We start from the raw sequence: 55,537 nt of genomic DNA, 5'->3' as shown, positions 1-55,537 counted from the left end.
TAAAAGAAGGGGGTCGGCGACGCGCCCCTTCAGGGGCGCGGGGAACTGCGCGACCGGCCACGACGGCGCCGCACCCGGCCGACGACCTACGGCGACTCGCCGAGCAGCCGTACCAGTTCGATCCGGGATCGGATGCCCAGGCGGGCGAAGACGCCCCGCAGATGGTGGTCGATGGTGCGCGGGCTGAGGTTGAGGCGGTCCGCGATCTCGCGGTTCGTGGCGCCGTCCGCCGCCATCCGGGCGACCGTCAGCTGCTGGGCGGTGAGCACGGCGGCCGGGTCGGTCCCGGCGTGCGGCGTCAACGGCGTTCCCAGCGCCCGGAGTTCGGCACGGGCCTGGGCCGCGCAGTGCGGGGCGCCGAAGGACTCGAAAGCCTCCAGGGCGCTGTGCAGCCGGTCCCGCGCCTCGGTGCGCTGCCGCAGCCGGCGCAGCGCGCCGCCGAACAGCAGCTCGGTGCGGGCGCGTTCGAAGTCCCGGGTGCCCCGGGCGTGCAGGTCCAGCGCCTCCCGGTAGTGCGGGACCGCTTCGGCGCCGGCCGCGAGCAGGGCCCGGCAGCGGGCGCTGAGCGCGAGGTCGTCGGGGCTGCGGACGGCGGTGGCCCAGCGGTGGTAGTCGGCGTGCGCGGCACGGGCGACCCGGGCGTCGCCGGTGCGGACGGCGGCCTCCACGTAGTGCGGGGTGGCCAGGTGCCGGATGGCCCGGTGGCCGTGTCCAGGCCCGAATCCGGCGAGGGCGCGCAGCCGGGCGGCCGCGGCAGGGAAGCGGCCGCCGGCCAGGTCGAGGAAGGCGAGCGCCCACTGGGCGAGGGCGGCGGGCAGCCCCAGTCCGTGTGCCAGGGCGTACGAGCGGGCGGCGGCCGCGCGCTCCCGGCAGGCCTGCTCGTCGCCGGTGACGGCGGCGAACATGGCGAGCGCGGCCTGGAGGTGGCAGGCTCCGTTGTCCTGACCGGTGGCGTAGGCCTGGCGCAGGGCCTCCTCGGCGGCGGCCTCGGCGGCCCGGGGGCGGCCGGTCCAGAAGTCGGCGTAGGCGCGGAACTCCATGGCCTGCGCCTGAGTGCCGGGCAGGCCGCGCGCCCGCGCGGAGGCGGCGGCCCGGAGGGTGGCGGTGACGGCCCGGGTGGGGTCGCCGAGCATCAGCGCGGCGATCCCGGAGTGGATCAGCGAGCGGGGGTCGCGACCCGGCCCGCAGCGGCCCGCGGTGGTCTTGAGGAGGATCCGGGCGTCGGCGTAGCGGCCTTCGACGGCGCAGGCGAGGGCGGCGAGGACGCCGGACTGCGGGAGGTCCAGCCACTGGGCGAGGATGTGGGCCTCGCGGCAGCGTCTGAGGTCGCCCGTGTACACGGCGGCCTCGGTGGCGAGCTCCAGCAGTTCGACGGCATCGGCGGTGCGTTCCTGCCGGACGGCGGCGGTGAGCAGGGCGTCGAAGGCCTCGGCGGCGTGGCCGGCCCGGAGGGCGAGGACGCCGTTGAGGGCGGAGTCGTCCGTGCGGGCGGCGAGCCGTCTCGCCCGGTCGGGCTCTCCGGAGCGCCAGGCGTCGGCGGCGGCCGAGGCGAGCAGCCGGGCTTCCTCGGCCGGGTCGGGGCTGAGGCCGGCGGCGCGTTCGGCGAGCGCGCGGGCCAGGGCGGGAGGCCCTTCGGCACGGGCCCGGTCGGCGGCGCCGCGCAGTTCCGCCGCGAGCCGGGCGCTGGGACCGAGGGCGGCGGCGCCCCGGTGCCAGGAGCGGCGGGTGGTCTCGCCCTTGCCGCCGAGCACCCGGGCGAGCAGGTGATGGGCCGCGCGCCGGTCGGCCGGCGAGGCGGTCTCGTAGGCGGCGATCCGGGTCCAGGGGTCCCGGAAGAGGACTCCGCCGGCACTGGCGTGGGCGACTCCGGCCGCCTCGGCCGCGTCCAGCGGGCGGGTGTCCAGCCGGCCGGCGGTGACCGCGCGCAGGAAGGCGTGGGTGGCCACCGGGTACTGGTCGGCGGCGGCGAGCTGCAGCAGCAGCCGGGTCTCCTCGGGCAGGGTGCGGATCTCCCGGCGCAGGACGCGCAGCAACTCCGGTGCCTGTTCAGCCGGTTCGACCGGCAGCGGGTCGACGCCTGCCGCCTGCCGTTCGGTCAGGCGCGGCACGAGTTCGGCCACGGCGCGCTGATCGTCGTAGACGACTCGTGTCACCCGGGTACGGACGCCCTCGGGGAGCGCCGAAGCCGGGTTCGGCCCCGCGTCGGTCGGCTGCGGTGGCGAAGTGCGGCCCGGAGGTGGGGGGTTCACCGGTATCACCACACGAAAGACGTTACTGGCGAGTTAGTTGACTCGTAAAGACTGGCGACTTCGCCGATGCGCCGCGCGTAGACCGGTCCTGACACTCCTGAACAACCCCACCCGTTTCAGGAGGCATCATGCAACGCGCCAAGCGTCGCATCGCAACCGCTCTGTCGGCGATAGCCGGTTCGCTCCTTCTGTCCCTCCCCCTGACCGCCGGCACCGCGCACGCGGCGAGCCACGAGCCGATCGTGTTCGTGCACGGCCTGAGCGGCGACGCCAGCGGCTGGAACGACTGGATCGCTGACTTCGAGGCGGACGGCTACTCGTCCTCCGAGCTGTACGCGATCTCCTACGACTGGACGAAGTCGAACGTCACCACCGCCTCGACGCTCGCCACCTACATCCAGTCCGTGCTGTCCAGGACCGGCGCCTCGAAGGTCGACCTGGTGGTGCACTCCATGGGCGCGCTCAACAGCCGCTACTACCTCAAGAACCTCGGCGGGACCTCGTACGTGGACCGCTTCGTCTCGGTCGCCGGGGTGAACCACGGCACCAGCGTCGCCTCGCTGTGCGGCTGGCTGTACACCTCCTGCAAGGAGATGACGACCGGCAGCTCGTTCCTGACCGCCCTGAACTCCGGTGACGAGACACCCGGCAGCGTCTCCTACGCGGCGTACTGGTCGGACTGCGACGCGGCGATCGACCCGGACACCTCGGCGGAGCTGAGCGGGGCGACCAACGTCGACGTCGGCTGCATCTCGCACACCGACATGAACAACGACCACGGCGTCTACGAGCAGGTGCGCGCCTTCCTCTCCTGAACCGCCCCGGCAGCGGGGGGTGCGACGGGCCCGTACGGGGGACAATCACCGTAGACCTGCTTCCGTGCGGAGGTCTGGAGGTCGTCATGCGGCTGATGTCCACCGGCGCCGGCACACCGGTGCGGGACCCCGTCCACCACCCGCTGTTCGCCCGTTTCTACGCTCGCTGCAGCGTCGCGGCCGAGACCGGTCTCGGCATGGCGGCGATCCGGGAGCGGCTGCTCTTCGGGCTGTCCGGGCGGGTGATCGAGATCGGCGCGGGCAACGGACTCAACTTCGCCCGCTACCCCGGTGCGGTCGCGGAGGTCGTGGCGATCGAACCGGAGCGCGTCCTGCGGCAGTTGGCGGCGGAGGCCGCCGTGCGCGCGGACGTCCCGGTGGATGTGGTGCCGGGTACCGCGGAGGCGCTGCCGGTGAAGAGCGAGGCCTTCGATGCGGCGGTCCTCTCGCTGGTGCTGTGCAGTGTCCGGGATGTGCGCCGGGCGCTCGCGGAGGTGCGGCGGGTGCTGCGGCCGGGCGGTGAGCTGCGGTTCTTCGAGCACGGCGCGGGCGGCGGCCCGGCGATGCGGTTCACCCAGCGGGCCCTGGACCGGACGGTGTGGCCGCTGCTGAGCGGCGGCTGCCACCTCTCCCGGGAGCCGGTCGCCGAGCTGCGCGCGGCCGGGTTCGAACTCGGCCCGTACCGCCGGGTGTTCCTGCCGGAGAAGGGGCCGCGGCTGCCCTCCTCGTACTGCGCGCTGGGCTTCGCCCGCAAACTGCGGGAATCCTGATCCCTGGTCCGCGGGTCCGCGGGTCCGAGGGTCCGAGGGTCCGCGGGTCCGCGGGTCCGTCACAGGCTCCAGCGGCGCAGCTCCTGGGCGATGTCGGCGACGCTCGCCTCGCCGTTCTTGACCAGCCGGGCCAGGTCGCGGACCTGCTCGGGCGAGGTGACGACCTTCAGGCCGCTGGCCACCAGGTAGGCGTAGGCGACCGAGGAGGCGAAGAGGGCGTTCGAGCGCTCCAGGGCCGGGACGTGGATCAGCAACTGGAGCAGGGCGGCGGCTCGGGCCTGCGGGGTGTCGTAGACGGGGACGTCGAATATCTCGGCCCGGTGCCTGGCGACGGCGGCGATCAGGGCACCCCAGTCGGTGACCTGCGGGTCACCCGGGGTCTTCTGTTCGGCGAGCATGAGGAGCCAGGCGAGGTCGATCGTCAGGTCGCTCAAGGGATCAGTGACGGCCTTCGGTGTTGTCAGACGTGTCGGTACCGTGCGTCTCACCGAACTCCTCGGCGAACACGGCCTCGTACTGCTTCATGAAATCGGCGGCGGCCTCGACGAACGTGCGGCCCGCCTCACCTGTGTCCTGCATGACCAGTTCCTCTATGTAGCGGTTGACGCTCACGCCGCGTGCGAGGGCGCGCTCGCGGGCGGCCTTGGCGGTGCCCTCGTCCACTCGCACGTTCAGCTGGGTCTTAGCCATACCTCGAAGCTAGCGCGGGACCGCTAGCGCGGGCAAGCGTGCATCGGAACCGAAAAGTGATACCGGCTGTGGGACGGGTCACACTACGCTCGCCCCGGACACAGAGGTCGGGTGGCCGTCGGGTGACCGTCGGGTGATCGGGGAGGCAGTCTTGTCCACAGCAGCCGCAAAGGCGCCCGGCGCCGACGGGGTCGCAGCCCGGGCACGCGGGCTGACCAAGGCGTACGGAGCGGGCGAGACGGCGGTGCTCGCGCTGGACTCGGTGGACGTGGACATCGCGCGCGGTCGCTTCACCGCGGTGATGGGTCCGTCGGGCTCCGGCAAGTCCACGCTGATGCACTGTCTGGCGGGGCTGGACACGGTCTCGGCCGGCCAGGTCTGGCTCGGCGGCACGGAGATAACGGGCCTGAAGGAGCGCGAGCTGACGCGGCTGCGCCGGGACCGGATCGGGTTCATGTTCCAGTCGTTCAACCTGATACCGACGCTCAGCGCGGCCGAGAACATCACGCTGCCCATGGACATCGCCGGCAGGAAGCCCGACGCGAAGTGGCTCGACGAGGTGATCGACACCCTCGGGCTGCGGGACCGGCTGAGACACCGGCCCGCACAGCTCTCCGGCGGGCAGCAGCAGCGCGTGGCCTGCGCGCGGGCGCTGGTCTCCCGACCGGAACTGATCTTCGCCGACGAACCGACCGGGAACCTGGACTCCCGGGCCGGTCTCGAGGTGCTGGGCTTTCTGCGGCAGGCGGTGGACCAGCTCGGCCAGACGGTCGTCATGGTCACCCACGACCCGGGCGCCGCCGCCCACTCCGACCTGGTGCTCTTCCTCGCGGACGGCCGGATCGTGGACCGGATGGAGGGGCCGACGGCGGAGGCCGTGCTCGAACGCATGCGCCTTTTTTCTGGGGGAGACGCCCAGACCCCCGGGTTCGACGTGGGACGCGGGTCCGCGGGGCCCGAGGAGGACTGACCGGTGCTCAAGGCGACGCTGCGCAGCTTCCTCGCGCACAAGGGGCGGCTGGTGCTGTCCGCACTGGCCATCGTCCTGTCCGTGGCGTTCGTCGCGGGCAGCCTGATCTTCTCCGACACCGTCACCCGCACCTTCGACCGGCTGTTCGCGTCCACCTCCGCCGACGTGACCGTCGAGCCGAAGGCGGACCTGAAGTCGTCCGTGCCGACCGGCGCCGTCCAGACCGTGCCGGCCGCGCTGGCCCGTGAGATCGCCAAGGTCGACGGGGCCGCGGCGACGCACGCGGACGTGTCCGTGCAGAACGTCGTGGTGGTCGACAGCCACAACAAGTCGGTCGGCCCGACCACCGGCGCCCCGACCGTCGCCACGGACTGGTACCTCAGCCACCGCAGCCCCTTGAAGCTGACCTCGGGACACGCCCCGCAGGGCGCCGGGCAGGCGCTCCTGGACGCCGACACCGCCGACAGGAAGCACGTGCGGATCGGCGACACGCTGACCGTGCAGGCCCAGCCGGGCACCTTCGAGGTGGAGATCGTCGGCATCGCCACCTTCACCACCACCAACCCCGGCGCGGCCCTGGTCTTCCTCGACCCGGCGGTGGCCGCGAAGGAACTGTTGGGCTCGGCCGGCCGGGCCACCAGCATCTCCGTGGACGCGGCGCCGGGGGTGACGGACGCCCAGCTCAAGCGACGGGTCGGCGCGGCGATCGGCACCGGGACCTACGGCCTGAAGACCGCCGACGAGCAGGCGAAGTCGTCGGCCGCGGACCTCGGCGGCTTCCTGGACGTGATCAAGTACGTGATGCTGGGATTCGCCGGGATCGCCACCCTGGTGGGCGTCTTCCTCATCGTCAACACCTTCTCCATGCTGATCGCCCAGCGCACCCGGGAGCTGGGGCTGCTGCGCGCCCTGGGCGCCGACCGGCGACAGGTGCGGCAATCCGTGCTCACCGAGGCGGTGCTGCTCGGGCTGGCCGGCTCGACGCTGGGCCTGGGCGCCGGGATCGGGCTGGCGTTCGGGCTGATCAGGCTGATGACCGCGTTCGGCATGAACCTCAAGGCCGCCGAGATGGTCATCGGCTGGGGCACGCCGGTCGCCGCCTACGTCGTGGGCGTCGGCGTCACCTTCGTCGCCGCGTATCTGCCCGCCCGGCGCGCGGCCGGAGTGTCGCCGATGGCGGCGCTCGTGGACGCCGACATCGCCGGTGTGGGCAGGCCGCTCAGGGCACGGGCGATCGCCGGTTCGGCCGTCGGGGTGCTCGGGGCCGCGTCCCTGGCAGGGTGCGCGACCGCGACCAGAACGGCGTCGGCGGCCTCGCTGCTGGGCCTCGGGGTGATCCTGACCCTGATCGCGACCGTCATTTCGGGCCCGCTGCTGGTCCGTCCCGTCATCCGGGTTCTCGGCGCTGCCTTCCCCGTCCTGTTCGGCCCGGTCGGCCGGATGAGCCAGCGCAACGCCCTGCGCAACCCGCGCCGTACCGGGGCCACCGCCGCCGCGCTCGTGGTGGGGCTCGCCCTGGTCGGCGGGATGTCGGTGGCCAGCGCCTCCATGTCGAAGTCCTTCGACCAGCAGATCGACAAAACCCTCGGCGCCGACTTCGTCGTCCAGAACGGCAACTTCCTGCCGTTCACCCAGGAGATCACCGACAAGGTCCGCGGCACCGCGGGCGTGGGGCTGGTCGTGCGGCAGCGGTTCGCGCCCGTGGCGGTGCGCCTGCCGGACGGCAAGCGGGTCACCACGACCGCCGCGGGGTACGACCCGCAGGTGGACAAGGTCGCCCACGTCGTCTACCGGGGCGGTGACACCGCGGCCGCGCTGGCCGCGGGCGGTCTCGGCATGGACGTCAATTTCGCGGAGGACCACAGGGTGCGCCTCGGCACCGTGCTGCCGGTCGAGTTCCCGGGCGGCAGGACCGCCGAGATGAAGGTGGGTGCCCTCAGCGATCAGGGCAGCGGAGGCGGATTCGGCACGCAGGGCGGGTTGGTGTTCGGCATCGCCACCATCGAGAAGTACGTCCCCGGCGGCCAGGACTCGGCGTTGTACGTCAACCGGGCCCCGGGCACCAGCGCCGATCAGCTGCGTTCGCGGCTGGAGCGGACGCTGGCGCCGTATCCGCAGGTGCAGGTGCGTGACCAGGCCGACTACAAGAAGCTGGTCCACGACCAGATCGCCGTCCTGCTCTACCTGGTGTACGCGCTGCTCGGGCTGGCGATCGTCATCGCGGTGCTCGGGGTGGTCAACACCCTCGCCCTGTCGGTGGTGGAGCGCACCCGCGAGATCGGGCTGCTGCGCGCGATCGGGCTGGCCCGGCGGCAGCTGCGCCGGATGATCCGGCTGGAGTCGGTGGTCATCGCGGTGTTCGGCGCGGTGCTGGGGCTCGCGCTCGGGCTCGTGTGGGGCGTGTGCACCCAGCAGGTCCTGGCGCTCCAGGGCATGAAGGCGCTGGCGATCCCGTGGGGCACGATCGTCGCGGTGGTGATCGGCTCGGCGGCCGTCGGCGTCGCGGCCGCACTCCTGCCGGCGTTGCGCGCATCGCGCATGAACGTGCTGGCCGCGATCGCGCACGAGTGAGACGAGCCGGCGCCCCCGGCGCACACCCCGCGTCCGACCGGGCGGGCGCGACACAGCCGACCCCGCTGTGACGCGCCCCCGGACAGCAACGCCGCCGGCACCCGCCGGGTGGATGCGCTCGGGTTCGATCCGGCGGGTCCGGTACCGCCGGATCGATCGGCGGGTCCGGTCCAGCTCACGGGGCGTGCTGTGTGCGGGGCGTGCCGTGCGCGGGGCGTGCCGTGTGCGGGGCATGCCGTGTGCGGGGCGTTCAGGGCCGCCGTTCGCGGACGGTGGGCGTCCGCCCCCGGGTGGCCAGGGTTCTGAGGAGCGCGCTTCGTCCGCGGTCGGGGACCGTCCACAGCGTCTGGCCCCGCACCCCCCACCGCTCCAGCAGGGCGTTGGCCGCGAGGAAGCCGCTCGTGGCCGCCCGTTCCATGAGCGCCACGGGCAGGCCGGTGCGGACCAGATCGCCGGCCACGACCAGTCCGGGGTGGGGGGTGCGGACGGTGGGGCGGTCGCCGTAGCCGCCCACCGGGAACAGGGGGCAGTCCTCGCGCCACTCGTGACGGGCGTCGACCACCGTGGCCGTGGTGGTCTCCGGATACACCCAGTGCAGTTGGTCCAGGATGCGCTTCTGTTCGACGTCCCGGGCGGCACCTGGCGGTACGGCGTAGGCGTGCAGTTCGACGACAGAACCTCCGGTGCGCGCGCTCCAGCGTGCCGCCTCGTCCTCGTAGCGCTCCAGCACGCTGATGTTGTCGAGGGTGCCGAAGCCGCTGGTGCCGAGGAAGCCGGGCCGGTCGGGTGCGACGGGCCGGTCCAACCACACGCGGCTGACCAGGAAGGGCGGGGCGGTGCGCAGCCGTCCGATCCGCTCGCGCCAGGCCGCGTCGCCCAGCTGCGGGCTGCGCTCGACCAGCGAGCGCAGCCCCGCGCCGTCCAGGGCGAGGACGACCCCGTCGTGGCGGCGCTCGTCCTGTCCGGCGGCGACGACCAGACCGCCGTCCGGGGTGGGCTCGATGTGCTCGACGGCCGTGCCGGTGCGCACCCGCGCCCGGTGCCGGGCCAGATAGCCGGCGAGCGGGTCCCACAGGGCGGCCGGAAAGGGAGCGCGGGGCACGTCGAACAGCAGCCCCTCGGCGGAGCCGAGGAAGTAGATGTGGAACATCAGCGCCATCTCGGCGGCCGACAGCTCACGCGGATCGGCGAAGAAGCTCCGGGAGAACACCTCGAAGGCCAGGTGCCGGGCGTCCTCAGGGAAGCCCACGACGTCCAGGAAGTCGTGGGCGCTGGTGCCGTCCAGCTGGTCGTACACCTCCGGCACGCGCACGTCGAGCAGGGGCAGGGCCGCGCGCGGGTCCATGGCGCGCAGGTCCGCGAGCCGGAAGGAGGGGCTGAGCGCCACGAAACCGAGCGCGCTGAGCGGCGGGGTGCGCGGGACGTGCCGGAAACTGTCGCGCAGGCCGCCGGCGTGCAGCAGCGGGTAGTCCGCGAGGCCGGTGAGCCGCTCCAGGCCGGGGTCGGTTCGGCGCAGCAGTCCGCGCAGGTTGTAGTACTGACGGAAGAACGCGTGGAAGCCGCGGCTCATGGTCACCGTGGTGCCGCCCCGCAGCTCGGTCGGCCAGCCGCCCACCCGGCCGCCGAGGTACGGCAGCTTCTCGTACACGGTGACGGCCACCCCGCGCTCGGCGAGCGCGGTGGCGGCGGCCAGGCCGGCGATGCCCGCGCCGACCACCGCCACCGACGGCGGGCTGCCCTGCACCCGGGGGGCGCCGGGCCGGGCGGGCAGGATCCGGGCCCTGCGGTCGCGTCCCCGGCGCGCGGCGCCCTGGTGTGCGGTCCTCATGCGTCCTCCGTAGGTTGGTGGGCGGCCCGGGAGCCGTCCGCCCGGCTTGCGACAAAGGTGTGGGTGATGCCGGTCTGCCAGCCCGGCAACGGCAGGGCGCGCACCTGTTCGAAACCGGCCGCGCCGAGCCGCCGCGCGAAGCGTCCGGCCGTGTCGAACTCCACCACGCTGCGCCACAGGTGCCGGTAGAGCGGCCCGTCCCCCAGCAGGGTCGCCACGGGCTGTACGACACCCCGGCACACCAGCGTCCAGACCGCGCGGTCGGCGCGCCGCCCGCGGAGGGCGTACTCGTGCACGGCGAGCCGCCCGCCCGGCCGCAGCAGCCCGTGCACGGCGGCGAGGACGGCGTCGGGATCGGTGACGTTGCGCAGGAGATAGGCCGCGAACACCGCGTCGAAGGGGCCGCGCACCCCGGCCTCGGACAGCCGCTCGGCGGGAGCGTGCACGAAGGTCACCCCGTCGGCCCACGGTTTGGCCGCGGCCCGCCGGAGCATTCCGGCCGAGGCGTCCACAGCCGTGACGTCGGCGGCGGGCAGGACCGAGCGCAGGGCGGCGGTGGAGGCGCCGGTTCCGCACCCGAGGTCGAGCAGGCGCAGCCCCTGCCCCCGGCCGGGCAGTCCGAGCCGGCGCACCGAGCGGCGCAGGTGGGCGTGGTAGCCGGGGTTGGCGGCCACGAGCGTGTCATAGCTGCGGGCGGCGTGGTCGAAGGCGGCAGCGAGGTTCTCGTCGCGCAACAGCGTCATGTGGTCTCCGTCGGGGGGAGGTTCGGAGCGGGCGGCACGGACGGGTCCGGCGCGGGAAGCGGCGGGGTGGCGGGCGGCGTGGGCGGAGGCGACGCGATCGTGGGCGGCACGGGCGGATCCGGCGCGGGAAGCGGCGGGGTGGCGGGCGGGGCGAAGGGGCGGCGGGGCAGCAGGGGCAGTTCCAGGGCGGAGCGCAGCATCGGGCCGACGGGTGCGTGCAGGCCGACGCGCAGGTCCTCGTGCAGGCGGGTGCCTCCGTCGAGGAAGCGCAGCAGCCGTGCCATGGGCACGCGGGCGAACAGCCGGCCGAACAGCTCCGGACCGTCGGCCCGGCCGCTGTCCAGCGCGCGCAGCAGGACGGCGTCCATGGCGCGGGAGCGCGCCGAGTGCGCGGCGGGCGGCACCGGGCGGCGCCCGCGGCGCAGGGCCTCGGCGACGGCACTGGTCTGGCGCTGCAGACCGGCGAAGGTGTAGCCGGTGGCGGGGCGGGTGGCTCCGCCGGCCGCGCCGATGCGGAAGACCGAGGTCCCGCTCTGCCGGGGGACCGGCGCGTCGGTCATCGGGATGACGCCGGTCTCGGTGGCCAGGACCTGCCGTTCGCCGAGCCGCAGCACCTCGTCGGCGTAGTGCCGTACCGCGGCCTCGTAGCGCTCCGGCGTGAGCAGGTGCCGGGAGAACTCGGTGTACTCCACCAGCGCCTCGCACGGCCCGGTCGGCAGGACGTAGCCGAAGGACAGGCCGTGGTCGGGCTGCGGGGTGCGGAAGTCCATCAGCTCCACGACGGCCGGGTCGAAGACGGGCCGGGCGGTGCGCACGAACCAGCCGTGGAAGTGCTGCAGCAAGGTGGTGCGCGCGGCCGGCAGGCTGCCCGGTGGGCGGGAGTCGAGGACCCAGCGCGCGCTGAGCGGCCGTGCCCGGCCATCGGCGTCCCGCAGCAGCAGGCGCGCGCCACCCGGCACGTCCTCCACCGCTTCGACGGTCGCTTCCAGGCGCCGGACGTTGGGGCTGCGGGCCAGATCCCGGGCGACGAGGCGCTCGAAGTCGCCGGAGCGGATCATGCGGTACCGCAGCGGGGCGATTCCGCCCTCGACGGGGGCCCCGGTGCGCGGGCGCACTCGCAGCCGCTGCCACTCGGCCCGCACCGCCGCGTCGAACCGGCCCGGCCCCGCCGCCCAGTAGCACCAGGTCCGTGGGGGCGGCCGCAACGGTCCGGGCGGCGCGTCGATCAGCACCACGGACGGTGTCCGCAGGCCCGGCACGGTGCCGGCGAGCCGGTGGGCCAGCGACAGCCCGGCGGCGCCCGCACCCACGACGGCCACGTCCGTCTCCGGCACGGCCTCTCCCTTCCTCGGCCTTGTCGGGCCACTTCCTCGGCCTTGTCGGGCCTTCCTCGGCCTTGTCCGGCCACTCCCTCGGCCTTGTCCGGCCACTTCCTCAGCCTTGTCGGGCCTTCCTCGGCGTTCCCACGTGTCTGTTCCCAGGTGCTTGCTCCTGGCGGTGGTTTCCGAACGGGCGGTGGAGGGACACGACGCCCGCCCTCGGAAGCCCCGGCCTGGTCTTCCGGATTGTGTACCCCGGCGGATGCAGGCACTTCCCTGACGGCGCGCGGCCGAACGCCACAGACGGCACCGTTGAGGGGGCGGACCCGGTGGCCGCCGCGATCGCGTGGCAGTGCGCGCATCCGTCCACGCCGCCCGCGCCGAAGCAGACGGGTGACGGGAACGACGGACACAGACACGACGGAGGGAACCGGGATGCGTCCCACGCACGCGAAGGACCACCCTGCGGAGGCGCCGCCGCGGCCGGTCGCGGCCGCGCCCGTGGCGTCACTTCCGCGCAGGCCGGTGGCCGACGACGGACAGGGACCCGGCAGGACCGAGGCACGCCCGGTGGCGAGCGGACCGCTTCCGGCCGGGGCCGCCGAGGTGCGCGAGGCCGACGCCGACGTGCCCGGCGCGGTCGGCCGGATGCTCGACCATGTGCTGGCGGAGCGCCTGCGCCGCGCCCGCGTGGCGGATCCCCTGTTCGCCGAGGAACTGGCCGAACGGGTGGCGCGCTTCACCCTGCAGGGTGGCAGGCGCACGCGCGCCCAGCTGGTGTGGTGGGCCTCGCGGGCCTGCGCCGGCCGGGACCCGGCGGCCGCGGGGGCGGCCCTGCACCTCGCGGCCGCCCTGGAACTGCTCCAGACGTGCGCGCTCGTCCACGACGACGTGATGGACCGGGCCTCGCTGCGGCGTGGCCGGCCGGCGCTGCACACGGACCTGACCGGCAGCCATGCCGGCCGGGTGGGCCCCGAACGGGCCGAGCGGTTCGGGCAGTCGGCGGCGGTCCTCGCCGGGGACCTGGCGCTGGCCTGGGCCGACGACCTGGTGGCGGAGACGCCGCTGGCGCCCTGGACCGGGGTGGTGGTGCGGCGGCTGTGGAGCGACATGCGCACGGAGATGGTGGCGGGCCAGTACCTGGACGTCCAAGGCCAGATCACCGCGGCCCGGTCCATGCCGCGCGCGCTGCGCGCCGCCTGCCTGAAGAGCGCGCTGTACTCGGTGGAGCGGCCTCTCGCCCTGGGCGCCACCGCGGCGGGCGCGGACGAGCTGACGGTACGCCGGCTGTGCGACGCCGGACGCTGTGTCGGCATGGCCTTCCAGCTGCGCGACGACCTGGACGACGTCTTCGGCGACCCGCTGGAGACCGGCAAGGCGTGCGGCGGCGACATCCGGGAGGGCAAACCGACCTATCTGGTCGCGGTCGCCCGCGCGCGGGCCGAGGCGGCCGGCGACGACGCCGCACTGGCCGTCCTGGACCGGCGGCTCGGGGATGCGTCCCTCACCGTGGGCGGTCTGGACGAGGTGCGGGACGTGCTGGTCAGGACGGGGGCGCGCGCCACCGTGGAGAGCAAGATCGACCGACTCGCCGAGCAGGGCCTGCGGCACTTCGACGGCGCCCTGCTCGACCCGGAGGGCGCCGAGCCACTGCGCGCTCTGCTCATCGCGGCGGCCGGCGCCCGGCCGGGCGGGGCCGGGCGGGATCAGGCACGGCGGGGTGGGGCCGGGCCGGGCCTGACACGGCCAGAGGGAGCGGGGCCGAGTCAGGCCCGGACGGGGGAAGCCAGGCCAGGTCAGGTGAGGCCCGAAGGACATGAGCTGCGGTCGGACGGAGCTGAGCGGATCGAGGCCCGGCCGGACGGCGCCGGGCCAGGGGCGGGGCGGTCGGGTGGCGACGCCGTCGTATGTCTGCGGCCCGCGCACGGGTCGCACGCGTCCGGTGCCCGCCGTGGTGCGGGGAGTGGCCGGTGACGCGCACCCTGCCCGGCCCCACGGACCACGTCGTGGTCGTCGGCGCCGGACTCGCCGGGCTGTCCGCGGCGTTGCACCTGCTGGGTGCCGGACGCCGGGTCACCGTCGTCGAACGCGAGGAGCTGCCCGGCGGCCGGGCCGGACGCCTCGACCTGGGCGGGTACCGGATCGACACCGGGCCCACCGTGCTGACCATGCCGGAGCTGGCGGACGAGGCGTTCGCCGCCGTCGGCGAGAGCCTGTACGAGCGGGTCGAGCTGATCCCCCTGCACCCGGCCTACCGGGCCTGCTTCGCCGACGGCAGCAGCCTCGACGTGCACACCGGCGCGGAGGCGATGGCCGCGGAGGTGGAGCGGTTCGCCGGAGCGGCGGAGGCGGCGGGCTACCGGCGGCTGCGCGACTGGCTCCAGCGGCTGTACCGGGCCCAGATGCGCCGGTTCATCGACGCCAACTTCGACTCACCGCTCGGCCTGCTCAACGGCGACCTCGTCCGGCTCGCGGCGCTGGGCGGCTTCGGCCGCCTGGACGCCCGGATCGGCCGTTTCCTGAGCGACGAGCGGCTGCGCCGGGTGTTCTCCTTCCAGGCCCTCTACGCGGGTGTGCCGCCGGAGCGGGCGCTGGCCGCCTACGCGGTCATCGCCTACATGGACACCGTCGCCGGCGTGTACTTCCCCCGCGGCGGCATGCATGCGCTGCCGCGGGCGATGGCGGAGGCGGCCGCCGCGGCAGGCGCCGAGCTGCGGTTCGGGCAGCGGGTGACCCGCCTGGAGCGGTCGGGCGAGCGCGTCACGGCCGTCGTCACCGACGCCGACCGCATCCCCTGCGACGCGGTCGTCCTCACCCCGGACCTGCCGGTCGCCTACCGGCTGCTCGGCCGCCGGCCGCGCAGACCGCTCGGACTGCGCCACTCCCCCTCCGCGGTGGTGCTGCACGCCGGCACGGACCGCACCTGGCCCCAGCTCGCCCACCACACGATCTCGTTCGGCGCGGCGTGGCGCACCACCTTCGGTGAACTCACCCGCGCCGGACGGCTGATGAGCGATCCGTCGCTGCTCGTCACCCGGCCCACCACCACCGATCCGGGCCTCGCGCCGCCGGGCCACCACCTGCACTACATCCTCGCCCCCTGCCCCAACACCGACATCGGCCCGGACGCGGCGGCCTGGTCCGACCTCGGCCCGCGATACCGGGACACGCTGCTGCGGGAGCTGGAGCGGCGCGGGCTGGACGGCATCGAAGCCGCCATCGAGGAGGAGTGCCTGATCACCCCGGCGGACTGGCACGCCCAGGGGCACGCCGCCGGTACGCCCTTCTCGGCCGCCCACACCTTCGCGCAGACCGGGCCGTTCCGGCCGCGCAACCTGGTGCGCGGCACCGAGAACGCGGTCCTGGCGGGGTGCGGGACCACGCCCGGCGTGGGCGTGCCGACCGTGTTGCTGTCGGGGAAGCTGGCCGCGGCCCGCGTCACCGGCGTACCCGGCCGCCGCAGCACCCGCGGGCGCCCCACCGCGACCGCCGCCACCGCGACCGCGCCCGCCACCGACACCGGTTCCCCGGCCGCCGCACGGCGCCTTCCGCTGCCGGACGGACCTCCGGCCGACCCGACGGCGCCCACCACCCGAGGCAGGACACGATGACCGACCGAGAGCTGGACGCCGCGGGGATCAGCGATCCGGCGCTGCGCGCGGCCTACCGTCACTGCCGCGCCCTGAACGCCCGGCACGGCAAGACCTACTTCCTCGCCACCCGGCTGCTGCCGATCGAGCGGCGGCCCGCCGTGCACGCCCTGTACGGCTTCGCCCGCTGGGCCGACGACATCGTCGACTCCCTCGACCCGGGCGCCGGACCCGAGCTGCGGGTGCGGGCGCTGACCCGGCTCCAGGAGGAACTGGAGCAGGGGCTGCGGCAGGGCGGTGGCGAGCCGGTGGTGCGCGCGCTCGCCGACACCGCCCGCCGCTACGCCATCGACCACACCCACTTCCGGGACTTCATGACCGCGATGCGCTCCGACCTGGTCGTGACCGCCTATCCCACCTACGCCGACCTGCGCGGGTACATGCACGGCTCGGCCGCGGTGATCGGGCTCGAGATGCTGCCGGTCCTGGGCACGGTGGTGGAGCGGGAGGAGGCCGCGCCGTACGCCGCGGCGCTCGGTGTCGCCTTCCAGCTGAGCAACTTCCTGCGGGACGTCGGCGAGGACCTGGACCGCGGGCGCGTCTACCTGCCCGCCGACCTGCTCGCCGGTCACGGCGTGGACCGGGAGCTGCTGTCCTGGAGCCGCGCGACGGGCCGCCCGGACGGCAGGATCACCGCCGCGCTCAGGGAGTTCGAGGCGCTGACCCGCGGCGTGTACCGGGCGGCCATGCCCGGGGTCGACCTGCTCGACCCGGTGGCGCGGCCCTGCATCCGCACCGCGGCCGTCCTGTACGGCGGCATCCTGGACGCCGTCGCCCGTGACGGCTACACCGTGCTGCACCGGCGGTCGGTGGTACCGCGGCGGCGCAGGGCGGTGGTCGCCGCCGACGGGCTGGTCCGGGTGGCGGCGGCCAGGCTGCGCGCACGGACGGTCGCCGGACACCGGCCGAACCCTGCCGCCCGCCCCCTGCCCGCGGCCGCGGCTTCGGACGCGCCCATGGCCCCGCCCACGGATGCGCCCTCGCCGACGGCGGCCGTCCGCTCCACCGAGGAGGTCGCGTGAACCGCCGCCGTCTGCCGCTGTCGCTGCGCCGGCACGCCGTGTCCTGGGAGCGTCAGCGGCCCACCTGGCAGGAGGCGCGGCCCGGCCTGATCGCCGGGGGGCTGAAACGGGCCCAGGCCCGCCCGTCCGGCAACTGGTACGTCCTCGGCGCCTCCCACGCCCTGCGGGGCGACGGCAAGCTGGCGCGGACCGTGGCGGGGCAGGAGGTCGTGGTGTGGCGGGGGCCCGACGGGCGCCTCGTCGGCGGACCGGGGATCTGCCCGCACCTGGGAGCACCGCTGCGGGACAGTCCGGTGCGCTGCGGCACGCTGGTGTGCCACTGGCACGGACTGGCCCTGGACGGCGGCCCGTACGCGGGCTGGTCCCCCCTGCCGGTGCACGACGACGGGGTGCTGGTGTGGGTCCGGCTGGACGCGGTGGGCGGCGAAGAGCCGCTGGACGCGCCGGTCGTGCCGCGGCGGCCCGAACCCGCGCGCGCCCTGACGGCCGTGTACACCGGGGTGGGTGTCTGCGAGCCCGAGGACGTGGTGGCCAACCGGCTCGATCCGTGGCACGGGGCGTGGTTCCACCCCTACTCGTTCGTGGACCTGACCGTGGTGGACGCACCCGGCGGCCCGGCCGGCGCGGCCGGTGGCTCGGCGGGCGACGGCCCGGACGCGCTGACCGTCGACGTGTCCTTCAAGGTGGCGGGCCGCCTGGTGGTGCCGGTCCGCGCCGTCTTCACCGCGCCCGAACCTCGCACGGTCGTCATGCACATCACCGAGGGCGAGGGCGCGGGCTCCGTGGTCGAGACGCATGCCACGCCGCTCGGCGCGGACGGAGCGGGACGGCCGCGCACCGCCGTCGTGGAGGCGGTGGTCGCCGCCTCGCACCGTCCGGGCTTCGCTGCCGCCCGCCGGGCGGCACCACTGCTGCGTCCCCTGGTCCGCGCGGCGGCCGGGCGGCTGTGGCGGGACGACCTGGCCTACGCCGAGCGCCGCTGGCAGCTGCGGTCGACGGGCCGCTTCCCGGGCTGAGCGGCGGCAGGGCGCCAGGCGGCAAGCGGCAAGCACCGTGCTCGGAGGCCGGACATGTGTGAGCCGGTCAGGCGCGACGGGCACCCCGGCGACGGCCCCCGGTTCGGCCTCCGGTTCGGGCGCCGGTTCGGGCGCCGGTTCGGCCGCCGTCGCGGGTGCGCGGCACCCGAACGGGGGACTTCCGACGGCCCGCCGCATCCGGCACCGGCCGACCGGGCGAAGCCATTCGAGAGAGCGCCCCCCACCGGAAGCGGAAGTGAGCCCCCATGCAGACCTCGGTCGTCGTGTTCACCTGCGATCTGCGCCTGTCGGACCACCCGCCACTGCGCGCGGCCCTGCACGGCGGAGGGCGGGTGGTGCCGCTGTTCGTGCGCGACCCGGCCGTGGACAAGGCCGGTTTCGCCGCGCCCAACAGGCTCGCGTTCCTCGCCGACTGCCTGCGGGACCTGGACGCCCGGCTGCGGGAGCGGGGCGGCCGGCTGGTGCTGCGGGAGGGCGACACCGTCACGGAGGTGTGCCGGGTTGCCGCCGAGGCGGACGCCGACGAGGTGCACATGGCGGGCGACGTCAGCACCTTCGCACACGCGCGCGAACGGCGGCTGCGCCGGGCGCTGGAGGCCGACGGGCGCCGCCTGTACGTGCACGACACGGTCTGTACGGCCGTGGCGCCCGGCGCGGTGACCCCGGCCTCTTCCGACCACTTCGCGGTGTTCACGCCGTACTACCGGCGATGGTCCGAGCAGGGTCTGCGGGACGCGCTGGACGCGCCGGGCGCGGTCACCGTGCCGGCGCAGGTGGGTTCCGTCCCGCTGCCGGAGCGCGGCGGCGTGCACGGCGTGTCGCCCGGTCTGTGCGCGGGCGGGGAGACGGAGGGGCGGCGCAGGCTGACCGCGTGGCTGCGCTCCGGGGTGGCCGGGTACCAGGAAGGCCACGACGACCTGGCGGGCGACGCCACCTCCCGGCTCTCCCCCCACCTGCACTTCGGCACCCTGTCACCGGTCGAGGTGGTGCACCGGGCCCGCCGGGCCGGCGGCGCGGGCGCGGAGGCGTTCGTACGGCAGGTCGCCTGGCGCGACTTCAACCGGCAGGTGCTCGCCGCCCGCCCGGACGCCGCCGCCCGTGACTACCGCACCCACCGGGACCGGTGGCGCGGCGGCCGGGACGCCGAGGCGGACGCGCAGGCGTGGCGGGAGGGCCGCACCGGCTACCCGATCGTCGACGCGGCGATGCGCCAGCTGCGCCACGAGGGCTGGATGCACAACCGGGGCCGGCTGCTGGCCGCGAGCTTCCTCACCAAGACGCTGTACGTCGACTGGCGGGTGGGCGCCCGGCACTTCCTGGACCTGCTGGTCGACGGCGACATGGCGAACAACCAGCTGAACTGGCAGTGGATGGCCGGCACGGGCACCGACACCCGGCCGAACCGGGTGCTCAACCCCGTCATCCAGGGCAAGCGGTACGACCCGGACGGCGCATATGTGCGCCGCTGGGTGCCGGAACTCGCGGAGGTGGAGGCGCCCGCCGTGCACGAGCCGTGGCGGCTTCCGGGACTGGAGCGGGCGAGCACCGGCTACCCCGATCCGGTGGTCTCACTGGCGGAGGGCCTGGACCGCTTCAAGCGGGCCCGGGGGCGCGCCTGAGGGCCGGCCGGAGGACAGATGACGGGGAGGACAGATGACGGGGCGGGTACCCCGGCGGCTCGGGCATCGCGGCACGGCACGACGGCCGGCGGTGAGGGGGCGGGGGCGTGTGCTCGGGGTCAGCCCGCGGTGCACAGGGTGCGCAGTGCCTCGACCGCCTGGGCCAGTCCGGCCGGTCTGAGCACGCCGGCGGGCTGGGACCGGCTCCAGCCGGGGCCGCCCAGCAGCACCGCCGGGCCGCGCCGCGTCCCCTTCATGCCCCAGCGCTGCGCGGCGATGTGCCGGACCAGGGCCGGAGCCGCGCGTGCGCTCTCCTGGGCCCACAGCACGACCGCGACCGGGCCGAGCCTGCGCACCGCCGCCTCCAGCGCCTCGACGGGCACGGCGGCTCCCAGCATGCGCACCGGCAGCCCCTCGCGACCGAGCGCCGCGTGCAGCGCCTCCAGGGGCAGGGTGTGCTGTTCCCCGGGCACACAGGCCAGCAGCACGCAGCCGGGCGCCGGCGGGACCACGGGCACGGCGGCCGGTGCGCTGCGGCGCAGCACGGTGGAGACGTGCCACGCGAGGAGGTGCTCCACCTCCACGTACTGGTCCTCCGAGGACGCCCAGCGGCGCCCCACGGCGTGCAGGGTGGGGACCATCACCTCCTGCCAGGCGACCACGACGCCGTAGCGTTCGACGGCGGCGGTGAGCTGCTTCTCGAGCGCGGGGGCGTCCAGTCGTACGGCGGCGCGGGCCAGGCCGCGGCATTCCTGACGCACGTCGCCGAGAGGGAGCGCGCCGGCCGCCCGCGACCGCCCGGCGGGCGGCGGGGGCGGCGGGGGCGGCGGCCCGGCGGAGGCCTCCGCCGCCGCGGACGAGCCGGCGGCGGACGGGCGGGCGGCGCGGGCCGCGTCGGCCGGCGGGATGCCGGTCGCCGTCAGCCGGCACATCTCCTCGACCGTGGCCACGTCCGCCGCCGTCCAGCGACGGTGGCCGCCCTCGGTGCGGGCGGTCGGGCCGATGCCGTAGCGGCGGTCCCACGAGCGCAGGGTCATGGGCGACACCCCGAGGCGGCGGGCCAGCACACCCGTGGTCAGCCCGGCGCCGCCCGGCACGGCGGGCGGCTCGGACGGAGGCTGCTCAGCGGAGTTCACGGCGGTCATGTGCGTCTCTCAGCGTGCTCGCTCCACGGTCTCGGCGTCCAGGCTCCGGCCCAGGCGCAGCAGACCGCGCCGGGCGTGGCTCTTGACCGTACCGAGCGGCCAGCCGGTGACGTGGGCGATCTGCGTCTGTGTCAGGTCACCGTAGAACGCCAGGCACAGCACCCGCCGCTGGGCCTCGGGAAGCCGGCGCAGCTCCCGGGTGACGTCCACCCGGTTCAGGACCGCGTCCTGGGTGTACCACGGGTCCGGCGAGCGGGCCGGCTCGTGCGCCGCCGCCGTGACGGCGTCCGTGCGCCGGGTGCGGGCGGACAGCGCGTCGGCGATCTTGCGGCGGGCGATGCCCACGAGCCAGGCGGGCAGCGGCCCCCGGCCCGGACGGTAGCCGTGGCGGCCGCGCCAGGCGGCGAGGAACACCGTCTGGGTGACGTCCTCGGCCTCCGTGCCGTCGCCCAGGGACTGCCGCGCCAGGGACAGGACGAGGGGGGCCCAGCGACGGTAGACCGCCTCCAGGCCGCTCTCGTCCCCGGCCGCGAACCGCCGGGCCAGATCGTCGTCCGGGTCCGCCGCGGGCCTGGGCGGGGCCGCAGTCACAGCGGATGCGGTCACAGCGAATGCGGTCATTGCGGTTGCTCCTTGTGCGGGATGGCTCCCGGCCTCGCCGCCACGGTCCGTCCGGGACCCCGGCGGCGGCAACTCGCATCGAGTCTGCATCGAGTCGGTCCCGCGCGGCCCCGCCGAGCCGCCCGGACCGCGGCCGTCAGGCGCCGTCCTGCCCCCGGAGCACGGCCCGGGGCCGCCGTTCCGGGGCCGGTGAGCGGTGGCCCGCGGGCTCCACGGCGCCGGGCCGGGTGGGCCACCACACGCGGTCCCCGGCGTCCCGCACGAGCGCCGGGACCAGCAGGGAGCGCACCACCAACGTGTCCAGCAGCACGCCGAAGGCGACGATGAAGGCGATCTGCACCAGGAAGGCGAGCGGGATCACGCCGAGCGCGGCGAAGGTGGCGGCGAGCACCACGCCGGCGGAGGTGATGACCCCGCCGGTGGTGACGAGCCCGCGCCGCACGCCTTCGACGGTGCCGTGCCGCAGGGTCTCCTCGCGGACCCGGGACATCAGGAAGATGTTGTAGTCGACACCGAGGGCGACCAGGAAGACGAACCCGTACAGCGGCACGGACGGATCGGTGCCGCTGAAGCCGAACAGGTCGCGGAAGACCAGCGCCGCCACGCCGAGGGTCGCGGTGAAGTTGAGGGCGACGGTCAGCACCAGCAGGACGGGCACGGCGAGGGAGCGCAGCAGCAGCACGAGGATGGCCAGGATGACGGCGAGCACCACCGGGACGATGACGGTGCGGTCGCGTTCGGCGGCGCGCAGGGTGTCGTACTGCTGGGCCGTGTAGCCGCCGACGAGGGCGTCCGCGCCGGGCAGCGGGTGCAGGGCGGCACGCAGCCGGGCCACGGTGTCGCGGGCGCCCTGGGTGTCGGGGGCCGCGTTCGCGGTCGCCTCGAACCTGACCCGGCCGTCCACCACGCGTGGACCGGCCGCCGGGCGGCCCGGGGCGCCGGTCGCGGTCACCGACGCGATGCCGGCGGTGTCGCGCAGGGTGCGCTCCACCCGGTCGGCGGAGGCGGCGTCGGCGAGGACCACCACCGGGTTGCCCGCGCCGGCAGGGAAGTGCCGGGCCAGGGTCTGCTGGGCGGCGACGGACGGCACGTGCCGGACGAACGTCTCGTCCAGCGGCACGCCCCGCGAGTCCAGGGTGAGCGCGCCGGCCGAGCAGACGAGGAGTCCGGTGAGGGCGAGTGCCCACACCCGCCGCGGCGCCCGGTCGATCAGCCGCGCGACGCCCTGCCACAGTCCGGTGGCGCCGGCTCCGCTCGCGGGCCTGGCCGGCCAGTAGGCGCGGCGGCCGAGGAGGGCCAGGACAGCCGGCAGGAAGGTGAGCGCGCTCAGGGCGGCGCAGGCGATGCCGACGGCGCCGACCGGCCCGAGAGCCCGGTTGTTGGTGAGGTCGCTCAGGAGCAGGGCGATCAGCCCGAGCGCGACGGTGCCCGCGCTGGCCAGGACGGCCGGGGCCGAGCGGCGCAGGGCGGCGTGGGCGGCGGCCCGGCGGTCCCGCCCGGCGGCCAGTTCCTCCCGGCAGCGTGCGGTGACCAGCAGGGCGTAGTCCGTCGCGGCGCCGATCACGAGGATGGACAGGATGCCCTGCACCTGTCCGTCGACACGCACCAGACCGTGGTCGGCGAGGGCGTAGACGACGGCACAGGCCAGCCCGAGGGCGAACACCGCGCCGGTGATGACGACGAGCGGCAGCAGCAGGGAGCGGTAGACCAGCAGCAGGATGACCAGGACAGCGGCCAGGGCGACCGCGAGCAGCACCCCGTCGATGCCGGAGAAGGCGTCCGCCAGGTCGGCCTGGGTGGCCGCCGGTCCGCCCACCTGCACCCGGGTGCCGGGCACCGTCTCGGCAGCGGCCCGCACCCGTTGCAGCGTGGGGGCGAGCCGGTCACCCAGATCGGGGCTCAGCGGCACGACGGCCTGGAGGGCGGCGCGGTCCCGCGAGGGCAGGGCCGGGGAGGGGGATCCGGCCGTCCCGGGCGTCCCGGCGAGCGCGGCCATCGCCGCGGTGGCCGACCGCTGCCGGTCGCTGACGGCGCCCCCGCCGTCGGCGGTCCACACCACGATGACCGGCAGGGTCTCACGCTGCTGGAAGGCGGCCTGCTCGCGCAGGACGCGCGTGGACTCGGCGCCGCGTGGCAGGAAGGCGGCCCGGTCGTTGGTGGCGACTTCACCGAGCCGTCCGGCGAAGGGCCCCAGGAGCGCTCCGACCACCAGCCATACGGCGACCAGGGCGAACGGGGCGAGGATGCGGGCTCGGCGGTGCGGGGGCGTCATGGGACTCCTCGGGGGCGAACGGCGGGAGAAAACTCGACCATGAACAATCTCAATGATTGAGTAATCGTAGAAGGTGCTCTCGCCTCCACGCTTCCCGCCTCGCCGACGATTCGGATGCAGCTGCCGCCGTCTTCGGAGCACGGGCGGCCGCTCAGCGACCGGCGGGCTCCCCGGGCACCCGGGCCAGGGCGTCGTTCAGCGCGGTCAGGAACCGCAGGGCCACCGCCAGCTCGGGTGCGTCGAAATCCGCACCGGCCCGGCGCAGCGCGTCGGCGAGGGGGCGGAAGTGGGTACGGGCGGCGGCGCGGGCGTCGTCGACGTAGTGGAGGTGGACCACGCGGCGGTCGCTGTCCTCGCGCACCCGGCGGACATGACCGGCACGCTCCAGCCGGTCGACGCAGGCGGTGACCGCGCCGGAGGTGAGGCCGAGCGCGGCACGCAGCCTGGTGGGGGTCATCGGCTCGGGAGCGTCGAGGATGGCGGCCAGCGCCTGTACGTCGGTGGCGTGCAGGTTCTGCCGAGCCGCGTACTGCTGGATGACCCGGCCGACCTCGCCGTGCATGCGGCGCAGCTGCACCGCGAAGGCGGACAGGTCACCGGAGAAGGCAGGGAGGTCGCCCGGGGAGGCGGGGAAGTCTCCGGCATCCGAGGGGCCAGGGGCCACGGTGCGCCGGTCGCCGGCGGCCGGGGACGCTTCCCCGGCGGCACCTCCGCGCCGCCGCGGCGGGTGCCCTCCGCTCGTCTCCGTGTCCACCGCCGCATCCTACCGGGGCACTCACGACTCACCGCCGGACCGGGGGTTGAGGATCATCGGACCGAAAACCGGCGCCAAGGATCTGTCGGCCCGGGTGGGCGGCTGACGGAGTGTCGGGGGCCGGATCCGTTTGAAGTCGCCCCGCAGATACTGACTTCGGCTTGTCAGGGTGACGTAGGCACGTCCCAGTAGGACGGGCGTTGGGGCGGCCCGGACGTCGGCGCACATCGCTGTGCTCGGGCTCGCACGTCTGGCCTCGTCGTTGACGATAGGCAGGTGAATACCTGCATAATGTAGAGCGTGAGCCTCGAAGCAACGACGATGGACTCGGTGTTCAAGGCGCTGGCCGATCCCACCCGGCGGCTCCTGCTCGACCGACTCCGCGAGCACAACGGGCAGACGCTGCGCGAACTGTGCGAGCGCCTCGACATGGCGCGCCAGTCGGCGACCCAGCACCTGGACATCCTCGTGCGGGCCAACCTCGTCACCGTGGTACGGCGGGGCCGGGAGCGGCTGCACTACCTCAACCCGGTCCCGATCCACGAGATCGAGGAGCGCTGGATCTCCGGCTTCGACAAGCTCCGCCTGCAAGCGATCAGCGCCATCAAGCACCAGGCAGAGGAGTACGCCATGACCAACACACCCACACCGGTGCCGGACTACGTATACGTCACCTACATCCGCGCCAGTGCGGAGCAGGTGTGGCAGGCCCTGACCGACGCCGACCTGACGGCGCGCTACTGGGGACACGCGAACGTCTCCGACTGGCAGCCGGGCTCGGCCTGGGAACACCGGCGAGCCGACGGCTCAGGCAAGGTCGACGTGGTGGGCCATGTCCTGGAGGCCGAGCCCCCGACCCGGCTGGTCATCACCTTTGAGGACACCCCCGATGGCGAATCGCCGAGAGAGCCGTCGGTCGTCACCTTCCTCGTCGAACCGCATCAGGACATCGTTCGCCTCACCGTGACTCACGAGAACCTCCCCAACCAGGAGATGCTGGGCGGCATCTCGGCCGGCTGGCCGGCCGTGCTGGCAAATCTCAAGTCGATGCTGGAGACCGGCGACGTCCTGCCGCAGGCGCCCTGGGAAATGTCCCGCGCCCACACCTGAGCCCCGCCTATCCGCCCTTCGGTCATTCCGCATACGCCCGCACAGAGAGGTGCGACACATGCTGGACACTGCCCCACTCCAGGACGCCTACCGCGCCCTGCTCGACGCCGCCATCACCGTGGCCAACGCCGACGGCCCCAGCCCCGTCCCGCCAGACGGCGAGTGGAACGCCGACCAGATCCTCGCGCACGTCTCTCTCGTCAGCGCCGCCACCATCGCCGCCGTCGCAGGTATCGCAGCGGGAGCCAACACGACGTACGACAACCGGATCGCCCTCGACGCCTGGACCATCGAGCAAACCATCGCGCACGCCGGCGGCACCCCCGGGCTCCGGGACCGCATCAGCGGCCAGGCAGCCGCCCTGTGCACACTCGCCGGAGGCACGGCGCTCACCGATGCCGAACTCGGCACCTTGGTGCCTGCACGGCTCCTGTCCAACGACACACTCCTGGTCGATCAGCCCATGTCGCTGCGCGACATCGTCACCGGCCTGGCGGAGGCAGAACTGCCCGGCCACACGAAACAGCTCCTCGCCCTGATCCCCGACCAGGCCGTGGCCGAGGCCACGCGGTGACCGTCACGTGCAGGTCCCGCAAGCGGGCCTCACCGCCGGTGATCGACGTGAACGCCTGATCGGCGCCGGTCCAGGGGAACACCTCCAGCAGCACCTCCGGCAGGTCCACGCGGGGGATCATCGCCTCCACCGCCTTCCGCAGGTCGAGCAGCCCCCCCTTCACCCACTCCCCCGGCAAACCCGTTCGCGGGACGAGCGGACTCTCTGCTTGGCTCGCCCCATGAGCGATCTCCACGACCTCCGCGATCTCCACGACCTCCGCGACCTCCGCATCCGCGCCGCCGCCCCCTCGGACATCGACGCCGTGCTCGGATTCTGGCGTGACGCCGCGGAAGGAACGAGCATCAGCGACGACCACGACGGCGTGGCCCGGCTCCTCGCACGGGACCCGGAGGCCCTGCTCCTCGCCCTGCGCGGCGACCTCCTCACGGGAACCGTCATAGCCGGCTTCGACGGGTGGCGCTGCTCCGCCTACCGGCTGGCCGTCCACCCCGAACACCGTCGGCAGGGCATCGCCACCGCCCTGCTGCAGGCCGCGGAACGGCGCTTCGCCGCCCTGGGCGGGCGACGCGTCGACGCCATGGTGCTGGAAGCCAACGAACGGGCCCACCACACCTGGGCCGCGCGCGGCTACCACCGCGAGGACCACTGGCGACGCTGGGTGAAACCCCTCCAGGCCGGGTAGGCGCAGGCGGCGACACGCTCGCGGCCGAAGGCCCCCGGAGGCGGAGGGCCGACCGTCCGATCAGACGCTTTGCCGATCCTTTACCATTGGGGGAGTCAGCCGTCCCGTACCTCCGTGAAAGGTGTGTGAGCGTCCCCCCATGGGCGAGCCTCCCGGTCCTGTCCGCCACCGACACCGCGCGGTCCCGTCCGCCCTGTCCCACCATGGGACGGAGGTGACCCGATGACCGAAGTGCTCCTGCTGCTGGTGGCGATCCTGCTGTCGCTCGCCTGTGGTGCCTTCGTCGCGGCCGAGTTCTCGCTGACCACGGTGGAACGCGGCGAGCTGGAGCGGGCCGCCCAGCGCGGCGAGCGCGGGGCCGCCGGCGCCCTCAAGGCCGTACGGAACCTGACGTTCCAGCTCTCCGGGGCCCAGCTCGGCATCACGGTCACCAACCTGGTGGTCGGCATGCTCGCCGAACCCTCGATCGCCAAGCTGCTGGCCGGACCGCTGGAGGCGGTGGGCATCGGGCCGTCGGTCGCCGGCTCGCTGGCCCTGGTGATCGGCACCGCGCTGTCCACGGTGTTCCTGATGGTCGTCGGCGAGCTGGTGCCCAAGAACTGGGCGATCTCCTCACCGCTGGCCGTGGCCAAGCGGGTGGGCAACGCCCAGCGCTGGTTCAGCGCGGCCTTCCGGCCGTTCATCACCCACCTGAACAACACCGCGAACCGGCTGGTACGGCGCCTGGGCATCGAGCCCGCCGAGGAGCTGGCCTCCGCGCGCGGACCCCAGGAACTGGCCGCGCTGGCCCGGCACTCCGCCAGGGAGGGCGCGCTGGAGCCGGACACCGCCGAGCTGTTCGTGCGCACCCTCAACCTCGCCGACCTCACCGCCGAGAACGTGATGACCCCGCGCGTCCAGGTCGTCGCCCTGGAGGTCCGGGCAACCTGCGAGGACGTGGCGAACGCCACCCGGGCGACCGGTCTGTCCCGCTTCCCGGTCTACCGGGACAGCCTGGACTCCGTCGTCGGCACCGCCCACATCAAGGACGTGCTGACCATGCCCGCCGAGGAGCGGTCCCGGGTCCGGGTCGCCCAGGTGATGCGCGAACCCCTGCTGGTCCCCGAGTCCCTCACCGTCGACCGCCTCCTGGACCGCCTCGGCGGCCGCCGCACCATGGCCGTCGTGATCGACGAGTACGGCGGCACGGCCGGGGTCGCCACCCTGGAGGACATCGTGGAGGAGGTCGTCGGCGAGGTCCGCGACGAGCACGACCCGCACGAGACACCCGACCTCGCCCCGGCCGGCGCCGACACCACCGGCCGCGCGCTCTACTCGGCGGACGGCGCGGCCCGCATGGACCAGCTCGCCCGCGTGGGCCTGCGGGCCCCCGAGGGGCCGTACGAGACGCTGGCCGGACTGGTCGCGGCCGAGCTGGGCCGGATACCGGAGACCGGGGACGGCGTCGAGGTGGCCGGGTGGCGGCTGGACGTGGTGGACGCGTCGGGGCGGCGGGCCGCCCGGGTGCTGCTGCACGCGCCGCTCGACGACGAGACGGAGCAGGAGGGGCACCGGTGACCGTCGTACAGCTGCTGATCGGTCTCGCGACACTGGTCGTGAACGCCTTCTTCGTCGGCGCCGAGTTCGCGCTGATCTCCGTGCGCCGCTCCCAGATCGAGCCGCACGCCGAGGCGGGCGACCGGCGGGCCAAGAGCGTGCTGTGGGGGCTGGAGCACGTGTCCGCGCTGCTGGCCGCCGCCCAGCTCGGCATCACGCTGTGCACGCTGGTGCTGGGTGTGGTCGCGGAGCCCGCGATCGCGCATCTCCTGGAACCGGTGTTCCACGCGGTCGGCGTGCCCACGAGCGCCGGCCATGCCGTGTCCTTCGTGATCGCGCTCTCCCTGGCGACCTACCTGCACATGCTGCTGGGCGAGATGGTGCCGAAGAACGTGGCGCTGGCCGAGCCGGTGCGCAGCGCCCTGCTCCTCGGTCCGCCCCTGGTCACCCTGTCCCGGGCACTGCGCCCGGTGATCTTCACCGTCAACGCGTTCGCGAACGGGCTGCTCAGGCTGCTCCGGGTGGAGACCAAGGACGAGGTCTCGGCGACCTTCACGGACACCGAGCTCGCCGAGATCGTCAAGGACGCCAGCGAGGCGGGCCTGATCGACGACCGGGCGCAGGAGCGGCTGCACGACGCCCTGGAGCTGGGCCGCCGGCCGGTGCGGGACGTGGTGGTGCCACTGGAACGCGTCGTCTACGCGCGCGTGGGCGTCACCCCGCAGGAGCTGGAGCGGCTGACGGCCCGGTCCGGCTTCTCCCGCTTCCCGGTGGTCGACGAGGGGCGGCGGATCGTCGGCTATCTGCACGTCAAGGACGCACTGGACGCCTCGTCCGGCGACGAGGCGTTCCGGCTGCGGGACATGCGGCCGATCGCCCGGGTGCGGGAGAGCACCCCGCTGGACGACGTGCTCACCGCGATGCGCGGCAGCCGCACCCACCTGGCGGGCGTCCTCGGCGACGACGGACGGCTGGCGGGACTGGTGACGATGGAGGACGTGCTGCGGGAGCTGTTCGGGCAGCACGCGTAGGCCGCGTGGTGGCGGAGTCGCCGGCGGGAGGGACCGACCGGCGAGTATGGGCCCGGGGATATCATCGCTGTCGCCATGCAGAAGAACCCGGTGCCTCCCGCACACTCCAGTCTGGTCGCGATCGGCGACTCCTTCACCGAGGGCATGTCGGACCTGCGGCCCGACGGCTCCTACCGGGGCTGGGCCGATGTCCTCGCCGCCCGGCTGGCCGCCCGCACGCCCGGCTTCCGCTACGCCAACCTCGCCGTGCGCGGCAAGCTGATCGGGCAGATCGTCGCGGAACAGGTCGACCTGGCGGTCGCGATGCGGCCCGACGTGATCACGCTGGTCGGCGGCCTCAACGACACGCTGCGCCCCAAGTGCGACATGGGCCGGGTCCGGGACCTGCTCACCGAGGCGGTGGAACGCCTGGCGCCCGCCTGCGAGCAGCTGGTGCTGATGCGCAGCCCCGCCCGCCAGGGCCCGGTCCAGGAGCGGTTCCGGCCGCGCATGGAGGAGCTGTTCGCCGTGGTGGACGAGCTGGCCGCACGGCACGGCGCCCTGGTGGTCGACCTGTACGGGGCGCCCTCGCTGGCCGATCCCCGGCTGTGGGACGTGGACCGGCTGCACCTGACGGCGGAGGGGCACCGGCGGGTCGCCGAGGCCGTCTGGCAGACGCTCGGCTACGAGCCTGAGGACACCGAGTGGCACACGCCGATCCCGGCGACGGCGCCGCCCGGATGGGTCACCCGCCGGGTCGAGGACGTCCGCTTCACCAGGCAGCACCTGCTGCCGTGGATAGGCCGCCGCCTCACCGGCCGGTCCTCGGGCGACGGCCGCGCGCCCAAGCGCCCTGAGCTGCTGCCGTACGAGGCGTAGCGTGGGTCCCGTGCCCACCCGGGTGATCAGTGTCAGGGGCCGGATCCACGAGTTCGGCCCCCGGCTGGAACACGCCCCCGCCGACGTCCTCTACGTGGGCCGCCGCTGGACCATGGGCGGCTGGGACCTTCCGCGCCACCCGCTGTACAACCCATTCGCCTACGACACCCCGAAGAAGAAGCGGGACGGCACCCGGGCCGAGGTGATGGCGATGTACCGCGCCCACCTGCTGGAGCGGCCCGAGCTGCTGGAGCTGGTGGCGGACCTGCGCGGCCGGACGCTGGCCTGCTGGTGCGCCCCCGAGCCGTGCCACGCGGACGTGCTGGCGGAGCTGGCCGGCGTTCCCGAGCGGTGATGTCTTCCCGAGCGGTGACGCGGTCCCGAGAGGTGATCCCGCTCTCGTAGCTTCGCACGAGCGGGCCCGTGACGCTGGCCTGCAGGAATCGCCAGTAGAATCCGTACACGTGACTTCAGCCGCGCCCGCCAAGCCCCGCATCCCGAACGTCCTCGCCGGACGCTACGCCTCCGCCGAGCTCGCCACGCTCTGGTCGCCCGAGCAGAAGGTGAAGCTGGAGCGGCAGCTCTGGCTCGCCGTGCTGCGGGCACAGAAGGACCTCGGGATCGAGGTGCCGGACGCGGCCATCGCCGACTACGAGCGGGTCCTCGACACCGTCGACCTTGCCTCCATCGCCGAGCGCGAGAAGGTCACCCGGCACGACGTGAAGGCGCGGATCGAGGAGTTCAACGCCCTCGCCGGGCACGAGCACGTGCACAAGGGCATGACGTCCCGGGACCTGACGGAGAACGTCGAGCAGCTCCAGATCCGGCTCTCCCTCGAACTGATGCGGGACCGTACGACGGCGGTCCTCGCCCGCCTGGGCAAGCTGGCCGGCGAGTACGCCGAGCTGGTCATGGCCGGCCGTTCCCACAACGTGGCCGCGCAGGCGACCACCCTCGGCAAGCGCTTCGCGACCGCCGCCGACGAGCTGCTGGTCGCCCACGGCCGGGTCGAGGAGCTCCTCGCCCGCTACCCGCTGCGCGGCATCAAGGGCCCGGTGGGCACCGCCCAGGACATGCTGGACCTGCTGGGCGGCGACGCCGCGAAGCTGGCCGAGCTGGAGACCCGGATCGCCGGCCACCTGGGCTTCTCGCAGGCGTTCACCTCGGTCGGCCAGGTCTACCCGCGCTCGCTGGACTACGAGGTCGTGACCGCGCTCGTGCAGCTGGCCGCCGCTCCGTCCTCGCTCGCCAAGACGATCCGGCTGATGGCGGGGCACGAGCTGGTCACCGAGGGCTTCAAGCCGGGCCAGGTCGGTTCCTCGGCGATGCCGCACAAGATGAACACGCGGTCCTGCGAGCGCGTCAACGGCCTGATGGTGATCCTGCGCGGTTACGCCTCGATGACCGGCGAGCTGGCGGGCGACCAGTGGAACGAGGGCGACGTGTCCTGCTCGGTGGTGCGCCGGGTCGCTCTGCCGGACGCCTTCTTCGCGCTCGACGGCCTCCTGGAGACCTTCCTGACGGTCCTCGACGAGTTCGGCGCCTTCCCCGCCGTCATCGCCCGCGAACTGGACCGCTACCTCCCCTTCCTCGCCACCACCAAGGTGCTGATGGGCGCCGTGCGGGCGGGGGTCGGCCGCGAGGTCGCCCATGAGGCGATCAAGGAGAACGCCGTCGCCACCGCGCTCGCGATGCGCGAGCAGGGCGCCGAGCGCAACGACCTGCTCGACAAGCTCACCGCCGACGCGCGGCTGCCGCTGGACCGCGAGCAGCTGGCCGCGCTGATGGCCGACAAGCTGTCGTTCACCGGCGCGGCCGCCGATCAGGTCGGGGTCGTCGTCGGCCGGATCGAGGAGATCGTCAAGCAGCACCCGGAGGCCGCCGGCTACACGCCCGGAGCGATCCTCTGACCGGCCGCTCCCCTCGCTTCACGGCGGCGGAACTGCAGGCCGCCCGCGACCGTCTCGTCCCGGACGTGGTCGCGGACGGCCTGCACGTCCTGTTCTGCGGGATCAACCCCGGCCTGATGACGGCGGCCACCGGACACCACTTCGCCCGCCCCGGCAACCGCTTCTGGCCGGTCCTGCATCTGTCCGGCTTCACGCCGCGGCTGCTGAGACCCGCCGAGCAGGATGAGCTGCTGTCGTACGGCCTCGGCATCACGAACGTGGTGGCGCGGGCCACCGCGCGCGCCGACGAGCTGACGGCCGCTGAGTACGCGGAGGGCGGCCGGCTGCTGACCGCCAAGGTGACCCGGCTCCGCCCGAGGTGGCTCGCGGTGGTCGGCGTCACGGCCTACCGGGCGGCCTTCGACGACCACGGGGCCCGGGTGGGGCCGCAGGAGCGGACGATCGGAGAGACCCGGGTGTGGGTCCTGCCGAACCCGAGCGGACTGAACGCGCACTGGACCGCGGCGACGATGGCGGAGGAGTTCGCACGGCTGCGGGTGGCGGCGGAGGGCTGAGTCCGCCTCCGGTCAGACCGTGTGCGCCTCGCTGCCGTCGAGCAGGCCGTGGCCGCCAGGGGCCGTGCTGAGGGCCGTGCCCTCGTCGATGATCTCGTTGCGCTCGTTGACGAAGACGACCCTGGGCTCAACCTTCGCCGCGTCGGCGTCCGGTACCGCCGCGTAGGCGATGATGATCACGAGGTCGCCGTTCTGGACGAGGCGGGCCGCGGCGCCGTTGACGCCGATGATGCCGCTGCCCCGGGGGCCCTCGATCACGTAGGTCTCGAACCGGCTGCCGTTGTTGATGTCCACGAGGTGGATCAGCTCGCCGGGGAGCAGGTCGGCGGCGTCCATGAGGTCGGCGTCGAGGGTCAGGGAGCCGACGTAGTTCAGATCGCACTGGGTGATCGTGGCCCGGTGGATCTTCGACTTGAGCATGGTTCGGAACATGGCTGTCGCCTTTCGGGATGGGCGCCTTCTGGTCTTCAACCACGAGCGGACGACGACGAGCGAAACGGCTTTCGCGGTTTTCTCGTAGCTCATCCTGGGCGGCGTTGAACGAGCATTCCAGCGGAAATCAGGTTTCGGTAGAGGCGGATTTCCGTGACACTCCGGGAAGATCTCCGCCCGGCCGGGCCCGCACCCCACTTCCCTAATAATCCCAGGTCAGAGCCTCTCGCACCGACTCCCCGGGTGCCGTATGTCGCCCACTCACTTTCATGCCGTGCAGGTTGATGAGCGGGGGCGGGGCTGGAGCCGGCATTCCTGTCGCGGTCACAGTGAGGAAGCGTCGAGGGCACAGAATCGGCCTCGGTCGCAATACCGCGGATTCACGGAATCACCGCATCGCTGAATCACGGAATCCCGAATGATTCGACCTTGAAGGGAGCAGAGGGTGACGGTGGAAATCACGACGCAGGAGGCCCAGGAGATCGCCGGGAAGATCGCCGTGGTCTTCCAGGAGGTGCTGGGCGCGACGGAGGTGCCCGACACCGGCAGCGGGTTCCTGGAGATCGGCGGTGACTCGCTGACGGCCGCCCGCGCGGTGTCCCTCATCAGCTCGCGGCTGGGTGTGCGGATCACGGTCCGCGACCTGTTCCGGGAGCGGAACGCCGACGCGCTCGCCCTCGTGGCGGTGCGCCGCCTGGCCTCGTAGCGCCCCGGGCGGTCGGCCGCTCCGGCTCGACCAGCTCGTATCAACAACGCGGACCCGCCCGGCCGATCCGGTACGGCGGGCTCCGGGCCGGTCCGTGACGGCGCCGGCCGTCCGAACGCACGTCCGCAATGACTTTTCGAGAGGTGAGGACATGGTGGCTCAGACGTATCGCGTGGTGGTGAACGGCGAGGAGCAGTACTCGATCTGGCCCGAGGGCAGGGACCTGCCCGACGGGTGGTTCGACGAGGGCACCTCCGGCACCAAGGAGGAGTGCCTCGACCACGTCGAGCGGGTCTGGACCGACATGCGGCCGCTCAGCCTCCGTCAGGCTCGGTGACCGAACTGCCATGACGACGTGGACCGGAGAAGCCGCCGGCCTGGAAGAGCCGGCTGTGACGAAGAGGGAACTGACCGCCGAGAAGCGTGAGTTGCTCAAGCAGCGGCTGCTCGGGAGGTCCCGAACCGCTGCGGCGCCCGCGGGTGCCCCGAGTGCCGTACCGCGCCGTCCTGGCACCGAGGGCGCCCCGTTGGCGCCCGTCCAGCACAACCTGTGGGTCGCGGACCGCCTGTTGTCCGACAACTCCACCTTCAGCGTCCACCGCGTCCTGCGCCTGACCGGGCCGCTGGACCGCGACGCGGTCCGCCGGGCGCTGGACGCCCTGGTGGAGCGGCACGAGACGCTGCGCATGGTGTTCCGGGACGACAGCCCGCCCCGTCAGGTCCCGCTGCCGCCCGCCCCCGCCGCGCTGCGCACGGTCGACCTGTCGCATCTTCCCCCGGCAGCGCGGTCGGCTGCGGCCGTACGGGTGGCCGAGGAGGAGATCGCGGAGCCCTTCGACCTGGAGCGCGGCCCCGTCTTCCGGGCCGTCCTGGTCACCTGCGACGACAGCACCCACGTCCTGGTGCTGAACCTGCACCACTGCGTCGCCGACGAATGGTCGTGCGGTGTGCTGGGCCGCGAGTTCGGCACCCTGTACGCGGCGGCCGCGCGGGGGGTCACCGACCTCGCGACGGTGTTGCCGGAGCTCTCGGTGTCGTACCGGGACTACGCGCACTGGCAGTCGGAACGGCTCTCCGGTGAGCTGCTTCAGCGACAGCTCGCCTACTGGCGTTCGGCTCTCGACGGGGTGCCGCCGGTCCTGGAACTGCCCACCGACCATGTGCGTCCCCCCACCCCGTCGTTCTGGGGGCACGGCGCCCGCCGGCTGCTGTCACCGGAGGTCAGTGCGGCGCTGCGGGACTTCGCCCGGCGGCACAACGTCACCCTCTTCACCGCCCTGCTGTCGGTCTTCGCGGGCTATCTGCACCGCTGGAGCGGCGGACAGGACCGCTTCTCGGTGCTGACGCCGGTCTCGGGCCGGGTCGTCGCCGACACCGAACCGCTCATCGGCATGATGGCGAACACCCTGCCGCTGGCCGTGGACGTCAGCGACGACCCCGCTTTCGCCACGCTGGTGCGGCGCATGAACGCGGTGGTTCTCGGGGCCCTGGAACACCAGGACGTCACCTTCGAGCAGTTGGTCGCGGACTCCGGGCATCCCCGCGACGCCTCCCGCAATCCGCTGTCGCAGGTCATGTACCAGTGCATCGAGTCGCGTGAGCACGTGTGGGACCTGCCCGGGATCACCGTCGAGCGCGAGCGCATCGGCATGGCGTCCGCGAAGGTGGACCTGTCGTTGGTCGCGGCCAACCTCGACGAGGGGGTCCGGCTCGACCTGGTGGGGGAGAGCACGCTGTTCGAGCCGGCGACGGTGGAACGGATGCTGGACTCGCTGGTCGAGGTGGTGAGCCGCGCGGTGACCGCGCCGGACACCACCGTCGGCCAGGTGGACCTGCTCTCCGACGAGGAGCTCGCCCGTGTGGTCGAGGACGCCCTGGGCTCCGGAGCCGCGACGCCCGACGGCACCGTGCTGGACCTCTTCGCGGCCGTCGCCGCCGCCACGCCCGACGCCACCGCGGTCACCGCGGGCGGAACCCGCCTCACCTACCGGGAACTGGACGAACTGTCGGACCGTGTCGCCGCCCGGCTCCGCGCGGCCGTGCCGGGGCCCGGCGCGCTGGTGGGGATCCATCTGCCCCGCTCCGAGCGGCTGGTGGCCACGCTGCTCGGGGTGTGGAAGGCCGGCTGCGCCTTCCTGCCCCTGCCTCTGGACCACCCGGAGGAACGCCTGCGGACCATGGTGGAGGACGCGGGGGCCGGGCTCGTGGTCACCGAACCGGGGCGGGACACCCTGTTCGGCGCGGCTTTGTCGCTGCACGTCGGCCCCGGCTCCGAGGACCTGGCCACCGCCGCCGTGCCCGCGCCGCGGGACCACGACGCGCCGCGCGCCGAGGACCTCGCCTATCTGATGTACACCTCGGGCTCCACCGGCCGCCCCAAGGCCGTGGCGATCGAGCACCGGGGCCTCGTCAACTTCCTCAGCGGCACCGCCCGTCGGCTCGACGCCGGCGCGGACGACGTGTGGCTCGGCCTGACCGGCATCGGGTTCGACATCGCGCTGGTCGAGATGTTCCTGCCGCTCACCACCGGCGGCCGGGTGGTCCTGGCGCCGGAGGGGGCCGCGCAGGACGGTGACGCCGCGGTCGCCACGGCCCGGGAGCACGGGATCACCCATGTGCAGGCGACTCCGTCGGGCTGGCGGGTCCTGCTCGCCTCGACCCAGCGGCTGCCGCGGCTGGCGGTCGCCATGACCGGCGGTGAGTCGCTGCCGCCCGCGCTCGCCGCGGAGCTGCGCCTGGCCGCCGGACGCGTCCTCAACTGCTACGGGCCCACCGAGTCCACGGTGTGGGCCACCTACGACGACGTCACCGACCCGGCGGCGGACATCACCGTCGGCACCGGCGTCGACCAGGTCGCCGTCCATGTCCTCGACGCCGCGATGCGCCCGGTGCCCGTCGGCGTCCCGGGTGAGCTGTACGTGGGCGGGCCCGGCGTCGGGCGCGGTTACCACGCGCGGCCGGGGCTGACGGCGGGTGCCTTCGTGCCGGACCCGTTCGGACCGCCCGGGGCGCGCCTGTACCGCTCGGGCGACGTGGGCGCGCGACGCCCCGACGGCCGTATCCGCTTCTTCGGTCGCGACGACCACCAGGTCAAGATCCGCGGCCACCGCATCGAACTCGGGGAGATCGAGGCCCGGTTGACCGCGCACCCGGACGTGGCGCAGGCCGTGGTCGTGGTGGACCGCAGTCCCGCCGGGGACCGGCTCGTCGGTTACGTCGTCGGGGACGTCACGGAGGACGCGCTGAAGCGCCACCTCACGGCCGCCCTGCCCGTGGCGATGGTGCCCGCCGTCTTCGTGTCGCTGGAGAGCCTGCCGCTGTCGCCGAACGGCAAGGTCGACCGCCGTCGTCTGCCCGCCCCGCGCACCGAGGCTCCCGCGGAGCGCAGGCCGCCCGCCGCCGGGGCCGAGCGGGTCCTGGCCGACATCTGGAGCCGGCTGCTCGACGTCCCGTCGGTGGCGGCGCAGGACAACTTCTTCACCCTGGGCGGCGACTCGGTGACCGCCGTGTTCCTCGTGTCGCGGGCCCGGGAGGCCGGGTACGTGTTCACCGCGCGCCAGGTGTTCGCCCATCAGACCCTGTCCGAACTGGCGGCCGTCGCCGTCGCGTCGGGCGACGGGGCGGCGGCCGGCGGCGTGGACCCGGGCGACTTCCCGCTGGCCGGTCTCGACCGGGAGGGACTGGAGCGGGTCCTGTCCGGGCTCTCCCCCGAGGACGTCCAGGACATCTATCCCTGCACCCCGCTCCAGGCGGGCATGCTGTTCCACGCCCTCCACGACGGCGGCGGGGACTCCTACTTCACCCAGTACCGCTGGGAGATCGAGGGCGACCTCGACCAGGACGGCCTGATCGCCGCCTGGCAGCACGTCCTGGACCGGCACGACGCGCTGCGCTGCTCCTTCCGTTGGGAGGGCCTGGAGCGCCCGCTCCAGATCGTGCACCGCCATGTCCGGGCCGACTTCACCGTCCTGGACTGGTCGGGGGTCCCGGCGGACGAGATCCCGGGGCGCCTGGAGGCGCTGCTCGCCGAGGAACGCGCCACGGGATTCGACCTGTTCCGGGTGGTGCCCCAGCGGTTCCATCTCATCCGCACCCGACCCGACCACCACCACCTCGTGTGGCACAACCATCACATCCTGGCCGACGGCTGGAGCGTCGGTCCGCTTCTCAGCGAGGTCTTCGCGACCGCCACCGCGCTCCGCACGGCGGGGCGCCCCGCGCGCGAGCTGCCCGAACCGGTGTCCCATCGCGCCTACGTGGAGTGGCTGGCGGAACAGGACCCGCGTGCCGTCGAGCGGTACTGGCGCGACGCCCTGGCCGGTTTCGTCGAGCCCACCTCGCTCCCGGTGGTGCGACCGGCGTCCCCGGACGCACCCGCCGGAACGGCCCGCACGGTCGAACTCGCCCTGACCCCGGAGCTGACGGAGGCGCTGTCGCGGCTCGCCCGTGCGCGGGGGTGCACCCTCGGGACCGTGTTCCAGGGGGCCTGGGCCCTGCTGCTGGGCCGCTGGAGCCGGAGCCGTGACGTGCTCTTCGGGCTGACCGTCTCCGGGCGTTCGGTCGACCTTCCGCAGGTGGAGCAGATCGTGGGGCTGCTCTCCAACACCCTGCCGGTGCGGGTGCGCTGGGAGGACGACGACCGGCTCGACGACTGGCTGGGCCGCCTGGCCGGGCAGGCGGCCGGGCTGCGCGACGTCGAGCACACCGCGCTGACCGACATCCACGGCTGGTCGGACGTGCCGGCCGACAAGAAGCTGTTCGACAGCATCCTGGTCCTGCAGAACCTGGCGGTGGCCGAGCGCGCCGATCTGGGCGGACTGTCGCTGCGCATGGGTCCCGTGCACCAGAGCAGCGGCTATCCGCTGATGCTGACCATCCGTACCGGCCCGACGGGGGCCGTCCTCCAGCTCCTCCACGACGACCTCCGGGTCGACTCCGGTGACGCGGAGCGTCTGCTGGCGTCGTTCGGCCGCCTGCTCGACGCCTTCGTGGAGCGACCGGGCGCCCGGGTCGGAGAGTTGGCGATCCTTCCGGACGCCGCCCACGACACCGTCGTACGCCGCTGGAACGACACCGCGCACCCGTTCCCCGCCGCCACGACCGTGCCCGCGATGATCGAGGAGCAGCGCACGCGCACGCCGCACGCGACGGCCGTGGTGTACGACGCGCGGGAGTGGACGTACACCCGCCTGGACGAGGAGGCCACGCGGCTGGCACGACGGCTGCGGGCAGCGGGGGTGCGGCCGGGTGACCGGGTGGGCCTGCGGCTGGACCGCTCGGCGACGATGATCGCCGCGGTGCTCGCGGTGTGGCGGGCCGGCGGCGCCTACGTCCCGCTGGACCCCGAGTACCCCGACGCACGGGCCGCCTACGTGCTGTCGGACTCCGGGGTACGGGTCCTCCTCGCGAGCGAGGAACCCCCCGCGCAGTCCGTCCCGGACGGGGTGACCGTCGTCCGCGTCGGCACCGCCGACGACCCGGCGGGTCCGGAGCCCTCGTCCGCGGAAGCGGCGGGGAGCACCGGCGACGGTCCCGGCCGCGACGACGTGGCCTACGTCCTGTACACCTCCGGCTCCACCGGCCGTCCCAAGGGCGTCGAGGTCACCCACGCGTCGCTGGCCCACCTGACGGCCGCCATGACGCACGTGCTGGAGCCCACCGGCCCGCAGACGTGGCTGGGACTGACCGCCCTGTCCTTCGACATCTCCACCGTGGAGATGTTCGTGCCGCTCACCACGGGCGGCCGGGTCGTGGTGGTCCCGGAGGAGGGACGCTGGGACGCCGCCGCCCAGCGGGCCCTGATCCGGGCTCACCGGGTCAGCCATGTGCAGGCCACCCCGTCCGGATGGCGGCTGCTGCTGGCCGCCGGGTTCGGCGCGGCGGACGGCGTCGAGGTCGGCCTAGCCGGCGGGGAAGCACTGCCGCACGACCTGGCCGGCGAGCTGCGCAGGGGCCTGCCCCGGCTGATCAACGTGTACGGCCCGACCGAGGCCACCGTCTGGTCCACCTGGGACGACGTCGACCCCGCCCAGGACGAGGTGACCATCGGGCTCCCCCTGCCCAACACCTCCGCCCACGTCCTGGACGAGGCCATGCGCCCGGTGCCGATCGGCGTGCCGGGCGAGCTCTACCTCGGGGGCGCGGGCGTGGCCCGCGGATATCTGGGGCGCGCCGCACTGACCGCGCGGCAGTTCGTGCCCGACCCGTTCGGCGCCCCCGGTACCCGGCTGTACCGCACCGGTGACCTGGCCGCGCGGCGGGCGGACGGCCGTATCCGTTTCCTGGGCCGGGACGACCACCAGGTCAAGATCCGCGGCCACCGCATCGAACTGGGCGAGATCGAGGAGGCGCTGACCCGCCACCCGGACGTGCGGCTGGCCGCCGTCACCGTCCACCGGGACGCGGCGGGCGAGGAGTTCCTCGTCGGCCATGTCGCCGGCGACGCGCCCGACCCCGCCGCGGTGCGGACGTTCCTGCGGGGCCAGGTGTCCCGGGCGATGGTGCCCGACCGGCTCGTCGTCCTGGAGAGGATGCCGCTCAGCCCGGCGGGCAAGATCGACCGTGCCGCGCTTCCCGTCCCGGAGGCGGCCCCCCAGGCCACGTCCGCCCGGACCGCGCCCCGCGGACCCGTCGAACGGACCCTCGCCGACATCTGGGCCCGGGTGCTGGGCACCGGCGACATCGGGGTGGACGACGACTTCTTCGCGCTGGGCGGCAACTCCCTCAAGGCGGTCACGGTCTCGGCACTCGCCCGGGAGGCCGGACTCACCGTCACCACCCGGCAGATCTTCGCCCACCCCACGGTGGCGGCGCTCGCGGACCTCTGCGGCGGGGCACCGGTCCCGACGCCGCCCGCCGACACCCGGCCGTTCGCGTTCACCGGACTCGACGCCGAGGCCCTGGACGGGCTCCTGGACACCGTGGGCAGGGAGGGCACCGAGGACGTGCTGCCCCTGTCGCCGCTGCAGACCGGGCTGTTCCTCGACACGCTGGCGGAGACCGGCGACTACGTGCGCGTGTTCGCCGTCGACATCGAGGGCGACTTCGACCGGGCAGCCTTCGAGGACGCCTGGGCCCATCTGGTCGACCGCCACGCGATCCTGCGGTCCACCTTCCACTGGGCCCACCTGCCCCGCCCGGTCCAGGTCGTCCGCAGCGCCGCGCCGCCGCGCTTCCGGTACGCCGACCTCACCGCTCTCCCGGAGGACCGGCGGGCCGAGCGGCTCGCCGAGCTGATCGCGGCGGAGGAGAAGACCGTCTTCGACCTCGGCGCCGCTCCGCCCTCCCGCTTCCTGCTGATCCGGGTCGCCGAGGACCGGCACCGGTTCGTGTGGACCACCCACCATGTCGTCTTCGACGGCTGGAGCCTGCACGCCCTGCTCTCCGAGGCGTTCGCCGTCTACCGCAGCCGTCACGAGACGGGCCGGCTGCCCGTCCTCGCGGACCCGCCGCCGTACCGGGAGTACCTGCGCCGGCTCGCCGAGCACGACACCCCCGAGGAGGCCGAGCGCGAGAACGCCCACTGGCGGTCCCGCCTGGCGGGATTCACCCGGCCCACTCCCCTGCCCGGCAGCCGCCCCACCGGGGCCGCCACGGGGCTGTGGCACGCCCGGCGCACCCTGCCGGCCGCGCTCTGCGACGAGCTGGAGCGGGTCGCCCGCCACCACCACGTCACCGTCGGCACCCTGGTCCACACCGCGTGGTCCCTGCTGCTGAGCCGGACGAGCGGGGAGCGGGACGTCGTCTTCGGCACGACCGTCTCGGGCCGCTTCGGCGACGTCGAGGGGGTCGAGCGGATGGTGGGTCTGCTGATGAACACCCTGCCGCTGCGCGTCGACGTGGACCCCGGGGCACCCCTCACCGACCTGCTGCGCGACGTCCAGCAGCGGATCACCGAGGTCGCGGGGCGCGCCCATGTCGCGCTGCCGGCCGTGCAGCGGGCGAGCGAGGTGGCGCCGGGACGGCGGCTGTTCGACAGCCTGCTCGTCTACACCGACACCGGCCCCGGCGGTCTGCCGCAGGGCGTCGTCCCGGTCGCCGAGGGCGAGGCCCGCGACACCGGCTACCCCCTGGTTCTGGAGGCCAGCCGCGCCGACCGGCTGACTCTCAGCCTGAGCTGCCAGAGGTCCCACTACGACCAGGTCACCGCCGACCGGCTGCTCGCCCAGGTCGTGCAGCTGCTGACCGGCCTCACCGAAGACCGGCCCGGCCCGGACGAACAGGACGGCCCCGGCGCCGCCGAGGGACCGACGCTGGTCGCCGAGGTCCCGATGCTGTCGGCGGAGGAGCGCGAACGGGTCGTCCACACCTGGAACGACACCGTCGTCCCCTTCCCGGACGACCGCACCCTGCACTCCCTGGTCGCGGCGCAGACCGCCGACACCCCGGACGCCGTCGCCGTCAGGCTCGGCTCCGACACCTGGACCTACGCCGAACTAGGGGCGCGGGCCGAGCGGGTGGCCGCACGGCTGTACCGGGAGGGTGTCCGTCCCGGCGACCTGGTCGCCCTGTGCACCGAACGCTCCTTCGAGCACGTGGTGGGCCTGCTCGGCATCCTGAAGGCGGGGGCCGCCTTCGTGCCCGTCGACCCCGACCACCCCGCCCGGCGCCAGGCGTACCTGCTCGCCGACTCCGGAGCCCGGGTGGTGCTCACCCAGACCCGGCTGGTCCCGGCACTGCCCGAGGACACGGCCGCCCTCGTCCTGGAGCTGGACGACCCCACCGCCTGGCCGGAGGACCACGGCTGCGGCCCCCGGCCGGACGCGCTGCCCGCCGACCTCTGCTCGCTGTACTACACCTCGGGATCGACCGGCGCGCCCAAGGCGGTGGCCTCGCACCACGCGGGCTGGGTCAACCGCATGACGTGGATGCAGCGCCGGCACGGGCTGCGGCCCGGCGAGGGGGTCCTGCACAAGACCACGCTCGGGTTCGACGACGCGGCGGTGGAGATCCTGTGGCCGCTGATCACCGGGGGCCAGGTCGTGCTGCTGCCGCCGGGGGCGCACCGTGACGCCCACGCGATCGCCGAGTCCGTCGCCCGGTACGACGTGGTGCATGTGCAGTTCGTGCCCAGTGTGCTGGAGGTGTTCCTGGACATCCTCACCCCGGAGCGGGCCCGGTCGATGTCCCGGCTGCGGTCCGTCCTCACCAGTGGTGAGGCGCTGCGCCCCGCCCTGGTGCGCCGGTTCCTGGAGGTGTTCGGGGACCGGGTGAGCCTCGACAACACCTGGGGCGCCACCGAGGTGTCCATCGACTCGACCTGCCGAGTGTGCACCGCCGAGGACGCCGTCCCCGACACCGGCGCGGTGGCCCTGGGACTGCCCATCGACAACAACACCGTGCACGTCCTCGACGCGGCGATGGAACCCCTGCCGACCGGCGCCACCGGCGAGCTCTTCATCGGCGGCCCCGGGCTTGCCCGCGGCTACCACGGCCGGTTCCGGCTGACCGCCGAACGGTTCGTGCCGGACCCCTTCGGGCCGCCCGGCTCCCGGCTCTACCGCACCGGCGACCTGGGACGCCGGCGGGCCGACGGCGTCCTGGAGTTCGTCGGCCGCGCCGACCACCAGGTCAAGCTGGGCGGAGTGCGCGTCGAACTCGGCGAGATCGAGGACGCGTTGCGGCGGGCGCCGGGCGTCCGGGACGCGGTCGCCGACGTACGGACCGTGGCCGGTTCGAAGACGCTCGTCGGGTACACCGTCGGCGGCGACGACCCGGACCGTACGCTCGCCGCCCTGCGCGCGGAGCTGCCCGACGTGATGGTGCCGAGGTTCCTCGTCGCCGTGGACTCCGTCCCGCTCAACGCCAACGGCAAGGTGGAGCGGGCCGCCCTGCCCGATCCGGACCCCGCCGCCCGCGAGGTGGCGCCGGAGTCCCAGGTGGCTCCGCGCACCGCGACCGAGGAGGCCGTCGCCCGGATCTGGTGCCAGGTCCTCGGAGTGCCGCGCGTCGGGGTGCACGACAACTTCCGCGCGCTGGGCGGAGACTCCATCCTGCTGATCCACACCGTCGCCAAGGCGCGTGAGGCGGGCCTGTCCATCACCCCGAAGATGGTCTTCGAGCACCCGACGGTCGCCTCCCTCGCCGCGGCCTCGGACGAGGCGTCCGCCCAGGGCCGCTCCACCAGCGTCCACGCCGAGCAGGGCCCGGTCACCGGCGAGGTCCCCTTCGGACCGATCCAGCACCAGTACGCCGCCGTCGGGCCCCGCGACCGCTTCAACCAGAGCCGGCTCCTGCACGCCGCTCCCGGGATCGAGCCCGACGTCCTGCGGGCCGCGCTGCGGACCCTGATCGACCACCACGACGCGCTCCGGCTGCGGTGGAGCCGCCGGGAGGACGGCTGGCACCAGGACCTGGCGCCGGCGGGTGGCCACGACGACCCGCTCACGGTCGTGGACACCCCGCAGGAGGCCGACGCCGCGGTGGAGGCCGCGCACGGCGGACTCGACCTGGCCAGGGGCCCGTTGCTCCGTGCCGTGCTGCTGCGGCACACCGGGGAGCTCCTGCTGGTGGTCCACCATGTGGCCGTCGACACCGTGTCCTGGCACATTCTGGTCGAGGACCTCGCCACCCTGTGCGCAGGGGGTGAACTGCCCGCCAAGACGACCTCCGTGCAGCACTGGGCGCGGCGGCTGGCCGAGCACGCGCACAGCGCGGAGTTCGCACCGGAGGCCGCCTACTGGGCGCTGCCGCGTCCGTCCGTCGCGCCACTGCCCGTGGACCGGGAGACCGGGGAGAACACCGAGGGCCGGGCCCGCTCCACGAGCGTCGTCCTCGCGGCCGGGGCCACGGCGGGCCTGCTGCGCCAGGCCGCCGCGCGGCGCGGCGCCGAGCCGGAGCACCTGATGCTGGCGGCACTGGCCCGCACGCTGACCGAGGCCACCGGTGGTGACACCTGCGCGATCGACGTGGAACGGCACGGCCGTGAGCCGCTGTTCGACGACGTCGACCTCACCCGCACGGTGGGCTGGTTCACCAGTGTGCAGCCGCTGCTGCTCACCCGGCCGGAGTCCGGTGCCATGGACGCCTGGATCGACGTGGTCGCCGAGCACACCCGCACGCCCGCCGGGCGGGGCATCGGCCATGGACTCGCCCGGTACCTGCGCGGGGACGACAGCACCGCACCGGCGGCACAGGTCTCGTTCAACTACCACGGCCGCCGGGACACCGCTCCCGCCGGGGACGCGCCGCTGCGGCCCCTTCCCCGGTCGCTCGGCGAGCACGTCGACCCGGAGCAGCGGCGCTCCCACCTCGTGGAGGTCGAAGCGGCGGTCCTCGACGGCGAACTGCACCTCGAATGGCGTTACGCGGCCGACCACTTCGACGCCGGCACCGTACGGGAGCTGGCCGAACGGCACCTGGCACACCTCACCGGCCTGGCCGCCGCCCCGCCCGAGGGGACCCGTGTGCCGGCGGAGCCCTTCGTGCGGCGGCTGTTCGCGGGGGCTCCGGCCCCGAGGCTGCCGATGCTGCGGCACCGGGTACCGGGCGTGGCGATCGCGCTGATCGACGACGGTGACCTGCGCGGGGCCTGGGGCTTCGGGGTCCTCGGGGTCGACGACCCGGTCGAGGTGGACGAGCGCACCGTCTTCCAGGTCGGCTCGATCAGCAAGCACGTCACCGCGCTGGGCGTGATGGCCCTGGTCCAGGACGGGCGGCTCGATCTCGACACCGACGTCAACCGGATGCTCACCTCCTGGCGGCTGCCCGGCGACGGGGTCACCCTGCGCCATCTGCTCACCCACACCTCGGGGCTCGGCGCGCAGTCCTACGACGGCTACCGCGCGGGCCTGCCGATGCCCACCCCGGCGCAGATCCTCGCCGGCGGCACGCCGTCGCTGACCCCGCCGGTCAGGCCCGTGGGCCCGCCGGGATCGCCGTACCTGTACTCGAGCAGCAACTTCACCGTGGTGCAGCAGGTGCTCCAGGACGTCACGGGGCAGGAGTTCGCGCCGCTGATGCGCGCGCTCGTCCTGGACCCGCTGGGCATGCGGGACAGCGACTTCGCGCCGCGCCTGCCGGATCTGCCCGGCACCACGCTGGCCCGCAACCACCAGGCGTCGGGCGCGCCCTACCCGGAGGGCTGGCACCTGTACCCGGAGTCCGCCGCGGGCGGTCTGTGGTCCACACCCAGGGACCTGGCCCGGGTCGCCGTCGAGATCCAGCGGGCGGTCACCGGTGGCCCGGCGGTCCTGCTGGGTGCGGAGGCGGCGGCCGAGATGCTGCGCCCCCACCCCGGCACTCCGGGGGGCCTGGGCACCGCGGGCAAGCCGTACGGCGGCCGCCGGTGGTTCGGACACACCGGGGGCGTCCCCGGCTTCCGTTCGCTGACCTGGGCCGACCCGGACCGTGGTCTGGGCCTCGTCGTCACCGCCAACTCCGACGCCGGTGAGGACTTCCTGCGAGAACTGCTGCACGACCTCGGGGTCGGATTGGAGGACGCACGATGGTGACGATCGACGCCGCGTTCCGCCGGTGGGCGGTGCGCGACCCGGACGCCGTGGCGCTGCGCGCGCCCGGCATCCGGATGACCTACGGCGAGCTGGACCGGGCCGCGACCCGGATCGCCCGGGGTCTGCTCCGGCTCGGGGTGAGGCCCGGGGAGCTGGTCGGGGTGGCGGCCACCCCGTCACCGGGTTTCGTGGTGTCGGCCCTGGCGGTGCTCCGCGCGGGCTGCGCCTACCTGCCGATGGACCTGACGTACCCGCAGGAGCGGCTGGCGCACATGCGCCGGGACAGCGGCATCTGCGTCCTGGTGTCCTCCGGTGACGGCGGCGACCTGCCGGCCGCCCTCGCGGACTGCGTGGTCCTCGACCCGGCCGCCGGCACCGGTGACGACGGCGACGCCCCCTTCGCGCCCGGTGCGGGGGAGCTGTCCGCGCCCACGGACCTGGCGTACGCGATGTACACCTCGGGATCGACCGGCCTGCCCAAGGCGGTGCTGGTCGAGCAGCGCAACGTCACCGCCTTCGCGCTGCGGCAGGACTTCGCGGCGCTCGGGCCGGGCCGGACCATGCTCCAGAGCAGTTCGTTCTCCTTCGACGCGTCGGTGCTGGAGATCTGGGGGGTGCTGCTGCGCGGCGCCTGTCTGGCCTTCCCGCCGGACGGCCTGCTGACCTCCGCGGAGCTGGGCGAGGTGCTGGCACGTGAGGAGGTGACCGACCTGTGGCTGTCGTCTGGCCTCTTCCACCGGATCGCCGACGACGTGCCCGAGGCGCTGGCGCCGCTGCGCACCGTGATCACCGGCGGTGACGTGGTGTCCCCGGCCCGGGTCCGGCGGGTGCTGGAGACCAACCCCGGGCTGACGGTGGCGCACATCTACGGGCCGACGGAGACCACGGTGGCCATCTGCCGCCGGTTGCTCACCCGTCCGGACCAGGTGGAGTCCCCGCTGCCGCTGGGCACCCCCATCCCCGGCGCGGGCCTGCACGTCAGGGACGAGCACGGACGCCCCCTCCCGGCGGGCGCGACCGGCGAGCTGTGGATCACCGGGGAGACCGTCTCCCGCGGCTACCACGACCGCGCCGAGCTCACCGCGGAGCGCTACGTCACCGACCCGGTGACGGGAAGGCGCGCGTACCGCAGCGGCGACCTCGGCCGCAAGCGGGCCGACGGCACGGTGGAGTTCGTCGGCCGTGCCGACAGCCAGGTCAAGATCCGGGGCTTCCGCATCGAGCCCGGCGAGATCGAGGCGACGCTCGGCGAGGCACCCGAGGTTCGCTCCTGCCTGGTCACCGCACGCGTCGCGCCGCCCGGCGACAAACGTGTCGTCGCCTATGTCGTGCCGCGTGACAGGGGGCCGCTGCGCGCCGCCGACGTGCACCGTTTCCTCGCCGGGCGGCTGCCGCGCCACATGCTGCCGTCCGAGTACGTGGCGGTGGACGCGCTGCCCCTGGACGCCAACGGCAAGGAGGACCGGCGCCGACTGCCCGAGCCCGCCTGGGGGCGCGGCAGCCTCGCCGTGCTCGACGTCGTCCCCGTTCCCGCCGCCCCGGCCGCCCTGCCCGAGAGGATCTGATCGCCCATGTCTGCCACCCCCGGACACACCGGGGTCCAGGTGCCGCTCAGCCGCGACCAGGAACGGACCTGGTTCGTCGACCAGATGAGCAGTTCGTCGTCCGACTACCTCATCCCGCTCCGTCTGCACTTCGCCGGCCCGCTCGACCGTGACGCCCTGCGCCGTGCGCTCGAGGCCCTGGTGGCCCGTCACGAGGTGCTGCGCACCGGCGTGCTGGCCACGGAGGCGGGGCCGGTGGGCATGGTCCGGCCCATCGGCCTGTTCCGGCTGCGGGAGACGGAGGTCAGCGACGCCGGGGCGCTGGAGGCCGCCCTCGCCGCAGAGGCGGCGACCCCGATGGACCTGGCCACCGAACTCCCCGTGCGCGCCCTGCTGATCCGGCACGGCGCCCAGGAGCACACCCTCGTCCTCACGCTCCACCACGTCGCCGCCGACGACTGGTCGTGCGCCCTCGTCTACGACGAACTGGCCGCCGACTACACGGCCTTCACCACCGGCGCCCCCTCCCCCGTCCCCCCGCCCGCGGAGCCGTACCGCGTCGTGGCGGCCCGTCTCGACGCCCGCGCCGCCGAGGCCGGGCGGGCCGGGAACCCCGCGCTCGAACACTGGCGCGAGACGCTGGCCGACCTCACCGCGTTCGAACTGCCCGCCGACCGTCCCCGCCCCGCCGTACGGGCGGGCCGGGGGGCGACGCGGACCGCATTCGTGCTGCCGCCGAAGGTCGCCGAGCCGCTCACCGCGCTGGCCCGCTCCGCGGGAGCCACACCGGCGATGCTGCTGAGCGCCGCCGTCCAGGCCGTCCTGTACCGCAGCACCGGGCGGCAGGACGTCACCACCGGCACCACCTACGCGCGGCGCGACGACCCGGCGACCGAGCGGCTGCTGGGCCTGCTCATCAACATGGTGCCGTTGCGCGGCCGGCCGGGCCCGCAGCTGACGTTCCGCCGGTTCGTCGAGGAGTTCCGTGACGTGGCGCTCGACGCGTTCGAGCACGCGGAGGTGCCCTTCGACCGGCTGGTGGAGGAGAGCGCCCCCGAACGCGACCCGTCGCGCACCCCGCTGTTCCAGATCCTCGTCAACTTCCGTACCGGCCGCCGTCGTTCGCCCCGGATGCCGGGCCTGACCGTGACCGACCTCCCGATGCCCTACCACGGCGCCAAGTACGACCTGTGCGTCAGCTTCGAGCAGGGCTCCGCCGGGCTGTGGTGCGGGGTGAACTGGGACGTCGACCTGTACGACGACGCCACCGTGGAGCGGCTCGGCACCTGGCTGGAGCGGCTGTTGCGGCACGTCGCCGAGGCTCCCGACACACTCCTGGACGACATCCCGCTGCTGTCCGGGCCCGAGCAGGACGCCCTGCGCGCGCTGGTGCTGCGTCCGGCCGTCGACACGCCCGCGCAGACCCTGCACGAGCTGGTGGCCCTCAGTGCCGCCGCCCGGCCCGACGCGGTCGCCCTGGTGGACGCCGACGGCGCCACGACGAGCTACGCGGCCCTGGAGGCGGCGGCGAACGCCGTCGCCCGTCGGCTGACCGCCCACGGGGTCGGCCCGGACGTGCCGGTGGGTCTGCTGATCGACCGGTCGGCGGCGATGGTCGTCGGTCTGCTCGGCATCCTCAAGGCGGGCGGTGCCTATCTGCCGATCGAGACGGCCACGCCCGCCGCCCGGATCGTCACCCTGCTCACCGACGCCGGCGCGCCGGTCTGCCTGATCGGCGGCGAGCACGCCGACACGGTCACCACCGCGGGAGCCGTCCCGCTCCGCGTCGACCCCCGGGAGACGGCGGCGCCCCCGTCCGTGACCGTCCACCCCGACCACCTGTGCGCTGTCTACTACACCTCCGGCTCGACCGGCCGCCCCAAGGGCGTGGCGTGCACCCACCGCGGCTGGGTCAACCGCATGGCGTGGATGCAGCACCGGCACGGCCTGCGCCCCGGCGAGACGGTCCTGCACAAGACGACCCTGCCGTTCGACGACGCGGCCGTCGAGATCCTCTGGCCGCTGATCACCGGCGGCACGGTCGCGCTGCTGCCGCCCGGCCTGCACCGCGACCCGCGCGCCCTGGTCGACGCGACCGTGCGCCACCGCGCCGTCCACGTGCAGTTCGTGCCCAGCGTCCTGGACCTCTTCCTGGAGGAACTCACCCCCGCCGACACCGCCGCGCTGCGCCGGAACCTGCGCAGCGTCCTCTCCAGCGGCGAGGCCCTGCGGCCGGCCCTCGTGGAACGCTTCCGCGCCGCGTTCGGCGACGCGGTCAGCCTGGACAACACCTGGGGCGCCACCGAGGTGTCCATCGACTCCACCTTCCACGTCTGCGGCCCCCGGGACACCCACGGGAGCGGCGCGGTCAGCCTCGGACGGCCCATGGACAACAACGAGGTGATGGTCCTCGACCACCGTCTCGCCCCGCTGCCGCCCGGCGTGCCCGGTGAGCTGTGCATCGCCGGAACCGGTCTGGCCCGCGGCTACCTGGGCGATCCCGCCAAGACCGCCGCTGCCTTCGTCCCGCACCCCTACCGGCCCGGCGAGCGGGTGTACCGGACCGGGGACCGCGGCCGGATGCACCCGGACGGCTCCTTCACCTACCTGGAGCGGATGGACCGCCAGGTGAAGGTGCGCGGTGTCCGGGTGGAGCTGGGCGAGGTGGAGACCGCGCTGCGCGAGCACCCCTCGGTGACGGACGCCGCGGTGGTGACCCGCCGCGCCGCCTCCGGCGACCTGCGCCTGGCCGCCTACGCCGTCCTCGACGGCGGCACGGCCTCCGTGCGCGAGCTGCGCGAGCACCTGTCCACCCGGCTGCCCGGGTACGCCGTGCCCACCACGCTCACCGTGCTGCCCGCGCTGCCCCGTTCGGCCAGCGGCAAGCTCAGCCCCTCGCTGCTGCCCGATCCCGACCCCGCGGACCACGAGACGGACGAGTACGTCGCACCCCGCGACGAGACCGAGAGGACCGTCGCCGGCATCTGGGCCGAGGTGCTGTCCGTGCCCCGGATCGGCGTCCTCGACGACTTCTTCTCCTTCGGCGGCCACTCGCTGATCGCCACCCGGGCCGTCAACCGGATGCGGCAGGTGTTCGACGTCCCGCTCCCACTGAGCGTGATCTTCGAGCGGCCGACCGTCGCCGGAACGGCGGAGTACATCCACGACATGATCCTGGCCGAGATCGAGGCGCTGTCCGACGACGAGGCGCACCGCCTCCTCGCGGACCTCTCCCCGGCCACCAGCCCCGCGGACAACGAACGAGGTGCGACGCGATGAAGACCCCTCTGCTGTACGAGGCGTTCCTTGAGCACGCCCTGCGTACACCCGACGAGCCGGCGCTGCTGTGGGCGGACGGCACCCTGACCTACGGTGAACTGGAGCGCCGCTCGGCCCTGCTGGCCCGGCGGGTGGCGGCCGCGGGCGGCGGACACGGATCGCTCGTCGGGGTCTGCGTCAGCCGCGGTCCCGCGCTGCCCACCGCCCTGCTCGCCGTGATGCGGGCCGGAGCCGCCTGGGTGCCGCTGGACCCGTCCTACCCGCAGGACCGGCTGGAGTACATGCTGCGCGACTCCGGTGTCTCCCTGGTGATCGCCGACGAGAGCGCGGCACGCCGGCTGCCGGGGGACGTCCGGGTGCTCGACCCGGCCCCGGACGCCGCCGGCTCCCCCGCCCCGGTCCCCCTGAACAGCGCGGGCCCCGGCGATCTCGCCTACGTCATCTACACCTCCGGCTCCACCGGCAGGCCCAAGGGTGTCCTCGTCGAGCACGGCAGCGTCGCCGCCACGATCGCCGGGATGCGGACCGAGTGGGGGGTGGGGAGGGGCGACCGCGTCCTGCAGTTCGCGCCCTCCAGCTTCGACGCCTCCGTCCTGGAGACCGGTGTAGCCCTGACCGGCGGCGCGACGCTGGTCCTGGCCGATTCCGAGAGCGTGGTGCCGGGCCCCGGTCTGGTGGACCTGATGGACCGCCTCAAAGTGACCTTCACCCTGCTGCCGCCGTCGGTGGCCGCCGCGCTCCCCGACGCCGAACTCCCCGCGCTGCGCACCCTGGTGTGCGGCGGGGAGGCGCTGCCCGCGGAGGTCGTGGCCCGCTGGAGTCCGGGCCGGCGCGTCTTCAACGCCTACGGGCCGACCGAGATCTCCATCGTGGCCACCACGGGCGAGGTGACCGGTTCGGCCACGCCCGACATCGGACGACCGCTGCCGGGCGTGCGCATCGACCTGCTCGACCAGGCGGGGCTGCCGGTGGCGCCCGGCGAGATCGGTGAGATCGTCGTCTCCGGCGCCGGGGTGACGCGCGGCTACCTCGGCCGGCCCGCCCTGACCGCGGAGCGCTACGTCCCCGTCGCCGACGGCCGCGCCTACCGCACCGGCGACCTCGCCCGGCAGCTGCCCGACGGCCGCTACCTCTACGCCGGGCGCGCCGACCACCAGGTCAAGATCCGGGGCTTCCGCGTCGAACCGGGCGAGATCGCCGAGGTGCTGCGCGCGCACCCGGCGGTCTCCGACGCCGTCGTCGTCGCACGGGGCACCGTCCTGGTCGGCTACGTGGCCACCCCGGACGACGAGGTGCACCCCGCCGACCTGCGGGCCTGGTGCGCGCGCACCCTGCCCGCGCACATGGTGCCCTCCACCATGGTCGCGCTGCCCGCGCTGCCCCTGACGCCGAGCGGCAAGGTGGACCGGGAGGCGCTGCCGTCGCCGTACAAGTCCGAGGTGAGCCGGGGCGACGAGCCGGCCACGCCCACCGAGGCCGCGGTCGCCGCCCTGATGTCGGAACTGCTCGGCGGCACCCCGGCCGGCGCCACCGACGACTTCTTCCAACTGGGCGGCCATTCCCTGCTCGTCGGGCGTCTCGCCGCCCGCATCCGCACCGACCTCGGCACCGACATCCCGCTCTCCCATCTCTTCCGCCTCGCCACCCCCCGCGAGATCGCCGCGTTCGTCGACAGCGGCGCTTCCCTCGACGACGCGGCGACCGTGCCCGCACCGCCGCCGATGCGGCACGCGGACCGTTCCCGGCCCATCCCGCTGTCCTTCCCGCAGGAGCGGGTCTGGTTCCTCGAACAGCTCTCGCCCAGCAACCAGGCGTACCGGATGCAGGCCACGCTGACCCTGCGCGGCGCCCTGGACATGACCGCGCTGCGGGCCGCCCTCACCGAGCTGGTGCGCCGGCACGAGATCCTGCGCACCGCGTTCCGCGAGATCGACGGGGTGCCCGTGCAGTGCCCGGTCGAGATGGACGCGATCGACATCGAGGTGCCGCTGGTGGACCTCTCCCACCTGTCCGAGGAGGAACGGGAGCGCGCGTGGCAGGAGTTGTCGGCGCGGGAGCAGGCCCAGCCGTTCGACATGGAGAAGCCTCCGCTGGCCCGCTGGGTCGTGACCAAGGACGCGCCCGAGGCGTACCGCCTGATCCACGTGGAGCACCATCTGGTGCACGACGGCTGGTCGTTCGCGGTCTTCGTCGGGGAACTGACCCGTCTGTACTCCGTGTTCGCCGAGGGCGCGGAGGCTCCGCCGGAGCCGCGGTTCCAGTTCGCCGACCTCGCCGCCTGGCAGCGGTCCTGGCTCGACGGCCCCGTCATGGACCGCTACCTCGCTCACTGGGCGCGGGTTCTGGACGGGGCCCCGCCCGCCCTCGAACTGCCCACCGACCGGCCCCGCCCGCCGGAGTTCACCTTCCGCGGCGACGTCGTACGGGTGACCCTGGAGCCGGACGAGTACCGGCGACTGCGCGAGGGGGCCAGGAAGTTCGGCGTCACCCTCTACTCGACGATGCTGACCGCGTTCGCCGCGCTGCTGTCGCGGTACGCGGACCAGACCGACTTCGTGCTGGGCGTCGGGGTGGCCAACCGCAGGCTCGCCGAGGCCGAGCGGCTGATCGGCATGATGGTCAACACGGTGCCGCTGCGGGTCCGTCTGGAGGACGACCCGACGTTCCGGCAGCTCCTCACGCGGGTCCACGACACGGCGGTGGAGGGGTACGCGTGGCAGGACGTGCCGCTGCAGAAGCTCGTCAAGGCCGTCGCCCCGGCGCGTGACCTCTCGCGCAACCCGCTGTTCTCGGCGATGTTCAGCTTCCACGACTCCGCCGTCCCCGACCTGGACTTCGCCGGGCTGCGCGGCGAGGTGCGCATGGAGCACAACGGGTCGGCCAAGGCGGACCTGAACATCGTCGCGATCCCGCGCGCCGAGCAGCGGGTGGGCAAGCGCCCCAGCAGCGAGGACGACGCGCTGACGATCATCTGGGAGTACGCCACCGACCTCTTCGACGCGGACACGATGCACAGCATGGTCCGCGCCTACCTCGACCTGCTGCGCGCCGCGCTCGACGAGCCCGACCTGCCGGTGTCCCGGTTCCCGCTGACCGGGGCGGCCACGGCGAGCACCGCCGAGGCCGGGTCCGCCGAGGCGACGGTCGTGGACCTGGTGGAGCGATGCGTCGCGGAGCACCCGGACGCGCCGGCCGTCGAGACGCACTCCGGCTCCGTGACCTACCGCGAACTGGGCCTGCGCGCGGACCGTCTGGCGGAGGCGATGTCCCGGCAGGGGGCCGGCCCCGGACGTCCCGTCGCGCTGCGGCTGGACCCCGGCGCCGACCTCGTCGCCGCGCTGCTGGCCGCCGCCCGTACCGGTGCCCCGGCGCGGGTGCTGGCGCCCGGCACCGAACCGGCGGCCACGGAGACCCTGTTCACCGGGGCGCCGGCGGCGGACCCGGCGGTCGTGCCGGGCAGTCGGGAGGCGCGCCTGCGGCCGTCCGGAGACGACGTCCTGGCCCTGGTCGGCGAGGCGGGGATCACCCGCAGTGCGCTCACCGGCGCGCTCGGCGCCCTCGACGACCTCGGCTTCGGTGCGGGGCAGGTCCTCCAGAGCGCCGCGACCGACAGCGCGCTCTTCCCTCTCCAGGTGTGGACCACGCTGGCCCGCGGCGGCACGCTCGTCGTCCCGGCGGCGGCGCCGCACTCCCCCGCCGCGCTGGCCGGGCTCCTGGCCGGCCGTCAGGAACCGTTCTCCGCGCTGCTCCTGCCCGACGCCACCGTCACCACGCTGCTCGCCCACCATCGTGACGCCCTGGCCCGGGGCGCCGAGGCGGTCCTCGCCCTCGGTCCCGACCTGGACCCCACCGCGCTGCGGGAACCCGTCGGGGTCCGCCTCGCGGCCGGGTTCGGGACCGCCGAGGTGCCGCTGGCGCTGTGCCGGCCGCTCGGCCCGGCCCCGGAAGCCGACGCGGTCGTCGTACCGGTCGGTCACCCGGTGCCCGGTGTCACGGCCGCCGTGCTCGACTCCCGCGGGGAGCCGCTGCCCGCCGGGGTCCCCGGTGAACTGCACCTCGCCCACGGCGGCGCCTCCGGGCTCGTGCCCACCGGCCACCGGGCCCGGCACACCGTCCGCGACGGCTTCGAGATCCTGGGCACGGCCGGGTCCTGGCCGACCGTCTCGGGCTTCCGCGTCGCGCCCTACGAGACCCGCACCCGCCTCACCGCGCACCGCCAGATCGCCGAGGCGGCCGTCGTCACGGCCGACGGCGAACTCCACGCCTACCTCGTGCCGCACACCGGCTCCGCCGTCCCCGACGGCGACGAACTGATCGATTTCCTCTCCGAGTACCTGCCCGACTACCAGATCCCCGCCCGCTTCACGGCGGTGCCCACCCTGCCCGTACGGCCGGACCGCCCTCTCGCGCCACAGCCCACCGGCCGCGCGTGACCCGCACCGGCGCCCCCATCCATCAACCCTGAGGGAAGCCATGCTGCACGACATGTCCACAGGCCCGGCCGGGACGGCGGTCCGTGTCCGCGGAGCCCACCACAGCGTCGGCCACCACGGAGAGATCCTCCAGGGCGTCTTCGAGTCCGACGGACGCCTGCGCCGCGCCCTGATCACCCTGCCCTGCCCCCTCTACGAGTCCCATGCCGTCTTCGAGCCGTCCGACACCGCGACCGGGATCGTCATGCGTGACCCGTGGCGGACCAAGGCGCGCCGGGCCGCCGAGCTGACCCTGCGCTCGCTGGGCGGCGTGCCCGCCGGCGGAACCCTCAGTCTGACCAGCAACATCCCGCCCAGC

General features: G+C 74.3%; 36 protein-coding genes (1 of these 36 running past the window's edge). 25 read left to right on the top strand and 11 right to left on the bottom strand.

Annotated features, from left to right (window positions below; translation table 11 throughout):
* Window positions 1-86: 86 nt before the first annotated feature.
* Window positions 87-2,261, bottom strand: a complete 2,175-nt coding sequence (locus tag AB0M11_RS12565; protein ID WP_365704329.1) for a LuxR C-terminal-related transcriptional regulator — start codon at window positions 2,259-2,261, stop codon at window positions 87-89.
* A 116-nt stretch (window positions 2,262-2,377) separates the two neighbouring features.
* On the opposite strand from AB0M11_RS12565, the gene AB0M11_RS12560 reads away from it, so the two are divergent.
* On the top strand, window positions 2,378-3,064 hold the full coding sequence (locus AB0M11_RS12560; RefSeq protein ID WP_365704327.1) for a triacylglycerol lipase: 687 nt from the start codon (window positions 2,378-2,380) through the stop codon (window positions 3,062-3,064).
* An 86-nt stretch (window positions 3,065-3,150) separates the two neighbouring features.
* Window positions 3,151-3,834, top strand: a complete 684-nt coding sequence (locus AB0M11_RS12555) for a class I SAM-dependent methyltransferase (protein WP_365704325.1) — start codon at window positions 3,151-3,153, stop codon at window positions 3,832-3,834.
* A 59-nt stretch (window positions 3,835-3,893) separates the two neighbouring features.
* Here AB0M11_RS12555 and AB0M11_RS12550 read toward each other — a convergent pair whose 3' ends face one another.
* Window positions 3,894-4,268 carry a fic family toxin-antitoxin system, toxin component gene (locus AB0M11_RS12550; RefSeq protein WP_293996212.1) on the bottom strand — a complete coding sequence of 125 codons (375 nt, stop codon included), beginning with the start codon at window positions 4,266-4,268 and terminating at the stop codon, window positions 3,894-3,896.
* A 4-nt stretch (window positions 4,269-4,272) separates the two neighbouring features.
* Window positions 4,273-4,524 carry a toxin-antitoxin system HicB family antitoxin gene (locus AB0M11_RS12545; protein WP_365704322.1) on the bottom strand — a complete coding sequence of 84 codons (252 nt, stop codon included), beginning with the start codon at window positions 4,522-4,524 and terminating at the stop codon, window positions 4,273-4,275.
* 151 nt (window positions 4,525-4,675) lie between these two features.
* On the opposite strand from AB0M11_RS12545, the gene AB0M11_RS12540 reads away from it, so the two are divergent.
* Window positions 4,676-5,494, top strand: a complete 819-nt coding sequence (locus tag AB0M11_RS12540; protein ID WP_365704320.1) for an ABC transporter ATP-binding protein — start codon at window positions 4,676-4,678, stop codon at window positions 5,492-5,494.
* 3 nt (window positions 5,495-5,497) lie between these two features.
* A complete protein-coding gene (locus tag AB0M11_RS12535; RefSeq protein ID WP_365704318.1) occupies window positions 5,498-8,065 on the top strand; it encodes an FtsX-like permease family protein in 2,568 nt (855 codons plus the stop codon).
* A gap of 250 nt (window positions 8,066-8,315) precedes the next feature.
* Here AB0M11_RS12535 and AB0M11_RS12530 read toward each other — a convergent pair whose 3' ends face one another.
* The 3 genes from AB0M11_RS12530 to AB0M11_RS12520 are packed head-to-tail and all read right to left on the bottom strand — an operon-like array spanning window position 8,316 to window position 11,970.
* Window positions 8,316-9,893: an FAD-dependent oxidoreductase gene (locus AB0M11_RS12530; RefSeq protein WP_365704316.1), complete on the bottom strand. Its 1,578-nt coding sequence runs from the start codon at window positions 9,891-9,893 to the stop codon at window positions 8,316-8,318.
* Window positions 9,890-10,636: a class I SAM-dependent methyltransferase gene (locus AB0M11_RS12525; protein WP_365704314.1), complete on the bottom strand. Its 747-nt coding sequence runs from the start codon at window positions 10,634-10,636 to the stop codon at window positions 9,890-9,892. Before AB0M11_RS12525 ends, AB0M11_RS12530 begins: the two co-directional genes overlap by 4 nt.
* Entirely contained in the window at window positions 10,633-11,970 is a 1,338-nt protein-coding gene (locus AB0M11_RS12520) for a lycopene cyclase family protein (protein ID WP_365704312.1), read from the bottom strand. Before AB0M11_RS12520 ends, AB0M11_RS12525 begins: the two co-directional genes overlap by 4 nt.
* A gap of 420 nt (window positions 11,971-12,390) precedes the next feature.
* Here AB0M11_RS12520 and AB0M11_RS12515 point away from each other — a divergent pair, with 420 nt between their 5' ends.
* From AB0M11_RS12515 to AB0M11_RS12495, 5 genes are all read left to right on the top strand, one after another.
* Window positions 12,391-13,929 carry a polyprenyl synthetase family protein gene (locus AB0M11_RS12515; RefSeq protein ID WP_365704310.1) on the top strand — a complete coding sequence of 513 codons (1,539 nt, stop codon included), beginning with the start codon at window positions 12,391-12,393 and terminating at the stop codon, window positions 13,927-13,929.
* Window positions 13,926-15,566, top strand: a complete 1,641-nt coding sequence (locus AB0M11_RS12510; RefSeq protein ID WP_365704307.1) for a phytoene desaturase — start codon at window positions 13,926-13,928, stop codon at window positions 15,564-15,566. The genes AB0M11_RS12515 and AB0M11_RS12510 overlap by 4 nt, the downstream gene beginning before the upstream one ends.
* Window positions 15,563-16,627, top strand: a complete 1,065-nt coding sequence (locus AB0M11_RS12505) for a phytoene/squalene synthase family protein (protein WP_365704304.1) — start codon at window positions 15,563-15,565, stop codon at window positions 16,625-16,627. Before AB0M11_RS12510 ends, AB0M11_RS12505 begins: the two co-directional genes overlap by 4 nt.
* Complete coding sequence (locus AB0M11_RS12500) at window positions 16,624-17,643, top strand: DUF5914 domain-containing protein (protein WP_365704302.1); 1,020 nt, start codon at window positions 16,624-16,626, stop codon at window positions 17,641-17,643. Before AB0M11_RS12505 ends, AB0M11_RS12500 begins: the two co-directional genes overlap by 4 nt.
* 266 nt (window positions 17,644-17,909) lie before the next feature.
* Window positions 17,910-19,283, top strand: a complete 1,374-nt coding sequence (locus tag AB0M11_RS12495) for a deoxyribodipyrimidine photo-lyase (protein WP_365704300.1) — start codon at window positions 17,910-17,912, stop codon at window positions 19,281-19,283.
* A 119-nt stretch (window positions 19,284-19,402) separates the two neighbouring features.
* Here the strand turns inward: AB0M11_RS12495 and AB0M11_RS12490 are convergent, their stop codons facing one another.
* The 4 genes from AB0M11_RS12490 to AB0M11_RS12475 all read right to left on the bottom strand — a co-directional run bounded on the left by AB0M11_RS12490 (window position 19,403) and on the right by AB0M11_RS12475 (window position 23,985).
* Window positions 19,403-20,428 carry a cobalamin B12-binding domain-containing protein gene (locus tag AB0M11_RS12490; RefSeq protein WP_365704298.1) on the bottom strand — a complete coding sequence of 342 codons (1,026 nt, stop codon included), beginning with the start codon at window positions 20,426-20,428 and terminating at the stop codon, window positions 19,403-19,405.
* A gap of 9 nt (window positions 20,429-20,437) precedes the next feature.
* Window positions 20,438-21,049 (bottom strand): sigma-70 family RNA polymerase sigma factor, encoded by a 612-nt coding sequence (locus AB0M11_RS12485; RefSeq protein WP_365704296.1) that lies wholly within the window; start codon window positions 21,047-21,049, stop codon window positions 20,438-20,440.
* Window positions 21,050-21,185: 136 nt separating this feature from the next.
* On the bottom strand, window positions 21,186-23,321 hold the full coding sequence (locus AB0M11_RS12480) for an MMPL family transporter (protein ID WP_365704294.1): 2,136 nt from the start codon (window positions 23,319-23,321) through the stop codon (window positions 21,186-21,188).
* A gap of 151 nt (window positions 23,322-23,472) precedes the next feature.
* Window positions 23,473-23,985 carry a MarR family winged helix-turn-helix transcriptional regulator gene (locus tag AB0M11_RS12475; RefSeq protein ID WP_365704333.1) on the bottom strand — a complete coding sequence of 171 codons (513 nt, stop codon included), beginning with the start codon at window positions 23,983-23,985 and terminating at the stop codon, window positions 23,473-23,475.
* Window positions 23,986-24,396: 411 nt separating this feature from the next.
* On the opposite strand from AB0M11_RS12475, the gene AB0M11_RS12470 reads away from it, so the two are divergent.
* The 9 genes from AB0M11_RS12470 to mug all read left to right on the top strand — a co-directional run bounded on the left by AB0M11_RS12470 (window position 24,397) and on the right by mug (window position 32,333).
* A complete protein-coding gene (locus AB0M11_RS12470) occupies window positions 24,397-25,185 on the top strand; it encodes a metalloregulator ArsR/SmtB family transcription factor (protein ID WP_365704331.1) in 789 nt (262 codons plus the stop codon).
* A gap of 58 nt (window positions 25,186-25,243) precedes the next feature.
* The gene (locus AB0M11_RS12465) at window positions 25,244-25,759 is read left to right on the top strand and encodes a hypothetical protein (RefSeq protein ID WP_365704291.1); all 516 of its coding nucleotides are present in this window, start codon (window positions 25,244-25,246) and stop codon (window positions 25,757-25,759) included.
* A 220-nt stretch (window positions 25,760-25,979) separates the two neighbouring features.
* Complete coding sequence (locus AB0M11_RS12460; protein WP_365704288.1) at window positions 25,980-26,444, top strand: GNAT family N-acetyltransferase; 465 nt, start codon at window positions 25,980-25,982, stop codon at window positions 26,442-26,444.
* Window positions 26,445-26,666: 222 nt separating this feature from the next.
* On the top strand, window positions 26,667-28,001 hold the full coding sequence (locus AB0M11_RS12455) for a hemolysin family protein (protein WP_365704285.1): 1,335 nt from the start codon (window positions 26,667-26,669) through the stop codon (window positions 27,999-28,001).
* Window positions 27,998-29,011 (top strand): hemolysin family protein, encoded by a 1,014-nt coding sequence (locus AB0M11_RS12450; protein WP_365704283.1) that lies wholly within the window; start codon window positions 27,998-28,000, stop codon window positions 29,009-29,011. The genes AB0M11_RS12455 and AB0M11_RS12450 overlap by 4 nt, the downstream gene beginning before the upstream one ends.
* A gap of 75 nt (window positions 29,012-29,086) precedes the next feature.
* Window positions 29,087-29,869, top strand: a complete 783-nt coding sequence (locus AB0M11_RS12445) for an SGNH/GDSL hydrolase family protein (RefSeq protein WP_365704281.1) — start codon at window positions 29,087-29,089, stop codon at window positions 29,867-29,869.
* Window positions 29,870-29,879: 10 nt separating this feature from the next.
* Window positions 29,880-30,224, top strand: coding sequence for a DUF4326 domain-containing protein (locus tag AB0M11_RS12440; RefSeq protein ID WP_365704278.1), 345 nt, complete (start codon window positions 29,880-29,882; stop codon window positions 30,222-30,224).
* Between the two features lie 109 nt (window positions 30,225-30,333).
* The gene (gene purB, locus AB0M11_RS12435; protein WP_365704276.1) at window positions 30,334-31,779 is read left to right on the top strand and encodes an adenylosuccinate lyase; all 1,446 of its coding nucleotides are present in this window, start codon (window positions 30,334-30,336) and stop codon (window positions 31,777-31,779) included.
* Window positions 31,780-31,844: 65 nt separating this feature from the next.
* Complete coding sequence (gene mug, locus AB0M11_RS12430) at window positions 31,845-32,333, top strand: G/U mismatch-specific DNA glycosylase (protein ID WP_365704275.1); 489 nt, start codon at window positions 31,845-31,847, stop codon at window positions 32,331-32,333.
* A 12-nt stretch (window positions 32,334-32,345) separates the two neighbouring features.
* Here the strand turns inward: mug and panD are convergent, their stop codons facing one another.
* Window positions 32,346-32,765, bottom strand: coding sequence for an aspartate 1-decarboxylase (gene panD / locus AB0M11_RS12425; protein ID WP_365704273.1), 420 nt, complete (start codon window positions 32,763-32,765; stop codon window positions 32,346-32,348).
* 445 nt (window positions 32,766-33,210) lie between these two features.
* Between panD and AB0M11_RS12420 the strand changes: the two genes are divergently transcribed.
* From AB0M11_RS12420 to AB0M11_RS12390, 7 genes are all read left to right on the top strand, one after another.
* Entirely contained in the window at window positions 33,211-33,471 is a 261-nt protein-coding gene (locus AB0M11_RS12420) for an acyl carrier protein (RefSeq protein WP_365704271.1), read from the top strand.
* A gap of 151 nt (window positions 33,472-33,622) precedes the next feature.
* Window positions 33,623-33,808 (top strand): MbtH family NRPS accessory protein, encoded by a 186-nt coding sequence (locus tag AB0M11_RS12415; RefSeq protein ID WP_365704268.1) that lies wholly within the window; start codon window positions 33,623-33,625, stop codon window positions 33,806-33,808.
* 10 nt (window positions 33,809-33,818) lie between these two features.
* Window positions 33,819-45,923, top strand: a complete 12,105-nt coding sequence (locus AB0M11_RS12410; RefSeq protein ID WP_365704266.1) for an amino acid adenylation domain-containing protein — start codon at window positions 33,819-33,821, stop codon at window positions 45,921-45,923.
* Window positions 45,917-47,488, top strand: a complete 1,572-nt coding sequence (locus tag AB0M11_RS12405) for an amino acid adenylation domain-containing protein (protein ID WP_365704263.1) — start codon at window positions 45,917-45,919, stop codon at window positions 47,486-47,488. Before AB0M11_RS12410 ends, AB0M11_RS12405 begins: the two co-directional genes overlap by 7 nt.
* A 6-nt stretch (window positions 47,489-47,494) precedes the next feature.
* Window positions 47,495-50,746 (top strand): amino acid adenylation domain-containing protein, encoded by a 3,252-nt coding sequence (locus AB0M11_RS12400; RefSeq protein ID WP_365704261.1) that lies wholly within the window; start codon window positions 47,495-47,497, stop codon window positions 50,744-50,746.
* Window positions 50,743-55,179, top strand: a complete 4,437-nt coding sequence (locus tag AB0M11_RS12395; protein ID WP_365704259.1) for an amino acid adenylation domain-containing protein — start codon at window positions 50,743-50,745, stop codon at window positions 55,177-55,179. The genes AB0M11_RS12400 and AB0M11_RS12395 overlap by 4 nt, the downstream gene beginning before the upstream one ends.
* A 52-nt stretch (window positions 55,180-55,231) precedes the next feature.
* Window positions 55,232-55,537 carry the 5' end (the start) of a GHMP kinase gene (locus tag AB0M11_RS12390; protein ID WP_365704256.1) on the top strand. 609 nt of this gene lie beyond the right edge of the window, so the window shows 306 of its 915 coding nt (coding positions 1-306); its start codon is at window positions 55,232-55,234; the stop codon falls past the right edge of the window.

Source organism: Streptomyces sp. NPDC051987, from assembly GCF_040680735.1.
Taxonomy (GTDB): domain Bacteria; phylum Actinomycetota; class Actinomycetes; order Streptomycetales; family Streptomycetaceae; genus Streptomyces.
This window is presented reverse-complemented; position numbering and strand designations above follow the sequence as displayed.

Excerpts from the sequence above, each read along its gene's own strand:
- AB0M11_RS12560 (WP_365704327.1), top strand. The coding sequence starts at position 2,378 with ATGCAACGCGCCAAGCGTCGCATCGCAACCGCTCTGTCGGCGATAGCC.
- AB0M11_RS12555 (WP_365704325.1), top strand. The coding sequence starts at position 3,151 with ATGCGGCTGATGTCCACCGGCGCCGGCACACCGGTGCGGGACCCCGTC.
- AB0M11_RS12545 (WP_365704322.1), bottom strand. The coding sequence starts at position 4,524 with ATGGCTAAGACCCAGCTGAACGTGCGAGTGGACGAGGGCACCGCCAAG.
- AB0M11_RS12530 (WP_365704316.1), bottom strand. The coding sequence starts at position 9,893 with ATGAGGACCGCACACCAGGGCGCCGCGCGCCGGGGACGCGACCGCAGG.
- AB0M11_RS12525 (WP_365704314.1), bottom strand. The coding sequence starts at position 10,636 with ATGACGCTGTTGCGCGACGAGAACCTCGCTGCCGCCTTCGACCACGCC.
- AB0M11_RS12515 (WP_365704310.1), top strand. The coding sequence starts at position 12,391 with ATGCGTCCCACGCACGCGAAGGACCACCCTGCGGAGGCGCCGCCGCGG.
- AB0M11_RS12505 (WP_365704304.1), top strand. The coding sequence starts at position 15,563 with ATGACCGACCGAGAGCTGGACGCCGCGGGGATCAGCGATCCGGCGCTG.
- AB0M11_RS12495 (WP_365704300.1), top strand. The coding sequence starts at position 17,910 with ATGCAGACCTCGGTCGTCGTGTTCACCTGCGATCTGCGCCTGTCGGAC.
- AB0M11_RS12490 (WP_365704298.1), bottom strand. The coding sequence starts at position 20,428 with ATGACCGCCGTGAACTCCGCTGAGCAGCCTCCGTCCGAGCCGCCCGCC.
- AB0M11_RS12485 (WP_365704296.1), bottom strand. The coding sequence starts at position 21,049 with ATGACCGCATTCGCTGTGACCGCATCCGCTGTGACTGCGGCCCCGCCC.
- AB0M11_RS12480 (WP_365704294.1), bottom strand. The coding sequence starts at position 23,321 with ATGACGCCCCCGCACCGCCGAGCCCGCATCCTCGCCCCGTTCGCCCTG.
- AB0M11_RS12470 (WP_365704331.1), top strand. The coding sequence starts at position 24,397 with ATGGACTCGGTGTTCAAGGCGCTGGCCGATCCCACCCGGCGGCTCCTG.
- AB0M11_RS12465 (WP_365704291.1), top strand. The coding sequence starts at position 25,244 with ATGCTGGACACTGCCCCACTCCAGGACGCCTACCGCGCCCTGCTCGAC.
- AB0M11_RS12460 (WP_365704288.1), top strand. The coding sequence starts at position 25,980 with ATGAGCGATCTCCACGACCTCCGCGATCTCCACGACCTCCGCGACCTC.
- AB0M11_RS12455 (WP_365704285.1), top strand. The coding sequence starts at position 26,667 with ATGACCGAAGTGCTCCTGCTGCTGGTGGCGATCCTGCTGTCGCTCGCC.
- AB0M11_RS12445 (WP_365704281.1), top strand. The coding sequence starts at position 29,087 with ATGCAGAAGAACCCGGTGCCTCCCGCACACTCCAGTCTGGTCGCGATC.
- panD (WP_365704273.1), bottom strand. The coding sequence starts at position 32,765 with ATGTTCCGAACCATGCTCAAGTCGAAGATCCACCGGGCCACGATCACC.
- AB0M11_RS12415 (WP_365704268.1), top strand. The coding sequence starts at position 33,623 with ATGGTGGCTCAGACGTATCGCGTGGTGGTGAACGGCGAGGAGCAGTAC.
- AB0M11_RS12410 (WP_365704266.1), top strand. The coding sequence starts at position 33,819 with ATGACGACGTGGACCGGAGAAGCCGCCGGCCTGGAAGAGCCGGCTGTG.
- AB0M11_RS12405 (WP_365704263.1), top strand. The coding sequence starts at position 45,917 with ATGGTGACGATCGACGCCGCGTTCCGCCGGTGGGCGGTGCGCGACCCG.
- AB0M11_RS12400 (WP_365704261.1), top strand. The coding sequence starts at position 47,495 with ATGTCTGCCACCCCCGGACACACCGGGGTCCAGGTGCCGCTCAGCCGC.
- AB0M11_RS12395 (WP_365704259.1), top strand. The coding sequence starts at position 50,743 with ATGAAGACCCCTCTGCTGTACGAGGCGTTCCTTGAGCACGCCCTGCGT.